Genomic DNA, 56,294 nt, shown 5'->3' on the forward strand with positions numbered 1-56,294 from the left:
GCCCGCGCTCGCGCGGAACGGTGCGCCTGAAGAGCGCCGACCCGGCCGACCATCCGCTGATCGATCCGAACTACTGGTCCGATCCCTACGATCGCGCCATGTCGATCAAGGGGCTGAGGCTGGCGCGCGAGATCATGCGGCAGAAAGCTCTCGCCCCTTACGTCCTGCGCGAAGTGCTGCCCGGCCCGTCGCTCGCCAGCGACGACGAGCTGTTCGACTATGCCTGCCGCAGTTCCAAGACCGACCATCATCCCGTCGGCACCTGTCGCATGGGCCACGACGACATGGCCGTGGTGACGCCGGATCTGCGGCTGCGCGGCATCGAGGGCCTGCGCGTCTGCGACGCCTCGGTGATGCCGCGCGTGCCCTCCTCCAACACCAATGCGCCAACCATCATGGTCGGCGAAAAGGGCGCCGACCTGGTCCTCGGCCGTGAGCCGCTGCCGCCGGCGGTGTTTTCCGGAAACCGGGCGGCGTAGGAGCAAGAAATGATCAGGCACTGTGTCTTCGTCAAATTCCGCAATGAGGTCGGCGCCGGTGAACGCAAGGCGATCCATGCCGACCTCGAGGCGCTGCGACAGGTGATCGACGGCATGGACGCGGTCAAGTTCAGCGCCAATGTCAGCCCCGAGCCGTTCGCACGCGGCTTCAGCCATGGCTTCACCATCGATTTCCGCGATGCCGCGGCCCGCGACGCCTATCTGGTGCATGAAGCGCACCAGGGCGCCGGCGCCCGCCTGGTTGCGGCACTCGAAGGCGGCGCCGACGGATTGATGGTCTTCGACCTCGATCTTACGAAAAAGTGACCGCCGGCGTTTCGAAAGCCGGCTGATCGCTGTTCTCTTTTGCCGACCGGGCGACATATCGTTGCTCGGGGGGTGGCAAAGGAGGACGCCTTGAATCTCAATGCGCAGCAGAAGAAAACCGTGCTGGCTTCATTTCTGGGCTGGACGCTCGACGCTTTTGATTTCTTCCTTCTGACATTCCTGCTCACGGATATTGCGACTGAATTCCAGACCGACGTTCCGGCAGTCTCGAAGGCGCTGTTCCTGACCTTGGCGACGCGCTTCATCGGTGCGTTCTTCTTCGGCATGCTTGCCGACAAATACGGGCGCAAGCCCATCCTCATGCTCAACATCGTCAGTTACTCGGTGATTGGCGCACTGGCTGCCTTCTCGCCCAATCTCGGCGTCTTCCTGGCACTGCGCGCTTTGTTCGGCATCGCCATGGGCGGTGAATGGGGCCTTGGCAGTTCGCTCGCCATGGAATCCATCCCGCCAAGCGCGCGCGGCATGGTTTCGGGCATCCTGCAATGCGGTTACCCGGCCGGCTACCTCCTGGCGGCGGTGGTCTATGGCCTGCTCTATCAACAGACGATCGGCGGCTACACGGTCGGCTGGCGCGCCATGTTCCTGCTCTCCTTCGTCCCGGCCCTGGTCGTGCTGTTCATCCGCTCGCATGTGCCGGAATCGCCGGCCTTCGTCGAGGCGCAGAAGACGGCCCGGCCGGGGCTGCTGGAGACGCTGCAAAAGCACTGGGGCGTCGCGCTCTATGCGGTCGTGCTGATGATGTTCTTCAATTTCTTCAGCCATGGCACGCAGGACCTCTATCCGACCTTCCTCAAGAAGCAGCATGGCTTCGACCCGCATACGGTGAGCTGGATCACCATCGTTGCCAATCTCGGCGCCATCGTTGGCGGTCTGACGTTCGGCGCGCTTTCCGAGAAGATCGGCCGCGTCAACGCGATTACCCTGGCATGCGTGATCGCCTTGCCGTCGATTCCGCTGTGGGCGTTCAGCACCACGCCTTTCATGCTCGCCATCGGCGCCTTCATCATGCAGATCGCGGTGCAAGGCGCCTGGGGTGTCATCCCGGTGCACCTCAACGAGCTTTCGCCCGGCGCGGTGCGCGCGACCTTGCCCGGCTTCATCTATCAGGCCGGCAATCTCGCCGCGTCCTATGGCGGCCCCTATCAGGCCGGCATCGCCGAAGCCCCTGGGGGCAGCTATGGCTACGCGCTGGCGCTTTTTGCCGGCGTGGTCGCCGTCTGCATCATCGTCGTCATCCGCTTCAGCCCGGAAAGACGCGGCCAGGTGATGACGGTGCTGAGCTGACGGCAGAGCCTGTTCCATCCCGATGGAAGCGGGATGGGGCTCTATCTCTGTGCTTGAGCATGATCTTTTCCGAAAACCGGATTCCGCTTTTCGGGATCATGCTCTAACCCAGTCGCAGCGCGACGACACCGGCGACGATGCTGAGCGCGGCGGCACCGCGCCAGCCGGTCATCTTCTCGCCGAGCGCGAAGACCGAGATCATCATGGCGAACAGGATCGAGGTTTCGCGCAGCGACGCCACCGAGGCGATCGGCGCCTTGGTCATCGCCCACATCACGATCCAGTAGGCCGCACCGCTGAGCACACCGGTGAACAGCCCTGTTTTCCAATCACGCGCCAGCACCGGCAGCGCTTTCGGCCCACGGAAGATGAGGCACAGCACCAGCGCTCCAAGCGCATCGCAGATGAACAGCCAGGCGGCATAGCTCTGCGCCGTGGCGGCCAGCCGCGCGCCGCTGCCGTCGGAGAGCGTATAGCTGGCGATGAAGATCGAGGTGCCCAGCGCAAAGCCGACCGCGCGCAGGTTCAGCTTTTCCAGATGCGCACCGCCGCGAAACGACATCACCAGCGTGCCGGCCGACAGCAGGAAAATGCCAAGAATGGCGAACGGGCCTGGAATCTCGGCAACGACGAACATGCCGCCAAAGGCGGCAAGCAGCGGCGCGGTGCCACGCGCCAGCGGATAGGTCTGGGCGAAATCGCCGGCCTTGTAGGCGCCGATCAGGAAGGTCCGGTAGCCCATATGGAAGATGACGGAGGCGATGATGTAGGGCCACACTTCGGCCTTCGGCACTTCGACGAAGGGCAGCACCACCAGCGCCGCTGCACCCATGCCGAGCGTCATCAGCGTGATCGACAGGAAGCGGTCGAGATGGACCTTGACCAGCGCGTTCCAGATCGCGTGCATGGCGGCGGCGGCAAGCACCGCGAAGAAGACAAACAAGGTCATCGGCGGCTCATCCGCGACGCTGCGTGGCGAGCGGCGTTTCGAGATCGATGTCGACCCGCAGCGGGAAATGGTCCGACGCAACCTCACCGATGTCCGCGCCGAGCGAGCGCACCCGACCGGCGAACATGCCGCCGACGAAACAATGGTCGAGCCGGCGCTTTGCCAGCCTGCCGTCGATGGTCTTCACATGGGTGTGGAAATCTTTGGCCGGCTCGCTGGCGACCGCGGCGGCATCGACGAAACCGTCAATGTAGGCGGCGCCGCGATGATAGGGCGTGCCGCCGACGATGCGGTTGTACTCGGCGCTGCCCGGCTCCATGTTGAAATCGCCCATCCAGATCGCCGCCAGCGGATTTTCCGGCTCTGGTTCGCCGCTGGTCCAGTTGCGCGAAGGCTCGTCATCGACACCGCTCCACGGCCCGCCGTCGGACGGCGCCCGGCGATGCTCGGCAAGCAGATGGTCGATCTGCTCCAGCCGCTCTTCAACCGCGATATGGGCGAGGTGCAATGACAGCACCCGCACTGGGCCAGCCGGTGTACGGATCATGCATTCGAGCGCCGCGTTGCGGGTGTTGAGCGGCCGGAGCGTGCGGCGCATCGGCAGCGTGTGCAGCCGTGACCAGACGATCGGCGGTTTCGACAGAACCATGGTGCCGAACTGCCGGCGGCGGTTGACGAGGCGGCCGTCGCGCCGTTCGCTGGCGTCCATGTCGAAGGCCGGACCGTATACCCAGTGATAGTCAGGCAAAAGGCGGGAAAGCAGCTCCGGCTGGTCGTCGAAATTGCTGCGCTGCCAGTGCCTCTCGACCTCTTGCAGCGCAATGATGTCGGCGCCGGCGACGATGCGCGCGGCGCGCGAAAGATCGTAGCGGCCGTCACCGCCGAACCCGTACTGGATGTTGTAGCTGACCAGCTTCATTGCTTATCCGGCTCAATTTCGTTGATGGCAGTAACGGTTCGGCGGATTGGTTGCAATGTGCAGGGCGGACGGCGTGGCTGGACCAGCGGCTAGGTCGTCAACGATTGAAACCGGCCCGCCGGCGATGCCGCCAGTTCCGACCAGTCGATCTCTTCCTCCAGGCGGTGATAGGCCTCATCGCCGATCGTGCCGCTTCGGCGCAATTCCTCAAGCGCGTCGCGCTGACTGTTGATGGCATAGAGACGCAGTCGGTCATACTCCGTCGCCGCCTGCGCGTTTTCCGGGTTTTCGGCGATGGTGCGCTGGGCCGTATATTGTTCTCGCACGGCAGCAGCCGCATTCGATGTCTTGCCGCTCAACACGTTGAGCGCGGCCTGCATGATGGCGACACGCGCTTGCGCCACTTCGCGGTCGACTGTCGTGTCTGGATCGAGGTTGAGCAGGCGCAGCAGCGGCTTCAGCGTCATCCCTTGCAGCACCAGCGTGCCAAGGACGACCGCGAAGGCGGCAAGCACGATCGGATCGCGACCGGGGAAGTTGGCCGGCAAGGCAATCGCCGCGACCAGCGTCACCAGCCCGCGCATGCCGCACCAGCCGATAAGCACGCCACCGCGAAACGATGGCGCTTTCTGCCTTTGGTCCTCACTGCCGGAGCGGGCAAACGATCTCGTGATGACGCCGTAACCCAGCACCCAGACTAGGCGCGAGACGATGACGACGACCAACACCATTGCAGCGAAAACAAATGCGTCGCCTTGCCCTTCGCCTGAAAGCCGGCCGACGATCGACCGCGCCTGCAGGCCCATCAGCACGAAGGCCAGCACGTTGAGCACGAAGACCGCCGTTTCCCAGACCGAATAGGAGCTGACGCGCCTCCTTGCCGACATGCGGCGCGGCGCCCTGCGCGCAATGGTCATGGCATAAACGACGATGGTGATGATGGCCGAAAGACCCAGCCTGTCAGCCAGGATCCAGACCCCGAAAGTTCCCGCGAATTGCACCACAGTGCTGCTTGCTGCGTCTTCGATGTGGCCCAGGGTGGCAAGAGACAAGCGGCCGAGCACATAGCCGGCCGCAAGGCTTCCGACGGTCGACAGCGCGATCATCGGCGCCGCATTGCTCAACAGGACCGGGCCGAGTGCCGCGGCGACCGCGATGCGATAGATCAGCAGCGCGGTCGCGTCATTGAGCAGGCTTTCGCCCTGCAGGATGGCGGTGATGCGGTGCGGCACCTTGAACTGGCTGAGCACGGCGGACGCCGCCACCGCGTCGGGTGGCGCGACGATGGCGCCCAGCGCTATCGCCGCGGCAATCGGCAGCCCGGCCATTTTCCAGCCGACGAAAGCAACGATCGCCGTGGTGAAGATGACGGCGCCGAGCGCCAGAGCCACGAGCGGCAGCCGATAGCGGTTGAGATCCCGCAACGATGTGTCGTAGGCGGCATCCAGAAGCACCGGCGCAATGAACAACGCCAGCGCCAGCTCAGGGTCGATCTCGATCGTCGGCGCGCCAGGCACGAAAGCGAGACCGGCGCCTGCCAGAGCGAGCAGCGAAGGATAGGGAATCTCCAGCCGCCGCGACAACGCGGTCAGCGCAACGGCAATCAGCAGCAGGGCGAGGGTCAGTTCGAAAAGGGCCATGCTTCAACGTAGCGATGGAACAGGGTAATTGGCAGTGCCAAAGTCAATGCAAATGAGCAGTGACATGACCTCCGCTGCGGATTCACTTGCGGATCGCGCGAGATCCTCCGTGTTGGAGTGCGTCCGATTGGCCGCGTCCAAGGTGTGTTGAGATTCAGGCCAAGCCGAGACGGAGTCGAAGACGGGTGCAAAGCGACCAAACTGGATGGCTTTCGAGAACCGGAGCGGAGCGGACGTTTGGGTCCATTAGCACCGGAAGCGCAGAAAGCCGTCCTTTGCAGGCCCGCATCACCTGAATATCAACGCAAGCTTAGTGCAGCACCAGCATATCGCTCGAGGAGAACGATATCTCTGCCTTTTCGCCGACAGCGGGCGGCGGCGCCGCTGGGCTGTTGAACGTGTCCAGCGAAACCGTGTTGCCGCCGATGCCGACCCGGACCCGGATGACCGAGCCGAGGAAATGCACTTCGGAGATCTCGCCGGAGAGGCTGGAGTCGCGGCCGGGCTGGCGGCCGAGCGAAATCGCTTCCGGACGCAGCGCCAGCGACAGCGTATCGCCGGACTTCGAGCCGTTGAGTTTGCCCTTGAGCAAAACTTCCTGGGTGTTGACCTGCACCTTGCCGGTCGAGGCATCGGTGACGGTACCTTCGAGCACGTTCAGCGTGCCGACGAAATTGGCGACGAACTTGGTTGCCGGCCGGTTGTAAATCTCGAACGGCGTGCCGACCTGTTCGGCCCTGCCGCCATACATGACGGCGATGCGATCCGAGATCGACAGCGCCTCTTCCTGATCGTGGGTAACGAAGATGGTGGTGATGCCGAGCTTCTTCTGGATCGAGCGGATTTCCTCGCGCAGCGACACGCGCACCTTGGCGTCGAGCGCCGACAGCGGCTCGTCGAGCAAAAGGAGCTTCGGCTTCGGCGCGATGGCGCGGGCCAAGGCGATGCGCTGCTGCTGGCCGCCCGAGAGCTGGTAGGGATAGCGGTCCGCCATTTGCGGCAGCTTGATGATGCCGAGCATCTCGGCGACACGGGCATCGATATCCGCCCTGGGCATGCCGGCGACCTTCAGGCCGAAGCCGATGTTCTGCGCCACTGTCAGGTTCGGGAACAGCGCATAGGCCTGGAACACCATGCCGACATTGCGCTGGTTGGGCTTCAGCCTCGTGATGTCCTTGCCACCGACGACGATCTTGCCGGCGGTCGGCTCCTCGAAGCCGGCCACCATGCGCAGCACGGTGGTCTTGCCGCAGCCCGATGGTCCGAGGAACGAGACGAATTCGCCACGCTCGACGTCGAGATTGAAATCCTCCACCACCGTGGTGGCACCGAAGGATTTTCGAACGTGCTGGATGGAGAGGAACGGGTCGGCCATGGTGTTGTTCTTTCGATCAATACTTTTCGATCAGTTGGGGCGGTTCGCCGATCTCGGCGCGAAGCGGGACAGAATCTGGATCAGTGACATGCAGCCCCAGGTGATGGCGAAGGCGATGATGGCAAGGGCTGCCGGCTCATAGGCGCGGTTGGCGCCGATGTTCTGCAGGTACGGGCCAAAGGCCGGCCGGTTGAGCAGGCTGGCCATGGTGAACTCACCGATGACGATGGCGAAGGTCAGGAACGCGCCCGACAACACCGCGATCAGCACATTGGGCAGTATAACGCGTGTGATGATCGTCGACCAGCCGGCGCCGAGGATCTGCGCCGCCTCGGTCAGCGTGCGCACATCGATGGTTCTGAGGCCGGTGTCGATCGCACGGTACATATAGGGCAGCGACAGCGTGGCATAGCCGATGACCAGCAGGGCGTTCGTACCGGTGTCGCTGGCCAGGAACGGCAGCGGCGAATTCGAACCGTACATCCTGATATAGCCGAAAACGATGACGATGGCCGGGATGACCAGCGGCAGCAGGGTGATGAACTCGACGATCGGCCGCAGCTGCGGCAGGCGCAGCCGGATCCAGTAGGCGGCGGGTACCACGATCAGCACGCCCAGAATGATGGTGAAAACCGCGGCAAGCACCGAATAGCCGAAGGTGGCCTGGAAGCGGGCATCGCCCAGCACGACCTTGTAGGCGTCGAAGGAGTACACGCCACGCCGCATGCGCATGGAGAACTCCACGGTCGCAATCAGCGGAATGAAGAAATAGGCCGCGCCAAACGCAAAAACGACCCAGGCCCAGAACTTTCCCGACTTCATTTCAGCCACCTCTCGGAACGGGTCCGGAACCAGATGTAGAAGACATTGGCAAGGCCGGTGATGAAGATCATGCCGAAGGCGATCGCGTAGCCAAGATGGGCATTGTGCAGCACGTCGCCGCGGATCTGCGCATAGAGCAGGATCGGCACGATGTTGAGCGACGAGCCGGTCAGTGCATAGGCAGTGGCGATGGCGCCGAAGGCGTTGGCGAACAAAAGGATGACGGTGCCGAGGAAGCTCGGCCAGATCACCGGGATAACCACCATGCGCCAATATTGCGCCATGGTTGCACCGAGCGTCGCGGCGGCCTCGCCCCATTCCTTCTTCAAGCCGTCGATTGCCGGCACGATGATCACCACCATCAGCGGGATCTGGAAGTAGACATAGGTCAGCGTCAGCCCCCAGAACGACAGGATGTTGAAACCGTGGGCGTAGATATTGAGGCCGAACAAGGTGTTCAGGACCACCGTGGCAAGGCCGAGCCGGCCGAGCGTGGCGATAAAGGCGAAGGCCAGCGGCACGCCGGCGAAATTGGAAGCGACACCGGAGAAGGTCAGCGTCGCCGAGCGTATCCACTCCGGCAGGCCGCCGCGCACGATGGCGATGGCGATGGCGAGACCGGCGAAGGCGCCGATCAGCGATGAGGCAAGGCTGACCTTGATCGAAATCCAATAGGCGGCAACGATCGAGGGCTGCGCCAGTGCTGCGATATTTTCGAAGGTGAACTCGCCGGCATCGTTCTGGAATGCGCCCAGCATCAGATAGAGCGTGGGCAGGATCAGGAACATGATGGCGAAGATGAAGAAAGGGGCAACGCCAAGCCACTGCGTCGGCAGCCTCATGCTGCGTGCCTCGGCGGGAGGCGCGGTCTTCCCGGTAACAGCGTGGTCGGACATTGAGATATCGGTCATGCGCCGGCTACCGTCTTCGAGAGAAGGACCGGGCGGCCTCTGGACCGCCCGGTATGGTGTAGGTTTACTTCACGTTGGCGCCGACGACGGCGTCCCAGTTCTTGGTGATGGCTTCCTTGGACTTGGCCTGCTCGTCGAGCGTCGGGAACACGGCCGCGGCATAGGATGCCGCCGGCGGCAGCTTGGCCAGCACGTCCGCCGGGATCTTGCCGTTCTTGGCGAGATCGTTGAAGCGGATCGGGTGGCAATAGCCCTTCAGCCAGCCGATCTGGCCTTCGTCGGAGTAGAGGTATTCGAGCCAGAGCTTGGCTGCGTTCGGATGTGGCGCGTAGGCGCTGATCGCCTGCACATACACACCAGCGACGACACCGGTCTTCGGCACGACGACGTCGACGGGCGGGTTGCCCTTCAGCGTGTCCCGACCGGCAAGCGCGTTGTAGTCCCAGGTGATCAGGATCGGGGTCTGGCCCTGAGCAAGCGTCGCGGCCTTGCCGATGACCGGGACGAAATTGCCGGCGGCGTTGAGCTTCTTGAAGAAGTCGAGGCCAGCGGTGCCGGCGGCCTCACCGGCGGCGGCGCCCGTCGACAGGCCAGCGGCATAGACGCCCTGGATAGCCTGGTTCGACGCGCGCGGATCACCGGCGAGTGCGACCGTGTTGGCGAATTCCGGCTTCAGCAGATCGGCCCAATCGGCCGGCGCGTTCTTGACGATATCCTTGTTCACCTGGAAGGACAGCACGCCATAGTAGTCGCCGGTCCAATAGCCTTCCGCATCCTTGGCGCTGTCGGGGATCGAGTCCCAGGTCGACACCTTGTAGGGCTGGATCAGACCATCCTTCTTGGCGGACGGGCCGAAGGACAGGCCGACGTCGATGACGTCGGGCGCCTGCGGGCCCTTGTTGTCCTTGTTGGCCTTGATCGCCTCGACCTCGTCGCCGGAGCCGGCATCGGGGTTGAGTTCGTTGACCGTGATTTCCGGATACTTCGCCTTGAAGCCGGCGATGACGTCGCCGTAACCGCACCAGTCATGCGGCAAAGCGATGGTGGTGAGCTGGCCTTCGGCCTTGGCGGCCTTGACGAGATCGTCCAGCGAAGCCGCGGACGAAATCACCGACGACACCATGAGGGTCGCGGCCGAAAGGGAAAGCACTTTCCCCGTGAATTTGAACATGTGTTCTCTCCGTTGAACTGACGCCGTTGGACGCCTGCGATGCGGTATCGTTTTCATGTGACAGCCAGATGAAAGCTTTGTGAAACCGGCTGCTCGCAGTGCGAAAAAGTAAACTCTTTTTAACCGGTTGTAGCAATCGCCTCGCGATTCTTTTTCCGGCTAACTAGTTTCAGTCTTGCCCGTCATCCCTCCCCCTTGGTTTTCTACCCTTTTCCAAATCAAATTCCTGTGCCGAAAACGCCTCAGATCGTGCCGGCGATTGCGTTTTCGAGCAAGGTCAGCGCCGCCTTCCTGGTCAGCTTGACCGGGTTGCCGCCGGCGGTCGGATCGACCACCGCCATGTCGGCGATCAGCTCTTTGCGCTTCTTGTCCATGTCGAGCCCCTTGATCAGGCCGGGCAGCGCATGCGGCACCTTCAACTCCTTGCGCAGCTTGATGATCGCCTTGGCGAAGCCGTCGAAACCGCCCTTGATGCCGCAATAGGCAGCGAGCCGAGCGATGCGCACCTCGATGGCGTCGCGGTTGAAGGCCAGCACATAGGGCATGAACACCGCATTGGTCATGCCGTGATGGGTATCGTAGAGCGCGCCGACCGGATGCGATAGCGAATGGATGGCGCCCAGCCCCTTCTGGAAGGCGGTGGCACCCATGGCGGCGGCGCTCATCATATGGGCGCGCGCGACGAGATCCGTGCCGTTGGCATAAGCCTTCGGCAGGTTCTCGAAGACCAGCCTGACACCTTCGACGGCGATGCCGTCGGCCATCGGATGGTAACCCGGCGCGCAATAGGCTTCGAGGCAGTGGGCCAGCGCGTCCATGCCGGTGCCGGCGGTGATGAAGCCGGGCATGCCGACCGACAGTTCCGGATCGGCAATGACGATGGCCGGCAACAATTTGGGATGGAAGATGACCTTCTTGGTGTGCGTCGCCTCGTTGGTGATGACGCCAGCGCGGCCGACTTCCGATCCGGTGCCGGCGGTGGTCGGCACGGCGATGATCGGCGCGATCGCATCCGAATTGGCGCGCGTCCACCAGTCGTCGACATCCTCGAAGTCCCACACCGGCCTGACCTGGCCGGCCTGGAAGGCGATCAGCTTGCCGAGATCGAGCGCCGAGCCGCCGCCAAAGGCGATGACGCCGTCATGCTTGCCCTTCTTGAACACGGCGATGCCGGCGGTCAGATTGGACTCGACCGGGTTCGGCCTCACCTCGGAAAAGACGCCGTAAGGGACCTTGGCATCGTCGAGAATCTTCAGGGTCGAGGCGACGACCGGCAGTTTCGCCAGGCCAGGATCGGTGACGAACAGCGGCCGCTTGATGCCGGTGGCCGCCAGGACTTCAGGCAATTCCTTGATGCGCCCGGCGCCGAAGCGGACGGTGGTGGGGTAGTTCCATTTGGAGATGAGCTTGGACATTTTTTCTCGATTTCAGGACGTTGGGGGTTCCGGCTATTGGGTGAAGGTATTTTGAACGCGCTGGGATTTATGCATGTATAGAATCCAGATCACGAAATACTCGATGGACCATTGAATACTCTTTGCCGTCTCTCCATCGAACAAGGCCACGCCTTGAGCCTCAAGGATATCGCCGAGCAGGATTTTTGCGGCGGCAAGATCGACCAGGACAGACACGGGATTGACCGCAGCCCAGACGAGGTAAAGCCGCGGAAAGGCCCGCTTCTTGCCAAACAGCAAGAAAAGCAGACCAATCGGGCAAGCGACCGCTATCGCCAGATATCCGAAAATCTCCGCCACGACGAAGACCTTCTGAGCACAAGTTAGTAGGTTAAAATACTCGGATAGGCCGATATGGTGATTGAACACAATCAGACCTGCCAGAGGCATGAAAATAAGGCCAAGCATCGGCACGATGAGGTAGCCGCCAATACCCTCTGGCCCTTGACGGGACGATGGTGCGGACGGCTGTATCTCAGACATCTCTCCTCCCTTGAGCGGCCTGGCCTTCGATGCTCAGATGACTTCACGCAGATGGAACGACTTCGGCCTGGTCAGGTTGTCATAGCCGATCGCCGACAGGCCGGCACCCTTGCCGGTGTCCTTGACGCCCGTCCAGACCAGGGCCGGATCGAGGTAATCGCAGCGGTTCATGAACACCGTACCGGTCTCGACGCGGTTGCCGATCGCCACGGCATGTTCGGTATCACGCGTCCAGATCGAGGCCGTCAGCCCATAGGCACTGTCGTTCATCAGCGCGATCGCCTCCTCGTCGTTGCGCACCTTCATGATGCCGACGATCGGACCAAAGCTCTCCTCGCGCATGACGCTCATCTGATGATCGACGTTGGTCAGCACTTCCGGCGCCAGATAGGGCGAGCCCGCCTTGTCGTTGGCCACCTTCATGTTGATGTGCGCCACCGCGCCCTTGCGCAGCGCCTCGGCCTTCTGCTCGCGGATGAGGTCGGCGAAACGCGCCTGCGCCATCGGCCCCATCGTCGTCGCCTGGTCGAGCGGGTTGCCGACGACATAATTCCTGGTCTCGGCGATGAAGCCCTCGACGAATTCGTCATAGACCTTCTCGTGCACATAGACGCGTTCGATGCCGCAGCAGCACTGGCCGGAATTGTAGAAGGCGCCATCGACCAGATTGGCGACGGCATGATCCATCTTGGCGTCGGGCAGCACATAGGCCGGATCCTTGCCGCCAAGCTCGAGGCCGAGCGTCATGAAGGTACCCGCCGCCGCCTTTTCGATGGCGCGGCCGCCGCCGACCGAACCGGTGAAATTGACGTGATCGATCTTGCCGGAGCCGAGCAGCTTCTCGGTCTGGGCGTGATTGAGCACGACGTTCTGGAACACGCCCTTGGGCAGGCCCGCTCTGTCGAAGGCCTGTTGAAAACGCTCGCCGACCAGCAGCGTCTGCGCCGCATGCTTGAGGATGACGGCGTTGCCGGCCATCAGCGCCGGCACGATGGTGTTGACCGCCGTGAGGTAGGGATAGTTCCACGGAGCGATCACCATGACCACGCCGAGCGGATCCTTCTTCACATAGCGCCTGAACCCGTCCTTCGGATTGGAAGCCGGCACGGACTTGAGCGCCGCCTCGGCGATCTCGACCATGTAATTGGTGCGTTCCTTGACGCCGCCGAACTCGCCGCCATAGCGAACCGGCCGTCCCATCTGCCAGGCGATCTCCGGCACGATCTCGTCGGTCATCGCGACCAGTGCTTCCAGCATGGCAAGCATATACTTGCCGCGCTCGACGATTGGCGTCTCAGCCCATTTCTCTTGCGCCGCCTTGGCGCGTTCGACCGCGGCATTGATTGCCTGGTCCGTTGCCACGGGCCGCTCGGCATAGATCGAGCCATCGATAGGGGATTTGAGTTTGACCGTTTCGGTCATTTTGTAAGTCCTCGCATTCTACAAAAAATTTTGGCTTGGCGCTGCCCCTCATCCGCCTGCCGGCACCTTCTCCCCGTTTAGTGACGGGGAGAAGGGAAGCACTCCGGCGCTGGCATCCCCCTCTCCCCGTTTTTCACGGGGAGAGGGTAAGGGTGAGGGGCGGCGCCAACGTTCGCAGGCTAGTTTAGTACCGCTCGAACCCCCTGTGCAGTTCCCAATCCGTAATGCGGCGGTCGTATTCGAACTGCTCCCACTTTGCGGTGTGGACATAATGTTCGAGCACATCCTCGCCGAGCGCCTGCTTCAGCATCTTCGACTTGGCCAGCGTCTCGGTGGCATCGCGCAGCGTCTTCGGAATCTCCGGCAAACGAGATGCCTGGTAGGCATCGCCGACGAACGGCTTCTGCAGTTCGAGCTTCTCATCGATGCCGGCAAGGCCGGCGGCGATCAGCGCGGCAAAGGCGAGATAGGGGTTGAGGTCGGCGCCACCGATGCGGCATTCCATGCGGATGCCCTTGGTGCCCTCGCCGCACAGGCGGAAGCCGGCGGTGCGGTTGTCCTCGCTCCACATGATCTTGGTCGGCGCGAAGGTGCCGGCCTGGAAGCGCTTGTAGGAATTGATGTAGGGCGCCAGAAACCAGGTGAATTCCTTGGCGTACTTCAGCTGTCCCGCCGCCCATTGCTGGCCAAGCGTCGACAACGTCCAGTCGGCCTTTTTGTCGAAGAACAGCGGCGTCTTGCCGTCGGCGCTCCACAGCGAATTGTGGATGTGGCTGGAATTGCCGGCGAGCCCGTAATTGTACTTGGACATGAAGGAGATCGCCTTGCCTTCGGACTCGGCAACCTCCTTGGCGCCGTTCTTCAGGATGACGTGGCGATCGGCCATGTCGAGCGCCTCGGCATAGCGTACATTGATCTCTTCCTGGCCGGGACCCCACTCGCCCTTGGAGTTCTCGATCGGAATGCCGGCCGCTTCCATCTCGTTGCGAAGCCGGCGCATGACGCCTTCTTCCTTGGTGGTGATGCCGATCTGGTAGTCGCCAATATAGGGTGAGGCGGTGTCGAGGCCCTGCCAGTGCTTCTTGCGGGCGGAATCGTAGGTCTCGTTGAACAGATAGAATTCGAGCTCGGAAGCGAAATAGCCGACATAGCCGCGCTCCGTCAGCCGCTTGACCTGCTTCTTCAGGATGGCGCGCGGCGAATGCGGCAGGTCGCCATGTGTGTGGTGGTCGAGCACGTCACAGACCACCAGCGCCGTCTTCTCCAGCCACGGAATGCGCCGCAGCGTCGCCAGATCCGGCTTCATGACGAAGTCGCCATAGCCCTTCGACCAGCTCGCCGCCTTGTAGCCGGGCACCGGTTCCATATCGATGTCGGCGGCCAGCAGGTAGTTGCAGCCATGTGTCTCGTCATGCGCGGAATCGACGAAATACTGGGCCAGGAAACGCTTTCCCGCCAGCCGGCCCTGCATGTCGACGATGCAGGCCAGAACGGTGTCGATCTCACCGTTGGAAACCGCTTTCTTCAACTGATCGAACGAGAAATTTCCGGCCATTCCTTTGGCACTCCAGCGCTTGGCGTTTCGGGCTTGTCAATTTGAAAGGATGAAAGCCATGGCCGGCACGTCGCCGGCCATGGCTCGTGGATGACGGCTCAGTGGCCGCTTTCGCCGACGGCCAGTTCCGCCGCCTTGATGGCTGCCTGGCGCGCCGCGATGATGTCGCCCAGCGGCGGCCCCTGGAAGCGGCGCTTTTCGAAGCCGAACCAGACGATCGCCGTCAGGATGAAGAAGCCGACGGTGATGTAGAGCGCCCAATCGTTCGGCGGCTGAACACCGATGACGAAGATCAGGATCATCGACACGATCGACAGGAAGGCAAACAGCATGAACACGCCGCGCCCCATATTCCACGGGCCCATCTTGTCCCACTTCGGTGTTCCCCAGGCCAGCATGCCGAGAACGATCGGCACGGTGAAGGAGAGGAACAGGAAGATGACGGTGCAGGACACGACGATGGTGTAGGCCGAGGTACCGGCGACCGAAACCAGCGTCGACCCCCAGACGAACAGCACCGACAGGATCGATGCCGTCCAGATCGCCGCCACCGGCGTGCGGTAGGTCGGGCTGACCTTGGCGAGTGCCGCCGAACCAGGCAGTCCGCCGTCACGCGAGAAGGCGAAGATCATGCGCGAAGCCGACGTGACCGTGGCAAGACCGCAAAGCAGCTGCGACACGAACACGACGAGATAGACGAACTCCTTGATGCCGGGGCTGACGCGCTGGTCGAAGGCCCAGAAGAACACGTTCCAGCCCTGCTTGGCCGCGTCATCCATGTTGGGGATCATCAGCACGAAAGCGGCCAGGAACAGATAACCGAACAGTGCAGACCAGACGACCGACATCACCATCGCCCTCGGCACCGACGATGCCGCCTTGATGGTTTCCTCGGAAGTGTGCGCGGACGCGTCGTAGCCGGTGATCGTATAGATCGGCAGCAACAGGCCGAGCGCGAAAACCCACCAGTTGGAAACTGCCGGCCACACCGGATCGCCCGTCAGCGTGCCATCTCCGGCCACCGTGGGCTGCCCGGAATAGTTGTGGAACGTGAACAGCCGGCTGAAGTCCCAGTGCTCGGCCGAGATCAGGCAGACCACAGCGATCAGGATGGCGCCAAAGAAGATCAGATAGCCGGAGAAGTCGGTCAGCTTCGCCGTCAGCTTGATGCCGAGATGGTTGATCAAGGCCTGGGCGCCGGTCACCACGACCAGGAAGATCATCTGATTTGTCAGCGTCCCTTCGATCCCGAGCTTCGGTCCGAATGCGCCGACGAAGAACGTCCATGTGCCGACATTGATGGCGCCGAGCACGGTGATCAGGCCGAGCAGATTGAGCCAGGCCGTGACCCAGCCGGTGCCGCGATTGCCGAGGATCGAACCCCAGTGATAGAGGCCGCCAGCCGTCGGGTAGGCCGAGCTGATCTGCGACATGGCGACCGCGAAGGTCAGCGACACGAAGCAGCCGACCAGCCAGCCGATGCCGATGCCGATGCCACCGGCGCCGGACGTGCCTTGCGCCAGCGAATTGATGCCGCCCGACAGGATGCAGATGATTGAGAACGAAACCGCGAAGTTTGAAAAGCGGCTGAGCCGCCGCTCCAGTTCCTGGGCATAGCCCATACTATGGAGGGCCTTTACGTCCTCCGCCTTGTCAACGTCTGTATAGGTCGGTCCTGCCATTGTAATTCCCCTATTGTTCTAACTGGCCGATTGAGCTGACTTTCCGACTGCGCTTGATCGGGAGCCCTTGGCCTCCTCTGGCTCCAGATTCGAAAAAATGCCCGTGAGCAGATCCGCCCATTTCCGCTGCCCGGTCTCGCCGGCGATTTCGTCATTGCGGATCTCGATCATCGCGCAGGGAAGCCCGCGCGAGCGCGCATGGCGTTCCAGCGTGAAATAGACGCGGTCGGCCGGCGAATAGGGCTCGTTGACGCCGACTGTAACGCCGGCGAGCCTTTTCAGCGCGCCAATCAGAGGTGACGCCAGCCGGCGGTCTTCGTCGTGGATGATGCCGATATGCCAGGGCCGGTTGCGGCCCTTGTAGACCGGCGTGAAGGAATGCACGGAAACCAGGCGGGTCTCCTGCCCGCGTGCCAGTCTGTCGTCGACAATATGCTCGATGGAGGCATGAAACGGCTGCCACGACATCGCGACGCGCGCCGCGCGCTGCTTGTCCGAAAGGCCGGTATTGCCCGGTATGGCCGTGGTCTCGCTGACTGGCGGCACCAGATCTGGCGCATCGAGCGGGCGGTTGCAGTCGATGACGAGACGCGAAATGCGGGTTTCGACCAGCGTCGCGTCGAGCGCCTCGGCCATGCGGCGGGCGACCGGCAGCGCGCCTGGATCCCAGGCGATGTGGCGGGACAGGTCCTCGGCGGCAAGGCCGAGCGTGCCGAATTCGGCCGGCAGGAAGTTCGAGGCGTGATCGCAGGTCAGCACGAAGGGGCTCGATCCGCCGGGGTTCGTCACCCTCACGGTATCGGACGATGCAAGGCTGGCGGGCCGTGCTTTCTCCATAGTCTGCCGTCCCCGGGGAGCGCTGTATCGTATGTTACGTATTTTGCCTCATTGCGTCCCTATGGATGATTTCATACAGTTTGCCCGGCTTTGTCAAATGCGATTTCGGAAAAGACCGTGGACCAGGCCGAAGCATTTTGCAGCCAAGTGGAATCACTTGGTGTCGCAGAAATGCGGCCAAGACAAACAGACGGGAGCGGGATGGGTTTGCCATCCCGCTCTAGGGTGGGGAAAAGATGATTTCCAGCATTGCCGAACTGATTGCCGACCGCATCGGCACGATGCCGGCCAGTGAAAGGCGCGCGGCCCAGACGCTGATCGCCAGCTATCCGATGATCGGCCTGAAGACGGTTGCCGAATTCTCGGCCACGGCCGGCGTCTCCTCGCCGACGATCCTGCGTTTCGTTGCCCGGCTCGGCTTCCAGAACTATCCCGAATTCCAGTCGAGTCTGCAGGACGAACTGGCAGCGCAGCTGCAATCTCCGGCAACAAGGACGCTCAACCCGCCCTCGCCCGGCGGCGGCACGGTGTCGCCGATGCTGGAAGCAACACTCGACAACATGCGCGAGACGTTCAGGCACCTGTCCGACAAGCAGCTTGCCGACATCGCCGCCCGCCTCGCCGACCGGCGTGGCAAGACCTTCCTGATCGGCGGCCGCTTCACCGACCCGCTGGCGCGTTACATGGCCGCCCACCTCGCCGTCATCCAGCCCAATGTCTTTCACCTCGCCGGCCAGGAAAGCATGTGGCGCGACCGGCTGATCGACATGGGCAAGCGCGACGTGCTGGTGATCTTCGACATCAGGCGCTACCAGGACAGCCTCGTCCGCTTCGCCGAGAAGGCACATCAGCGCGGCGTGCAGATCGTGCTGTTCACCGACCAGTGGCTGTCGCCGATCGCCCGCTTTGCCCGCCATGTCATCGCCGGACGAACCGCGGTGCCGTCGGCATGGGACTCTTCGGCTGCCCTTTTCGTCGTCGCCGAAACGCTGATCGGCGCCGTGACCCGCCAACTGGAAGCAGAAGGCGCCAAGCGTATCCGCGAGATGGAAAGCCTGCGTTGATGCATGTCGCCCAAAAGTGGTTCCGGTTTTGGGGCTACGACATGCACGAGGCTATCAACGTTACGCATATTTAATGTGCGCGGGCACCGGAGAGTTGTCATAAGGACGCGATACCGGGGTGTCTTGTTGTCTTAGAATAGCCTCGCTGCGTCTGCTTCATTTCGGGAGACCGGTGGACGGAAGGATTGTTTTGCCAACCGGAGTGCTGATGGCTGCCTGGAAACAGATACTTTTTGCACTTGTGGTGCTGGTGGCGGCGGCGGCCGCCTGGCTGGGCTTTTTTCCTGGCGCGCCGGATGTGCTGGCACGCTGGGGGATAGACTGGGCTCAGGCTTCGACGCCTCCGGCTGAAACCGGTGCCACCAAGCAGGCAAACGGCCGCAACCAGCAGGTGAACGTGGTCACCCTGGCGGCCACTTCGGCTGTTATCAACGATCGTCTCCAGGCGATCGGCACCGGCCGTGCCAACGCTTCGGTGACCGTCAACCCCTACAGTTCCGGTCGTCTTGCCGAACTGCTGGTCGAATCCGGCAGCCATGTCGACAAGGGACAGATCCTCGCGACCCTCGATTCCGAGACCGAAGTGATCGCCCAGGACCGGGCCAAGCTCGCCTTGCAGGATGCGCAATCCAAGCTCGACCGCGTCAAGTCGCTGCGTGCCTCCAACGCCGCGACACAGGTTGCCGTGGCCGACGCCGAGGTGAATTTGTCGAACGCCAAGTTGGCGCTTCAGGATGCGGAACTTGCGTTGCAGCGCCGGTCGATCCTGGCGCCGATCGCCGGCACCGTCGGCATCCTGCCGATCTCAGCCGGCAACTATGTCACCAACCAGTCGGCGATTGCCACGCTCGACGACCGTTCCAGCATCCTGGTCGATTTCCTGGTGCCCGAGCGCTTCGCCGCCGCCGTCAAGGTCGGCGCGCAATTGACGGCGACCCCGATCGCCAATCCCAGCAATGCCTATACCGGCACGGTCTCGGCCATCGACAATCACATCGATGAGAAGAGCCGCACCCTGCTGGTCAAGGCCAAGATCGCCAACCCGGCCGATTCGCTGCGTGCCGGCATGTCGTTCGGCATCACCATGAAATTTCCGGGGCAAACCTATCCCGCCGTCAGCCCGCTGGCGATCCTCTGGGGCTCGGACGGCGCCTATGTCTGGCAGATCGAGGACGGCAAGGCCAGGCGGATCCCGGTGCGCATCATCCAGCGCAACACCGAGACCGTGCTGATCGACGCGAAGATCGACAGCGGCGACATGGTGGTGACCGAAGGCACTCAGAGCGTCAGCGAGGGCGGTGCGGTGCGCATCGCCGGCGAAGAGCAGCGCGCCACGGACGCCGCCGAAGGCTCATGACCAGCCCCGTCAACGCCGCCAGCGACACCGGCTTTATCGCCCTGTTCATCCGCCGGCCGGTGATGGCCTTCGTGCTGAACACGCTGATCGCCGTCGCCGGCCTCGCCGCCTTCTACGGCGTCGAGATCCGCGAACTGCCTGACGTCGATCGTGCCGTCGTCACCGTTTCCACCACCTTCGCCGGGGCGGCTGCCGAAACCGTTGACCGCGAACTGACCGACACCATCGAGGGCGCCGTCGCGCGTGTCTCCGGCGTCAAGTCGATCTCGTCGTCCTCCTCCTTCGGCTCGAGCCGCGTCACCATCGAGTTCAACGACGGCGTCGATCTCAATGTCGCCGCCTCGGACGTGCGCGATGCCGTCGGCCGTATCGCCAACCAGATGCCGGACACCGCCGATCCGCCGCGCATCGTAAAGGCCGACGCCAATTCCGAAGCGGTGATGCGGCTGGCCGTGACCTCGGACGACATGTCGATCCAGGACATGACCGTGGTGGTCCAGGACCAGATCGAGGACGAGTTGGCCGCCGTGCCCGGCGTTGCCGACGTCCAGGTCTATGGCGACCGCGCCAAGATCTTTCGCATCGATGTCGATCAAAACAAGCTCGCCAGCCTCGGTTTCACGGTTGCCGACCTCAGGACGGCCCTAGCCTCCGTCGCCTTCGATTCACCGGCCGGTTCGATCACCACGACCAATCAGGATCTGATCGTCCGCACGACGGCGGACGTGACCACGCCCGAGCAGTTCGAAAACATCATCGTCGGCGGCACGACGCGCATCCGCGACGTCGCCACCGTCACGCTCGGCCCCGATGTCGGCCAGAGCGCGCTGCGATCGGACGGCAAGACCGGCATCGGCATCGGCATCATCCGCCAGGCGGAATCGAACACGCTGGACATCTCGACCGGTGTTCAGGCCGCCGTCGTCAAGCTGCAGGAGAACCTGCCCAAAGGCATGTCGATCAAGATCACCAGCGACGACGCCGTCTTCGTCAAGGGTGCGGTGCACGAGGTCGAGATCGCGCTCGGCCTGTCCGTGACCATGGTGCTGATCGTCATCTATGTCTTTCTGCTCGACTGGCGCGCAACGCTGATCCCTGGACTGTCGATGCCGGTTGCCATGATCGGCACCATCGCCGCCATCTATCTGGCCGGCTTCTCGGTCAACATCCTGACCCTGCTCGCTTTGGTGCTGGCGACGGGACTGGTCGTCGACGACGCGATCGTCGTGCTCGAAAGCATCGTGCGACGACGCAACGAAGGCATGGGGCCGCGCGCCGCCGCCGTGCTCGGCGCCCAGGAAGTGTTCTTCGCCGTCATTGCCACGACGCTGACGCTAGTCGCCGTCTTCGTGCCGATCTCGTTCCTGCCCGGCCAGACCGGCGGCCTATTCCGCGAATTCGGCTTCGTGCTCGCCATGTCGGTGCTTTTGTCCTGCGTGGTGGCGCTGACGCTGTGCCCGATGCTTGCCTCGCGCATGTTGACGAGCGCATCGCTCCACCACGAAGGCGGCCACGGCATCGGCGCCCGCATCGGCGGCGCGCTGAACACAGCCTACAAGCGCGCGCAGCGCGCCTGCCTCGACGCGCCGTGGATCGTGCTTCTGGTCGCGGTGCTGTTTGCCGGCACCGCCTTCACGCTGTTCGGCGCCATCCGCCAGGAACTGACGCCGACCGAGGACCGCGCCGCCGTGCTGTTGCGCATCAGCGCCCCGCAAGGCGTCAGCCTCGACTACACGACCCAGCAGATGCAGAAGATCGAGAAACTGATCCAGCCGATGCGCGATTCCGGCGAGATCCGCAGCACGTTCGAGAATGCCGGCCAGAACGGCTCCTACAATTCGGGCTTCATGGTGATGACGCTGGCGCCGTGGAACGAGCGCAGCCGCAGCCAGCAAGAGATCATGGCCGAGATCAGCCAACTGACCAGGCAGGTGCCGAGCGTGCGCATCTTCCCGGTGCAGCCCAACAGCCTCGGCATTCGCGGCGCCGGCAACGGCCTGCAGTTCGCGCTGGTCGGCAATAACCGCAAGGCGCTCGGCGACGCGGCCGTGAAGATCATCGCCGAGATGCGGAAGGACCCGCGCTTCCAGACACCGCGCCTGTCGATCGACCCGACGCAGCCGCAGCTGGCCGTGGCGATCGATCGCGAACGCGCCTCCGACCTCGGTATCGACATCACCGGGCTGGCCAACACCTTGCAGGCCATGCTCGACGGCAACGACGTCGTCGACGTGTACATCGCCGACCGCAGCTACGGCGTGAAGCTGGTCTCGACCACCAACCCTGTCAACGATCCGACCGACCTGGAAAACATCTTCCTGAAGACATCGGACGGCCGCTTCGTGCCGATGTCGACCATCGCCACGCTGACCGAGCGCGCCGTGCCGCCGTCGCTGTCGCGCGAGCAGCAGCAGCCGTCGGTGGCCATCACCTCCAACCTCAACGGCGGCTTCGCGCTCGGCGATGCGCTCACCCGTGCCGAGGAAATCGCCACACCGCTGTTGCCCGCGGGCAGCCGCATCCTGCCGCTGGCCGAGGCGGCGACATTGGGCGAGACCAACAGCGCCATGGTGACCATCTTCGGTTTCGCCCTGGTCATCATCCTCCTGGTGCTGGCGGCCCAGTTCGAGAGTTTCGTCAGCGCCGTCATCATCATGGCCACGGTGCCGCTTGGCCTTGCCTGCGCCATCTTCGCGCTGCTGCTCAGCGGCACCAGCCTCAACGCCTACAGCCAGATCGGCCTGGTGCTGCTGGTCGGCGTGATGGCCAAGAATGGCATCCTGATCGTCGAATTCGCGAACCAACTGCGCGATCGCGGGCTTGGCGTGCGCGAGGCGATCGAGCAGGCCTCGATCATCCGCGTGCGGCCGGTGATGATGACGATGATCTGCACCGTGCTCGGTGGCTTGCCGCTGGTGCTGGCGAGCGGCGCCGGCGCCGAGGCGCGCGTGGCGCTCGGCTGGGTCATCGTCGGCGGACTGGGCCTTGCCACCGTCTCGACGCTGTTCCTGACGCCGGTCGCCTATCTCCTGCTTGGCCGCTTCGTCACGCCGAAGACCCATGAGGAAGCGCGGCTGAAGCGCGAACTCGAGGAAGCCGCCTACATCAGACCATGATCCCGAAAAGTGGGAACCGGTTTTCGGAAAGATCATGGTTGGATCAGGTCCTGATGTCGAGCCGGCGGAGTAAATTCCGGCCTATCTCAAGAATCGGCCCTCGATCGACCAGCGCGCGGCCAAAAAATTCAGCACAGCCGCCACCACGACACCGCCGATCTTTGCCGGCCACACTCCAACGATACCGGCAAACAGCGCGATCGAAAGGCTGGAGACGCCGAGCGAAATCAGGCCCCCGAGCGAAGCGAAACGAAGGAAGGCGTCACGCAGCCGGATGGCTCGATTGCGCTCGAACGACCAGAAGCCGTTCGCCGCGAACGAAAAGGTGACGGCAACGAACCAGGCAACGATATTGGCGGGCAGCGGCGGCATCTGCAGCTTCAGCAGCAGGAAGAAGCTGGCGAGGTCGATGGCGGTGTTGGCAAGCCCGACAATGGCAAAGCGGACGATCTTGCTGCCGGTCGAACGCTGGGGCCGCTCGGCGTCGCTCATCCCGTGCCATCCATGATCTCGACACCGGCACGGGCCACGCTGGCGCCGAAGTCGTCCGATGCGAGGACCGCGAATTCGACCTCGCGCACGCTCTGCATCGGGTCGCGTGCGCGCAGCGTCTCGTCGACATGGCCGGGGTGACACATGAACAGCCCTCGTTCGGGCAACGCCTCGACAGCTATCTGCAGCAGCGGTGAGAATTTTTCAGGCTGCCGCCAGTCATAGATGCCGGTGAGCGGCTCGAAAACGGTGAAGCCGGCGCGCTGCATCGACCGGTTGAAGCCGGCAGCGAGTGCGGCGATCGCGGCGACTTTCGGCGCCGAGGCGGCATTGCCCAGCGCCGGAGCGCCACGCAGCGCCGGCCGATCCGCGCCGTCGAGAAAACGCGCGCGCAGCCATTTGCGCACGACGGGAAGGAAATGCACATGCTGGTGCCCGTCGACGAAATCGGGCCGGCGGCCCAACGCCTCGACGAAGCGGCTATACTGGGCGTCGAGTTCGGCATGGACGTCGCGGGCGTCGATGCGGCCGCGCAGGACCGGCAGCGCCAGCGAGCGGAGCGGCGGCAATCGGCCTTGCGGCGCCAGGCTCGACTTGCCAGTGACGGCCGGCTGGTCGGTCAGGGTTAGATGCAGCCCGATTGCGACGCGGCCGCACAGAGGTTTTATCCGCGCCGCCGCCTGTGCCCATTCCGGAAAACCAGTCATGCAACTGGTTCCCGTCAGGCGCCGGCGATCGAGCAGGTCGAGGATGGCGGCGGAGACGCCTGGCGCCAGGCCGTAATCGTCGGCGATCAGGCGGATGCGCCGCGTCATGTCTCGCGAGCGCCGGGCACCGGCCTTCCAGGGACGACGTCGCTGCGCACGACATCGCGCACGATATAGACCGGCCGATCCTTGCTTTCGCTGAGCGTGACCCAGACATATTCACCGATCAGGCCGAGCAGGGTCAGGTTGAGGCCGCCGAGCAGCACGACGGCGACGAGAAGGCTGGGATAGCCGGGAACGGCGATGCCGTAGAAGATCACCTCGAAGAACACCTTGGCGCCGTAGACCGCGCCCGCGAGCGCCGCCAGCATCCCGCTGAGGCTGATCATACGCAGCGGAATGACGGAAAACGAGGTGAAGCCTTCCAGCGAGAAGGCGATCAGGTTGAGTCGGCTCCATTTCGATGTGCCGCTGGCGCGGCCCTCGGGCGAATAGGGCAACGCCTTCTGGCGGAAGCCGGCCCAGGCAAACAGGCCCTTGTTGAAGCGTCGTTTGTCGCGCAGGCTGGTCAGCGCGCGCGCCACGGCAGCGCGCATGACGCGAAAGTCGCCGGCATTTTCGGGAATGTCGAAACGCTGGCTGCTGTTGATCAGGCTGTAGAAAAGCCGCGCCAGCTGGCTGCGCCGCCAGCTGGCCTCGCGCCGGTCGTTCTGGGCATAGACGACGTCGATGTCGCGATGCTCCACCAGTTCGGCGATCAGCTTCAGGCTGATGTCCATCGAATGCTGGAGGTCGGCGTCCATGATCAGCACCATGTCGCCGCGCGATTGGTCGAGACCGGCGAGCACGGCGACCTCCTTGCCGAAATTACGGCTGAGGCGGACGATTTCCCACGACCCCGTCAGCACCTTTGAGAACCGTTCGGCGCCGTCGTCGCGGCTGCCGTCATCGACCAGGATCTTGTGAACGGCCATGCCGAAGCGTTGCGAAACCGCCGCTTCGAGCTTGTCGAGCAGCCCGGCGAACGCCACGGCCGATTGCGCCTCGTTGAAGAACGGCGCGACGATATCGAGGGTCGGCTTCAGCTCAGCCATGTGCGACAGACCTCGCATTCGCCACCTTTTCACTCGGCCTGGCCCAGAACCACAACAGCAGCGAACACGTAATGAAGGTGACGGCTACCGGCCGGGACCAGGGATAGAAGAAATTCTGCAAGTGAGGTTCGACCGCGGTAAATCCGCTAAGAAACAGCAGCGTCGACAGCACCCAAGCCAGCGCCCCGCCTCGTTTTTCGCGCCACAACAGGGCGATGGCGACACCGGCGGGCACGGCGACCATGGCATAGGTGTTGGGCTCGACGCGCGGATTGAAGACGCACATGTAGAAGGCGGCGGTCAGGAAGATCGCCAGCCCCCCCGTTCCCTGTTCAAGCCTGCGGTCGAACCAGATGACCGCCGAAAGCGTAAACAGGGCGATGACCACGCGTATGACCGTGGCGCCGAATTCCGGAATGGTCAGCCCCATACTGGTAAAGGGCGCCGTGAAATCGCTGGGAACAAAATGGTTGACGTTGTCGACGGACATCGAGGTCAGCATATGGGCAAAATCACGATACTGGTCGTTCAGATAGGCAGCGGGAGCGAAGATGTAGGGTAAAGCGAGCACGAACAGTGCGGCCAGCACAAGGACAGGGATCAGCCGGGGTCGCAGCGCTCCCGTCAAGAGCAGCATGATGATCGCCGTCGGCTTGGCGATGATGGCAAGCGAAGCCCAGAAAAAGGTCTCGGCGCGCCGCCCTTCAAGCGCCGACAAGGTAAGAAGCCAGCAGGCGCCGGTCAGCAGAATTGTCGATTGGCCGTTGCGGATCGCCGCCAGCGCTATCGGCAGAGCCAGGAAAAGGCCGAACGAAAGCAGCCATGTCAGGTCCTGACCGCCGAGTTTGCGCACCTGCCGCATCGCGGCCAGGGTGAGCACCGTGAAACCGAGGACATGCCACACCAGGCCGCCCAGATGCGGGCCCAGCTTCAGAAACGGGACATAGAGTGCGGCAAAGGCGGGCGCGTAGAGATAGCCCATCTCGGACTGAAGATCGTAGAGCGGCCGTCCAGCCAGAAGTCTCTCGCTGCCGTCTCTGTAGGCCAGCAACACCGTACGCGTGTCGGGCGACCACAGGACCATGGCAAGAACGACCAGGAACGCTCCGATCCACAGGCTAAAACCCAAACGGTCGAAAACCGGCTTGGAAATCGTCATCAAGTCACCCTACACCCATCCCTGAACAGGCCCTGGCCTGGGCCGTCCGGCATTCGATGGCGGCGGCATATCACGGACAAAGCGGCGTGGCATAGAGGGACTGAAAGACGCGGGATATCAGCCCGACGGGCCGGCGGCGGCTGGACACCAGCCTTTCCCGGCATCGAGAACCCGGGAATGTTTCGTATTGGTGCCTTTATGCTAAGGCCGAATGAACACCTTGCCGTTGGGTTTGGCGAGTTCCGCCGGCACCCGCGCCATTGCGTCAGTGAGCGGCACCACCGCCGTCACATCGGTCGACCAGCGCCCGTCGGAAAAACGCTTCTGCGCTTCCAGGATCGCCGGGCCGCGGCGGTCGCGAAACTGGCGCATCCACTCGCTCAGCCAAAACCCTTCGATGTGTTTGTGCTGGAAGATCAGTTGACCGGGTTCGCGGATGATCGTGGCTTCGGGATCGAGCCGCCCGTAGATGATCCAGCGCGTGCGCTTCGGCATGGCGTCGAAGATGGCCGACGCCAGCGGCCCGGTGACCGCGTCGAGGAAGATGCGCGGCTGCTCGGCCTTCATCACCTCGCGCAGCGCCGTCTTGAAGGCCGGGGCTTTCTCGTTGAGGGCGTGTATGGCGCCAAGCTCTTTCAGAGGCGCGATCTGATCGTCGCGCCGCACGGTGACGATCGGCCGGAAACCCGCTTCCTTGGCCAGGCCGATGATCAGCTTGCAGAGCTGGCTGGCGCCGGCGGTCATGACGAATGCCTTCTCGCCTTCCTGTTTGACGATATCGAACATCGCGAGCGCGGTGAGCGGATTGACGATCATCGCAGCACCATCCTCGTCGCGGACGGTGTCGAGCAGCGGGATACAGGCCACCGCCTCCGCCACGGCATAGTCGGCCCATGAGCCCCAGTTGCTGACGCCGGTGGCGAAGGCGACGCGCTTGCCGACAAGGCTCTTGGGATAAGGCTCCTCACCGCTGGCGACGACGGTGCCGACACCCTCGAAGCCGGCCGGCTGGCCCTTGGCGCGCGGCTGGCCGTATTGGCCCTTGATGAAGGCGACATCGGATGGGTTGATCGAGGCCAGGCTGACCTTGATCAGCACCTGCGTCGGCCCGGGTGTGGGCACTGCGATGCTGCCCGGCTCGAGATAGGGCTCCATCGCTTCCAGCACGCTGCCGCTCGGCGTTCTGGTGTAGCCGTCGCCAACAAGCAGCAGCGCCTTCATTTCGGAGGGGACGGTCATCGGGGAAACTCCTTGCTTTGAACCTGCCGGGTCCGATGGATGACGGATACCGGCGCTCAGACCTTTTCCTGCGTGTATTTCTTCAGCTCAGTGCGCGCCACCTGACGGCGATGCACCGCGTCCGGTCCGTCGGCAAGGCGCAATGTCCTCAGATGCGTCCATGAACGCGCCAGCGGCGTGTCCTGGCTGATGCCCTGCGCGCCGAACATCTGCACCGCCTCGTCGGTGACCTTGAGCGCGACGCGCGGTGCGATCACCTTGATCTGGCTGATCCAGGGGGCCGCGGCGCGCGCATCGCCCTGATCGATCATCCACGCCGCCTTGAGGCAGAGCAGCCGGGCCATCTCGATCTCCATGCGGCATTCGGCGATGATGTCGAAATTGGCGCCGAGTTTTGCCAAGGGCTGGCCGAAGGCCTCGCGGCGCACGGAACGCTGGCACAGCATCTCCAAAGCCATCTCGGCCTGGCCGATGGCGCGCATGCAGTGGTGGATGCGGCCGGGGCCAAGCCGTCCTTGCGCGATTTCGAACCCCCTGCCCTCGCCAAGGATCAGGTTCGACGCCGGTATCCGCACATTGTCGAAGCGGAGGTGCATGTGGCCGTGCGGCGCGTCGTCGTCGCCATAGACCTTCATGGCCCGAACCTTGGTCACGCCTTTGGTGTCGGCAGGCACCAGGATCATCGAATGGCGGCGATGGGTGGGCTCTTCCGCGCCGCCGGTCCGGACCATGACGATGTAGATGGCGCAGCGCGGATCGCCGGCACCGGAGGCCCACCATTTCTCGCCGTTGAGCACATAGTCGTCGCCCTGCCGTTCGCAGCGCATCGCAATGTTGGTGGCGTCGGACGAGGCGACGTCCGGCTCGGTCATCAGATAGGCCGAGCGGATCTTGCCGTCGAGCAGCGGCTCGAGCCACGCCTTCTTGTGGTCGGCCGAGCCGTAACGCTCCAGCACCTCCATGTTGCCGGTGTCGGGCGCCGAGCAGTTGAAGGTTTCCGCGCCCAGATGCGCCTTGCCCATTTCCTCGGCCAGATAGGCGTATTCGACCGTGGAAAGGCCGCAGCCGCGTTCCGAGCCGGTCAGCCAGAAGTTCCACAGGCCGCGCTCCCGTGCGGTCTTCTTCAGTCCTTCGAGGATCTCGCTTTGCCGCGCGGTATAGACCCAGCGGTCGCCTTCCTTGCCCACTTCGCCAAGGAATTCCTTGTCGAGGGGCATGATCTCGTCGCGCGCCATGGCCGCGACGCGCGCGTGGATCGGCTTCAGGCGCTCGGTCATGCCGAGATTCATCTCCGTCATCGGTCGCTAACCCTTCATCCTCGCCAGGCATTTTGTCAGTGGTAAGGATGACCGTACTTCGGATAGCCTTGTCAACGCGAACTGTTTTGCCCGCACGCCGAGGCAAGGCGCGGAGGTTTGTGATGAGCTATCTGGACGAGCTGTTCTCGGTGGCCGGCAAGACGGCGCTGGTGACGGGAGCGGCAACCGGCATCGGCCGCATGGCGGCAACGGCGCTGGTGAAGGCCGGCGCCAGCGTGATGATCGCCTCGCGCAAGGGCGAGGATTGCATCAAGCTCGCCGGCGAGTTGAACGGGCTGGGTGCCTCCGGCCGGGCGGAAGGCTTTGCCGGCGACGTCTCAAGCGAGGCCGGCATTGCCGCCCTCGTCACCGAGGTCAAGGCGCGGACCGACAGGCTGGACATACTGATCAACAATGCCGGCGTTTCCTGGGGCGCGCCGCTGGAAAGTTTTCCCTACTCCGCCTGGGCGAAAGTGTTTGGCGTCAATGTCACCGCGATGTTCCATCTGACGCGCGAATTGCTGCCGCTGCTCGATGCCGCCGCCAGTGACGTCGATCCGGCCCGGGTGATCAATCTGGGTTCGGTGATGGGCACGCAGCCACTGGCCGACGACGCCTATTCCTACGCGGCGTCGAAGGCCGCGGTTCATCATCTGACGCGCACCCTGGCGCTCGAGTTCGCCGCCCGCCGGATCACCGTCAACGCCTTCGCCCCCGGCCCCTTCCAGAGCCGCATGACGGCATTTGCCACCGGCACGCAGGAACAGGCCGCGCATGTCGGCAATCATGTTCCGATCGGCCGTATCGGCGCGCCGGATGACATTGCCGGCGCAACGCTCTATTTGTGCAGCCGTGCAGGCAGCTATGTCACCGGCGCCATCCTGCCGATCGACGGCGGGCAGTCGGTGCAGCATGGGCTGACCTTGTTCAAGGAATGACATTTTCCGGCCGTAGAAGCCGGAGATGAACTGGAGGACATCCGCGTGGAACCGATCAGTCTCGATGTGCTTCTGGCCAGTGTCGGCAAGGAAGTTGGCGTGTCGCCGTGGCGGGTGGTCACGCAGCGCATGATCGACCAATTCGCCGACGCCACCGACGACCACCAGTTCATCCATTGCGATCCGGAGCGGGCGATGCGCGAGACGCCGTTCGGCGGCACCATCGCGCATGGCTTCCTGTCGCTATCGCTGTTGTCGGCGATGACCTTCGAGACCATGCCGCCGCTGGAAAACAGCAAGATGGGCGTCAACCACGGCTTCGATTCGCTACGGTTTCTGGCGCCGGTGAAGACCGGCGCGCGCATCCGCACCCGTTTCGTGCTGGCCGACGTCAAGGTCAGGCCGTCGGGGTGGGTACAGACGGCGCATGACGTGACGATCGAGATCGAGGGTTCGAAGAAGCCGGCGCTGACCGCGCGCTGGCTGACACTGACCCTGATCGAGCGTCAACCAGAGACAGCATGAGCGATCCCAACATTCTCGACCAGGCAGTCCTTGCGCCTTATCTCGAGGCGGAAATACTGGGCTTTTCCGGGCTTGCTGCAATCGAGAAATTCAAGTCGGGCCAATCGAACCCGACTTACCTGTTGACCGCGCAAAGCGGCCGCTACGTGCTGCGCGCCAAGCCGCCCGGTCAATTGCTGAAATCGGCGCATCAGGTCGACCGCGAATTCACCGTGATGAGCGCGCTTGCCGGCACCGCAGTGCCGGTACCGGGAATGCTGCATCTGTCGACGGAAGACTCGCCGATCGGCCGCATGTTCTACGTGATGGATTTCCTCGATGGCCGCATCTTCTGGGATCCGGCGCTGCCGGAGGCGCGCGACAACGAAGAACGCGCCGCCCTCTACGATGCCATGAACGGCACGCTCGCGGCTTTGCACGAGATCGATGTCGAGGCCGTGGGTCTCGGCGATTTCGGCCGGCCGGGCAATTACTTCGAGCGCCAGCTGGCGCGCTGGACCAGCCAGTACCGCGCCTCCGAGACCGGCACCGTCGCCGACATGGACCGGCTGATTGCCTGGCTGGAGACGCATGGGCCGGCCGATGACGGCCGCGTCTCGCTGGTGCATGGCGATTACCGGCTGGACAATCTGATCTTTGCTCCCGACCGGCCAAAGGTGCTGGCGGTGCTCGACTGGGAATTGTCGACGCTCGGCCACCCCTTTGCCGACATCGCCTATCAGTGCATGCAATGGCGTCTGCCGCACGCCTCGGGCTTTCGCGGCCTGGGCGGCATCGATCGTCGTGCGCTCGGCTTGCCCTCCGAAGCGGACTATATCGCCGCCTATTGCCAGCGGCGCGGGCTCACCGGCATCGGCAACTGGACCTTCTTCCTGGCCTTCTCCTTCTTCCGGCTGGCTGCGATCTGCCAGGGCGTCTTCAAGCGGGCGCTGGACGGCAACGCCTCCAATCCCGAAAAGGCGAAAACCTATGGCGAGGCGGTGAAGCTGCTTTCGCATCTCGCCGCCGCACTGATCGACAAGGAGGCGTGATGGGTCGCTTTGAGGGAGCAACCGTGCTGATCACCGGTGCTGCCGGCGGGCTTGGCCGTGGTGCGGCGAAAGGCTTTACGGCCGAAGGCGCGCGGCTCGTGCTTTCGGACATCGACGAAAAGGCCTTGGCGGATCTTGCAGGCACGCTGCAGGCCGAAACGGCAATCCTGGCCGGCAATATCGCCGACGAAAAACTGTCCGAGGATCTGGTCGGGCTGGCGGTCGAAAGATTCGGCCGGCTGGATATTGCCATCAACAATGCCGGCATCGTCCAGAGCTTCGTGCGCTTGCCGCAAGTCCCCTCGGGCGAGGCGCGCCGCGTCCTGGAGGTGGATCTGCTCGGCGTCTTCTATGCGATGAAGCATCAGATCCCGCGAATGGAGCAACAGTTCAAGGCGACTGGCAAGGGCGGCGCCATCGTCAACATCGCCTCGGTTGCCGGGCTTGTCGGTGCGCCGAAACTCGCGGTCTACGCCGCTGCCAAGCATGGCGTCGTCGGGCTGACGAAATCGGCGGCGGCCGAATACGCCACCAAGGGCGTACGGGTGAACGCCATCTGCCCGGCCCACACGAGAACGGCGATGGTGGATGGGTTCGTTCGGATGTCCGGTGCACCGGAAACCGAGGCGCTTGCCGAGCTGACGCGTGGCGTGCCGATGAAGCGCGTTGGCGAAGTCGACGAGATCGTCACCGCGATCCTGTTTGCCGCCGACCCAGCCAATTCCTTCATGACAGGCCATGCGCTGGCCGTCGACGGCGGTGTTGGCGCGATCTGATGCGTGCCGCTTGGGAACCTGTCATGCCCTTGTTCGTTTTCGTACAGCGTATATAATTTAGCCAGCACCAACCCAACGAAGGCACCAGATCTTGCCGCCGAGCCTCCAGACACGCCGCGAGAAACAAAAGGCCGAACTGCGCTCCGAGCTGGTCGAGGCCGCGCACAAACTCGTCCAGGAAGAAGGCTATGAAGGCCTGACCATCCGCAAATTGGCCAAGCGGGTCGGCTACGCACCGATGTCGGTCTACTCCTACTTCGCCGACAAGCAGGACATCTTGTTCGCGCTGGCCGAGGATGCGTTCGAGACGCTTGCCCGCCGCATCGAAGAGCATCCGTCCGACGATCCGATCGAGGCATTGCAGGCGGTCATGACGGAATATGCCGCCTTCGGGCTTGGCAATCCCAACGAATACCGCACCGTGTTCATGACCGAGAAGACCAAACTGCCGGAAGGCAGGAGCTACGACGACATGGAGGAAGGCAACCCGGCGATGAAGGTGCTGATCAGCAGGGTCGAGGCCTGCGTCGCCGCCGGCAAGCTGCAGGGCGATCCGCGCGCCATCGCCGCCATGCTGTGGGCGGTGGGCCACGGCACGATCTCGCTGCTGATCACCTTTCCGTTCTATCCCTTCGGCGACCCGCAGGCTTTCGTAAAGCGGATGTGCGATTTCACGCTTGCCACGCTCAGCACCCAGAACGTGCCGCCGCTGACCGAGACACCGGTCAACTGCTGAGCGGTGTCATGAGATCCTCACCGTGATGACGCAACGACCTGGGTGCGGCACCCTTTAGCGCTGCCAGCGGACCCTCATTCGGGATTGGCTGAAGCCTTTCGACTTCGTCATCCCAGGGCGAAGCAGGAGCGAAGCTCCGTCGCGGAGACCCTGGGATCCATGCCGCGACCGTGGTCGAAGAGCGCAGCGGAGCAGAATTCTGCACCGTTGGTGACGCGTGATGCGATTCGTCAACTCACCGAACCGGCAAGACTTTTGGGCCGAAGGAACTCGCTGTGTCAGGATGCCGCGAATTTCGATGTTCAATAAAAATTGTCGTACATGTACGTTTTCTGACTTGAACACCCAGATCTCCGGCCGTATATGTACGTCGTATCGTACATGTACAAAATCAATTCAACCGTCGAAAACGGAGACTGACAATGAAAAAGACACTCCTCACCCTCGCCGCCGTGCTGGCGCTTTCGGGCTCGGCCTTCGCCGCCAGCGCCACCCAGCCGGCCAAGCAGGCACCCGCCGCGACCTGCGTCGACACCAGGACGCATGTGAAGCTCGATTGCGCGTCGACCGGCTCGGTCGAGAAGAAGGGCTCCACGGAAAACACGGCTGACGGCAAAGGCCCACGCCTCGGCATCAGCATCAATCCGTGGATCGTGCCGAGCGCATTCTGATATCCGCCGATAAAATCACAAGCCGGGGCCGGCGCAATTCGAAAGCCGGCCTGGCGGAACATAACGACGCTCAGGTCATCAGCCGATTGAGATTGGCCGTCGAACCGCTGAACTCTCGAAGGCCGCGTCGATCAGCTTCTGCATGTCGGCGGCGCGCCGGAAGGACGGGTCGCCGTTCTGGCCGGCATCCAGCGCATCGGCGAAACGCCGGGCGTTGCGCTTGACATCCGGCATGACGAGCGTCCGCATGCGTTGCAGATCGACATCCTTGCCCAGGCAGGCGGAGAGGTTCGACGTCTTGCCGTCGGTCTCCACCTTGATGGCACCCTTGGTGCCGTGCATGGCCAGCGACAGATCGTTGGCGTGGCCGGTCATGTAGCGGCTTGCCACGATCGTGGCGAGCGCGCCGGAGCCGAGCCGCGCCGTCATCGCCACGCTGTCGTTGGCATCAAGAACATAGTCGCCCATACGCTCGCCCTCGGCCTTCGGAAACGTCACCAGATCGGCGTGCAGGCTGACGATATCCTGAGCCGCGCCATAGGTGGCGAAATCCAGGATGTGAATGCCGACATCGCCGAGCACGCCGGTCGAGCCGTGCCGGCTCGACAAGCGCCACAGCCATTTGTCCTCGACCCGCCAGTCGCCCCATGATTTGCTGACCAGCCAGCTTTGCCGGTAGCTCGCCTCGACATGGCGCAATTCGCCGATCTCGCCGGCCTGCACCATGCGCCGCGCTTCCTGGATCGCCGGTGAGTTGCGATAGGTCAGGTTGACCATGTTAACGACCCCGGCCGCCTCGGCGGCTTCGGTCATATCAAGCGCATCGGCGTGGTTCGGCGCCAGCGGTTTTTCACAGAAGACGTGCTTGCCGGCGGCAAGCAGCGCCAGCGTCGTTGCCTTGTGCGCACCGTCCGGCGTCGCGTTGATGGCGGCGTCGAACTCCCCCCAGGCGATCGCCGCTTCCAGGCTCTCGAAGAAATCGCCGATTGAATTGGCGGCGGCGAACGCCGCCGCGCGGCCGGGCACCTGATCGACGCAAGCGACGATGCGGCAGCCGGGGAGCTTGGCGAACTCCTCGACATGATGCCCGGCAATGCCGCCGGTGCCGAGCAGCAGCAGCCGATGCGTCGGCTTGGGATCCATCAGCTCAGCCCCCATCAACTCAGGCCCCATCAACGCAGGCCCTCATCGCCGTCGGCGTGCAGGCGCAGCCCTTTCTGGACGATCTTTTCCTTGGCCGCATCCGTCGGCACGTTCGGCGCATTGGTGATGCCGGACCAGGCCGGCGCCGGATTGTGCGCCCAGTGCACGGCATTGCGCAGCACCTGCTGCACGCCTTCATTGTGATAGATCGGATAGGTCTCGTGGCCGGGCGAGAAGTAGAAGATCCTGCCGGCGCCGCGCTGATAGGTCAGTCCGGAACGGAACACCTCGCCGCCCTCGTACCAGGAGACGAACACCGTCTCGAGCGGCTCCGGCACCGCGAACGGCTCGCCATACATTTCCGTCTCGCCGATCTCCAGGCACTCGCCGATGCCTTGCGCGATCGGGTGGCTGCGGTTGATCGCCCAGACGCGCTCGCGCTCGCCCGCCTCGCGCCATTTCAACGAACAGGGCGTGCCCATCAGCCGCTTGAAAATCTTCGAGTAGTGGCCGGAGTGGAGCACGATCAGCCCCATGCCTTCCCACACCCGCTTCTGCACCCGCTCGACGATCTCGTCCTTGACCTCGCCATGCGACCTGTGGCCCCACCACAGCAGGACATCGGTTGCGGCCAGACGCTCTTCGCTCAAGCCGTGCTCCGGCTCCTGCAAGGTGGCGGTGGTCGCCTCGATGCCCTTGTCCTGGTTGAGGGCCGCGGCAATGGTGCCATGCATGCCCTTGGGATAAAGGTCGCGCACGGCGGCATTGGTCTGCTCGTGGACGTTCTCGCCCCAAACGACGGCTTTTGTCGGCATTTTTTCTCTCCCAAAGCGCTTTAAATAGCATGTCCAATGGGATTGAGAAGTCCGATCCAGCCTGGCCCGATGGAAATTAAGTCTTGCGCTTCTTGCGCCCCGGCACGGTCTTGGCCCTGCCCGGCTTGGCCGGTGCACCAGGGATGGCCGTTCCGGTTATCGACACCGGATCGCTGGCCGGAAACGTATCCTCGAGGCCTTCCTCGAGTTCATCTTCGGCACTCGGTGCTTCGTGTTGCTCATGTTCGAGCGAGCGAACGGCAGGGGTCTTTTTGGCCGGCGACTTCGGCGCGGAATTCGACGGCATCGGCATTCTCCCTCGGCGTGCGGATGCAGAACGAACGTGCCCTGCAAAACGTTCCGGGTTCAGACCGCTGCGTCTCGCGATCCCTCGGACAGGAAAGTAAAGACATAGTCCGAGAAGGAACGCCAGCATTCGACCCGGAAGGTGTCTGACGCGTTGCGCAACAGCACGATCTCGGTCTTGCCCAGGATCGTGCGCGAAGCAGCCCCCACCGGGAAGGCCTCCAGCGACAGGTCCTGCGGGCAGCCCGCATTGATCGTCGCGGCCGCCCCAACACCAGTAACGGATATCGCGATGTTGCGATGCGAAATGCCGACTGCCGAATGCAGAGCCGAAACCTTGGCACAATCGGCGAGCGGATCGTTGCCGGCCTCGTCGATGACAAGCCATTCGTCGGGTCCAAGCCACAAAGCGGTGCGCCCAGCCTTCGAGGCCGACGTCTTCGGCTTCCGTGGCAAGGTCACACCGAGCGCCTTCGACAGTGCGGCGACCGAAGCCTCCGGCGCACGCAGCGAGATGCGCTCGGCCGGCGGCATCACCTCGACCTTGACGCTGGTTGCCGAAATGGTGCGTCCGGCCAACGCCGGGCGGCGCTCGGCCGATGGCGCGGCAACAGCAGTTTTCTTCGCAGCAGCGTTAGCCATTGAGGCGCCCTCCCGTCTCGTCGAAGAACACCATGCCGGTGACCTCGACCTCGATCACCCCGTTCGGCATCGGCACATAGAGCGTGTCGCCCATCCGGTCACGGCCGCCGGCGACCAATGCGAGCGCAATCGAGCGGCCGCAATTTTCAGACCAGTAGCTGGACGTGACGTGGCCGATCATCTTCATCGGGATCGCCTGCTTCGGATCCTCGACGATCTGCGCACCTTCTTCCAGCACCACCTTCGGGTCCTTGGTCTTGAGGCCGACCAGCTGCTTGCGGCCCTTGGCGACCAGATCCGGCCGCATCATGCCTCTGATACCAACGAAGTCGGTCTTCTTCTTGCCGACCGCCCAGTCGAGACCGGCATCGTTCGGCGTCACCGTGCCGTCCGTGTCCTGGCCGACGATGATGTAGCCCTTTTCGGCGCGCAGCACGTGCATGGCCTCGGTGCCGTAGGCGGCAGCACCATGCTTCTGGCCTTCGGCCCAAAGCGCCTCCCAGACGGCCTGGCCATGGTCGGCCGGGACATTGACCTCGAAGCCGCGCTCGCCGGTGAACGACATGCGGAACAGCCGGGTCGGCACACCGCAGATCTTGCCTTCGCGCACCGACATATGCGGCAGCGCCTCGTCGGACATATCGATGCCTTCGACCAGCGGCGCGATGATGTCGCGGGACTTCGGCCCCTGCACGGCGATGACAGCCCATTGCTCGGTGATCGAGGTCAGCCAGACGTTGAGGTGCGGGAACTCGGTCTGGAGATAATCCTCCATGTGGTTCATGACGCGCGGCGCGCCGCCGGTCGTCGTCGTCACGTGGAAGCGGTCGGGCGCCAGCCTGCCGACGACGCCGTCATCATAGATGAAACCGTCCTCGCGCAGCATGATGCCGTAGCGGCAGCGGCCGGGCTCCAGCTTCTCCCACGGATTGGTGTAGAGCAGTTCCATGAATTTCGCCGCGTCCGGCCCGACGACCTCGATCTTGCCGAGCGTCGAGGCATCGAACAGGCCGGCCGTCTTGCGCACCGCGACGCATTCGCGGTCGACCGCGGCATGCATGTCCTCGCCCGCCTTGGGAAAATACCAGGCGCGCTTCCACTGTCCGACATCCTCGAACACGGCACCTTGCGCCTCGGCCCACGGATGGATCGCCGTTTTGCGGGTCGGGTCGAACAGCGGCCCGCGCGCATGGCTGACGATCGCGCCGAAGGTCACCGGCGTATAGGGCGCCCGGAACGTGGTCAGGCCGACTTCCGGGATCGGCTTGCCCAGCGTCTCGGCGGCAATCGCCAGGCCGTGCATGTTGGAGGTCTTGCCCTGGTCGGTCGCCATGCCGTTGGTGGTGAAGCGCTTGACGTGCTCGATCGAGCGCATGCCCTCATGCACCGCCTGACGGATATCCTTAGCGGTGACGTCGTTCTGGAAATCGACAAAGGCTTTCACCGTCGTATCCGGCCCCGCGCCGGGGGCAGCACCCAGCATGCCACGCGACCAGCTCTCCGAGGCGTCGACCTTGGGCTTGTTGCCCTTGGCGGTTTTGGCGCCGGCATCCTTGGCTGCCTTGGCGCCCGCCGCATAGGCTTCGTCTAACGTCGCCGACAGCCCGTCGGTGCCGTTGCAGGCGCCGACCGAGACGCAATCCTGGGCATAGGTGCCCGGCACGAAGCGCTTGGTCTCGTCGTTGAAGGCGACCTTGCCGCGCGACTGCGAGAACAGATGCACAGACGGCGTCCAGCCGGCCGACATCAGGATCGCATCGACCGGGATGGTGCGTTCGCCGCCGCCGTTCTTCGGCTGCACGGTCATCGACGACACCCTGAGCTTGCCGCCGGCGCGGATCACCGCGCGGCCGAAATTGACCTCGATGCCGAGTGCCCTCGCCTCGTCGATCACCGGCCCGGTCGGGTTGTCGCGCAGGTCGACGATCGCCGCCACGTTGACGCCGGCCTTCTTCAGGTCGATCGCCGCCGCGTAAGCCGAATCATTGGCGGTGTAGACGCCGACATTTTTGCCGACCGCCACACCATAATGGTTGAGATAGGTGCGCGCCGCACCCGCCAACATGATGCCCGGCCGGTCATTGTCGGCGAACACCATGTGGCGCTCGATGGCGCCGGAGGCCAGCACCACGCGCTTGGCTCTCACCTGCCACAGCCGCTCGCGCGGCAGATCATGACCGGGAGCCTTCAGATGATCGCTGACCCGCTCGACCAGCCCGATGAAATTCTGCGCGTAGTAACCAAAGGCAGTGGTGCGCGAGAGCACACGGACATTGTCCATGGCCTGGAGCCTGGCAATCGCCGCCTGCGACCAGGCAAAACCGTCCTGGCCGTCGATCCTGGCGCCAGTCTCGAAGCGCAGGCTGCCGCCGAACTCGGCCTGCTCGTCGGCCAGGATGACGCGCACGCCAGCCTCGGCCGCGGCAAGTGCCGCCGCGATGCCGGCCGCGCCGCCGCCCAGCACCAGCACGTCGCAATGCGCATAGCGCGACGAATAATGGTCGGGATCCGGCTGGTCGGGGGAAACGCCAAGCCCGGCCGCGGCACGGATCTTCGGTTCGTACAGGCTCTTCCAGGCCGCCTTCGGCCACATGAACGTCTTGTAGTAGAAGCCGGCGGAAAACATCGGCGACGCGATGTCGTTGACCGCGCCGACGTCGAAGGACAGCGACGGCCAGCGGTTCTGCGACTGCGCGGCAAGCCCGTCATAAAGTTCCTGCACGGTTGCCCGCACATTCGGCGTCCTGCGCGCCGCGTCGCGCTTGACCTCGACCAGTGCGTTGGGCTCTTCCGCGCCCGCCGACAGGATGCCGCGCGGACGGTGGTACTTGAACGAACGACCGACCAGATGGACGCCATTGGCAAGCAGCGCCGATGCCAGCGTATCGCCCTCGATGCCGGAATAGGACTGGCCATCGAAGCTGAACCGCGCGGTCTTTGCCTGCTTGAGGCGGCCGGCGCCGGGAATGCGGAACCCGCCGCTCATTTGGCAACCACTCCGTTGGAGATATTGGGCAGCTTCGATGGTTTCGGCTCGCCGGCCTTGTAGGTCATGACGAACTTGTCGGTGACGGTGTCGCGCACCGCATTGAAGAAACGCGCGCAGCCATGCATGTGCCGCCAGCGCTCATAAATGATGCCCTTGGGATTGGAGCGGATGAAGAAGAACTTTTCGAAATCGTCGTCGCTCTCGCCTGATATGTTGGCCGAACGCGCGATATGCGCCTCGCCGGCGTTGCGGAACTCGAGCTCGGGACGCTCTTCCTCGCAATAGGGGCAGCGGATGAGAAGCATCGTCTTCGTTCCTACAATTCGCCGTGGCCGACGTGAGCGCCGGCGGGTTGGTCGCAAAGCCTTTGGCCCATCGCCGCAAAGGGCGCGACGAGCCGGATGCGCTCCGCCACGCTTTCGGTCGGGCGAAACAGGTCGCGATACGCCATGTTGCCGATGGTGAGCTGCATCGGATCGGTCGTGACGATGACGCGGCGTGGCTCGAATGTGTCATCCTCGCCAAGATCGGAAGGCCTGTTCTCCAGGAACATGACCACCTTCTGACCGCCGCTCCACACGCAGGCCAGGATGCCGTCGTCGACGGAAAACGGCCATCCGGCCTCGTTCCCGGCACGGCTGATCGGTTGCGTGCGGAATTCGTCCGCCGACGGAAAATGGAACATGCCCTGTTCCCCCGCCAGCATCAGCGGCATGGCGACAGCCATCTGCGCCATCATCAGTGCGCCACCGCCGCCGCCGCCGCCTCGTCGATGAGGCGGCCGGTGCGGAAGCGCTCGATGGTGAAGGGCGCGTTGATCGGATGCGGATCGTCCCTGGCGATGGTGTGGGCAAAGACATGACCCGAGCCCGGCGTCGCCTTGAAGCCGCCCGTGCCCCAGCCGCAATTGACGTAGAGGCCGGGCACCGGCGTCTTGGCCAGGATCGGCGAGCGATCCGGCGTGACATCGACGATGCCGCCCCAGGAGCGCAGCATCTTCATGCGCGTGAAGATCGGGAACATCTCGCAGATGGCGTCGAGCGTATGTTGCAGGATGTGCAGGCCGCCGGTCTGCGAATAGGAGACATACTGGTCGGTGCCGGCGCCGATCACCAGCTCGCCCTTGTCGGATTGCGAGATATAGGCATGCACGGTGTTCGACATCACCACGCAAGGCACCACCGGCTTGACCGGCTCCGACACCAGCGCCTGCAGCGGATAGCTTTCCAGCGGCATGCGCACGCCGGCCATGTTCATGATGACCGAGGAATGGCCGGCGGCGACGACACCGACCTTTTTCGCGCCGATGAAGCCGCGCGTCGTGTCGACGCCCATGACCGCGCCATTGGCCGCGCGCTTGACGCCGGTGACCTCGCAGTTCTGGATGATGTGGACGCCGCGCGCCGAGGCGCCGCGCGCATAGCCCCAGGCGACCGCATCGTGGCGCGCCGTGCCGCCGCGCCGCTGCAGCGCCGCACCCACCACCGGATAGCGCGCATCCCTGGAAGTGTTGAGCGGCGGGCAGAATTCCTTCGCCTGCTCCGGCGTCAGCCATTCATTGTCGATGCCGTTCAGCCGGTTGGCGTGGACGTGGCGCTTCAGCACCTGCACGTCGTGCACATTGTGGGCCAGCATCATGACGCCGCGCGCCGAATACATGACGTTGTAGTTGAGCTCCTGGCTCAGCCCGTCCCACAGCTTCAGCGCATGGTCGTAGATGCCGGCGCTCTCGTCATAGAGATAGTTGGAGCGGATGATGGTGGTGTTGCGGCCGGTGTTGCCGCCGCCGAGCCAGCCCTTTTCCAGCACCGCGACATTGGTGATGCCATGCACCGTGGCGAGGTAGTAGGCGGTGGCCAGGCCATGGCCGCCGGCGCCGACGATGATAACGTCGTATTCCTTCCTGGGCTCAGGCGAGGACCATTGTTCCTCCCAGCCCTTGTGGCCGCGCATGGCCTCGCGGGCGATGGCGAATACCGAATATTTCTTCAACGTCCCAGCCTCGCAAATGGCAGCCAAGTGTTCATCAAGCCTCGGCGCGCGAGGTGTATCACTAGCGAAACGCAGCTTCCACCCTTGCGCTGTTTGCGACGGCGCTTGCCGTTTTGCGCCGCGCCGAAAAAGACGCAGGCGATCTGGCCGCCATGGCTGCGTTCGGTCACACTGCTTGTCGCGAGACTCTTGAGGACGAATATGGGCCTGGTGGAATCTGACGTTGCGCTTCCTGCTGGAGCTTGCCGCCCTGCTTGGCCTCGGACTGGCCGGCTGGAGCCTCTCCGACGGATGGTGGCACTGGATCCTGGCTCTGGCCTTGCCACTCATTGCGGCTGCCTTGTGGGGAACCTTCGCAGTGCTCAACGATCCGAGCCGATCGGGCCGTGCCCCGGTGCCGGTGCCAGGCGCGGTGCGGCTGGTGCTGGAACTGACGATCCTGTTCGGTGGTGCGGCTGGGTTCTATCTGATCGGCCACACAACCACAGGCATCGTCATCACTCTGCTCATCGTCATCAGCTACGCATTTTCGCTCGACCGCCTGGTATGGTTGTTGCGGCAATAGTTCGTCCAACCGGCCTGGCCTCTTCGCAAGTGATGAGCGGCTCGCTTCCAGCCATCGCCAGCAAGAACCAACTGCGCAGGTATCGGGTGTCGCCAGAAGGCGTGGCCTGCGATCAACGGGCCTCGTTGCCGGCACCAGTCGGCCAGACAGGACCGACAGAAGGACAACCCCCCATGCTCGCACGCGCCAACAAGATCGCCATCGTCACCGGCGCCAGTTCTGGCATCGGCCGCGCCACCGCAAAGCTCTTCGCCGGGGAAAGCGCCAAGCTTGTTGTCGCCGCGCGACGCCAGACCGAACTTGATGCGCTTGTCGCCGAGATCGAGGATGCCGACGGAACGGCGGTCGCGCTCGCCGGAGATGTCCGCGACGAAGCCTACGCAAAGGCCCTTGTCGATCTGGCGGTCAAAAAATTCGGCGGCCTCGACATCGCCTTCAACAATGCCGGCGCCGTCGGCCGGATGGGTCCGCTTCCTGACATGATGCCGGCGACCTGGCTCGAGACGATGGACATCAATCTGACGAGCGCTTTTCTCGGTGCAAAATATCAGATACCGGCCATGTTGGAGCGCGGCGGCGGCTCCCTGATCTTCACCTCAAGCTTTGTCGGCCGAACCGCTGGCATGCCCGGCATGGCTGCCTATGCGGCAGGCAAGGCCGGCCTGATAGGGTTGACGCAGGTTCTGGCCGCCGAATACGGACCACACGGCCTGCGCGTCAACGCGCTGTTGCCCGGCGGCACCGACACGCCAGGTGCGACCACGACGACACCGGAGGCTCGCGCCTTCGTCGAAGGCATCCATGCGTTGAAGCGCATGGCGCAGCCGGAGGAGATCGCCCGCTCAGCGCTCTACCTCGCCTCCGATGCCTCGAGCTTTACGACTGGAACCGCGCTGTTTGCCGATGGCGGCGTCTCGATCAACCGGACGTGAAGGATTTTTGCAGCGAACAGGCCTGTCCGTCGCTGTGACGCAGGCCGCCGGTCTTGCTTTTTCTGCGCGATTTGGCGATGCCGTTTCCTGTCGAGAAACAGGTCCTGGAACCATGATGCTGATCAGAACCTACGTGGCCGCGAGTGCAATCGAGGGCGTCGGCATGTTCGCCGCCGAGCCGATCAGGAAAGGTGCCTCGATCTGGCGGCTCGACCCTGATTTCGACCGGCTGATTCCCATGGACAAATACGAAGCGGCACCCCTGCCTTTGAAGGAGTTGCTCGACCGTTATGCCTATCCGAGCCCGGATCGGCCGGGTTTCATGGTCTATGAAGTCGACAATGGCCGCTTCATGAACCATTCCGGAAATCCAAACACGGATTTTTCACAGTATGGCGGGGCAACCGCGACCCGCGACATAGCCGCCGGTGAGGAGATCACCTGCGACTATGGCGAGTTCTTCGAGGATTTCGAGCGGCTGCACCTGGCCACGGCGTAGTTGGCCCCCAATCTTGCGGGCAACCGGGTGGCGATTTGGCGGCCGCCCTTCATTTCGGCTGTGGACAGCGCGGCCTGATTCTGCTATCAGCCGCCACAATTCGTGGTGTAAACCGCCGCGGAGGCTAGTGGCTATGGCCGCTTGCCTGTTGATATCAAACCCGAAAGACAGGATTGCCCGTGCAGGTACTCGTCCGCGACAATAACGTTGATCAGGCGCTTCGCGCGCTCAAGAAGAAGATGCAGCGCGAAGGCATTTTCCGCGAAATGAAGATGCGCGGACATTACGAGAAGCCTTCCGAGAAGCGCGCCCGTGAAAAGGCTGAAGCCGTGCGCCGCGCCCGCAAGCTGGCCCGCAAGCGCGCCCAGCGCGAAGGTCTGCTGCCGATGACGCCGCGTCCGGTTGCTGCTGGCGCCGCTGGCGGTCCCGGTGGTGCTCCGCGCCCGCCGCGGTTCTAACGCCAATTTTTCGTCCTTTTCGAAGGATATCCAAGGTGGCGCGATGCGGAATCGCCGCCACCTTTTTGTTTAGGGCGGCGTGCGTCCACATGGACGCACAAGGTACGCTCTAACGCTTTACGACAATTGTGACCCGGCCCGGAGGGGGGACCCGGACCTGATGACGCGGCTTAAGTGAGGACAGGGCAGACATGAACGCAATCAGCGTGGAGCGCAGAACCCCATTGCGCGGTTTCGCCCTGACGGCCGCCCTGCTTTCCGGGCTGGCGCTTGCCGGCTGCCAGACGGCTGGCCCTACCGGCGAATTCAACAACATCGACAAGGCGCAAGGTTCGAGCGAGAACATCTCCTCGCTGTCGGCGGTCATCCAGCGCAATCCCCAGGATCCCGAAGGCTACAATGTGCGCGGCTCTGCCTATGGCCGGGGCGGCCAGTACCAGGCGGCGCTCAAGGATTTCAACACCGCCATCCAACTCAACCCGAATTTCTTCCAGGCCTATTCGAACCGTGCGCTCATCCAGCGCTTCCTGGGCAATCAGTCGGCCGCGCTCGACGACTACAACCGGTCTATCCAGATCAACGGCAATTATGACGCCGCTTATATCGGCCGCGGCAATCTCTACCGCAAGGCGGGTCGCACCCAGGAAGCCTTCAACGACTTCCAGAAGGCCATCCAGCTCGACACCACCGACGCCCGCGCCTACCACAATCGCGGCCTGATCTATCAGAGCCAGGGCCAGCACAAGTTCGCCATCGAGGATTTCTCGACCGCCATCTCGCTGGCGCCGGACGCCGCCGAGCCCTACAACGGGCGCGGCCTTTCCTATCTGGCCACCAACGACGAAGACAACGCCTTTGCCGACTTCAACATGGCGATCAAGCTCGACGGCAAGAACGCCGAGGCCTGGGCCAACCAGGCGCTGATCTACGAGCGGCGCGGCGACAAGGCCAAGGCGGCGAAATCCTACCGCGAAGCCGTGCACCTCGATCCGACCTACCAGCCGGCCAAGGATGGCCTCGCTCGCGTCAGCTGATATCGATCTCGGCAGGGCAAAGCAGCGCCGCGTTTTGTGTGCCCGAAAGAGCACGCGGCGCCGCAAAACCGTCAATCCAGCAACCGCGCGTTAACCCCGGCAGCAAGGGGTCGGCCGGTGCCTTGTTCGCGCCAAGTTTTCAGTGGAACGGTCCTGCTACTCAAGCCGTTATTCCAGGCAATTTGCGAAAGGACCCTGCCATGATCAAGAAACTCGTCTGCGCCGCTGCTCTCGCCACGACGGCATTCGCCGTCGCCCCAGCCAGCGCCGGCAAGCTGCAACTCGGCACGCTCGACTGCACCATCGATGGCGGCACCGCCTACATCATCGCCTCCAACAAGGGCGTCGACTGCACCTTCCGCCCCTATCATCACGGGCCTTCTGAGCACTATACCGGCGTCATCTCCAAGATCGGCGTTGATGTCGGCCAAACGCATCAGGGCCAGCTTGTCTGGGCCGTGCTGGCGGCAACACGCGACCGTGAGGCCGGCGATCTCGCCGGCAGCTACTACGGCGTCAACGCGGAGGCGAGCGTCGTGACCGGCGGCGGCGCCAATCTGCTGGCCGGTGGCTTCAACAGCGCCTTCATGCTGGAGCCGCTCAGCGTACAGGCACAAACCGGGGTCAACCTCGCGGTCGCCGTGACCTCGCTCGAGCTGATCCACTCGTTCAAGTGATTGCAGGGAGCCATGCGCTCCACGACCTCTCACCCTGCGGCGCGGAACCTAATAGGATGGTTCCGCGCCGTTTGATTTTTGGAGCAATTCCAGGAAAAGTGTGAAACGGTTTTCCCGGGAAAAGCGCGTAGCGCTTTCCCTCAGGGTATTGCGTCAAGACAAAAAGACAGAGCGGTTCTGCGTTTGCGTGAAATGATGAACCGCCGAGGGGGGACCGTATGCCAAAGACAGCCATCGCCGCTGCCGTGATCGTGACCGTACTTGCCGGGGCCGCGCAAGCGCAGGACCGGGGCATAGAGCTTGGCACGCTTGACTGCGCCATCGGCGGCGGCACCGGTTTCATCTTCGGCTCGAGCAAGGATTTGAGCTGCACCTTCAACCCCGCCGACAAGAGCTTTGCGCCGGAAGCCTATTTCGGCGCCGTCAACAAATACGGCCTCGACATCGGCACCACGAAGCAGACGGTCATGCAGTGGATCGTGCTGTCGCCGCTGAAGAACATTTATGCGCCGGGCGCGCTGGCCGGCGACTATGTCGGCGCCAGCGCCGAGGTGACGGCCGCCGTCGGCGCCGGCGCCAATCTGCTGGTCGGCGGCTCCTCGCAGGCCTTCACCTTGCAGCCGCTCAGCCTGCAGACGCAGACCGGCATCAACCTCGCCATCGGCGTCAGCCAGTTCCAGTTGCGCAGCACCGAGAACTGATCACGCGGTCGCCTGCCGTGAATATCTCGAAAAATTTCGCTTGAGCTCAATCCCGGTTGAGGTTTTACAAGCCTGCCCCGACTGGAGCAGCGCCCTTGATGCGGCGCGCGATGCACGCTCCTGCCCACGCATGGTCCTGCCGGAAACCCACACTGGCTTCTGGCGCCACGCGCAGGCATCGAGATATGGGAAGGCAGGGGTGGAAATGACCGAAATCAGCACAAACAGGGTCGACTGGCGCGCATTGTGGGCGAGCGGCGACCTCGCGCGTTTCTGCTTCATCAGCCTCGGCATCCTGCTGCACGCCACCAATGAAACGATGGTGGCGACGGTGATGCCGGCCATGGTCGGCGAACTGGCCGGCGTCCAGCTCGTCGGCTGGTCGCTGGCTATCTATGAACTCGGCGCCATCGTCGCCGGCGCGGCCGCCGGCCGGCTGGTGAGCTATGTCCCCCTGCGCACCAACATGGTGGTTGCCGCCCTCCTCTACGCAGCCGGAGCGCTGATCTGCGCCACCTCGCCTTCCATGCAATTGTTCCTTGCCGGCCGCCTCATCGAGGGGCTTGGCGGCGGTGCGTTGGTGTCGCTGGCCTTCGTCTCGGTCGAGCGGCTGTTCTCGCGCGCCATCTGGCCGCAGCTCTTCGGCATCATGTCGGCGATCTGGGGCGTCGCCGCCTTCAGCGGCCCGTTGCTTGGCGCGATCATGACCGAGCTCTTGTCGTGGCGCTGGGCCTTCGGCATCTTCACCCTGGGCGGCACCGCCATGGCGCTGGCAAGTTTCATCGTGCTCAACACGCCGGAGGCGACGAGGCCCAAAACGAGCAACGGCAAGGCGCCACCCTTCCCGTTCGCAGCACTTGGCTGCCTCGCCGTCGCCGTGGTGCTGATCGCCTCGGCCGGCGTCGACATCGCCTTGCTGCGCTCCTCGCTGCTGATGGGCCTCGGCCTGGTCGGGCTGGTGCTGTTCTTCTACATCGACGCGCTGAAGCCGCGTTCACGGCTTTTTCCGGCGCGGCTGTTCTCGTGGCGCACCCCTGTCGGCGCCGGCATGACCATGGTCGCCGCCTTTTCGGTGGCGACCTGTTCCTTCGGCGTCTACGGGCCGCTGCTGCTGACCAGCCTGCACGACATCCCGCTGCTCACCACCGGCTACATCATCGCCGCCGAATCGATCGCCTGGTCGATCCTGTCGATCCTGGTTGCCAACGCGCCACCGCGACGCGAGCGGCTGATCATCGTCGGCGGCGCGGTGATGATCGCGGCAGGCATCGCCGGCTTTGCCTACACGATACCGCTGGGTTCCATTCCGCTGATCCTGATCTGCGCCTTGTTGCAAGGCGGTGGCTTCGGCGTCGCCTGGCCCTTCCTGACGCGGGTCATCGTCGCCTCCGCCCCTGAGAACGAGCAGACCATCGCCTCGGCCGCGGTGCCGACCATGCAGCGCATCGGCTATGCCGTGGGTGCGGCACTTGCCGGCATCGTCGCCAATGCCAGCGGTTTTTCGGGGGGATTGAACCACGACGCGGCTGCGAATGTCGCCTCGTGGCTGTTTCTTGCCTTCGTGCCGCTCGGCATTGTCGGCTGCCTGGCGGCCTTGCGGGTATCCACGCCGCTTGGTCAGCCGCAGGAGGCTATCGGCTAGCGTCGACGCGCTTTGGCCAAAACCGCTGCGCACTTTTGGGCGACATGCATCAGCAGTTCACTCGACCTCTCGCAGACGATAGCCGACACCAGTCTCCGTGGTGATGTAGCGCGGCTGGTCGGGGGTCTTCTCGATCTTCTGCCTGAGCTGGCGGACATAGACCCTGAGATACTGCACGTCGGTCGAATCGCCCCAGACCTGCTTCAACAGGAAATGGTGGGTCAGCACCTTGCCGGCGTGCTGCACCAGGATGCGCAGTATGTCGTATTCCTTCGGCGAAAGTTTTACGTCCTTGCCTTCGACCTTGACGATGCGTTTGACCAGATCGACGGACAGGTCGCCGGTGTGGAACACCGGCTTTTCACCCTGCTGCTGGAACTTGTGGCGCAGCGCCACACGGATGCGCGCGACCAGTTCGTTCATGCCGAAGGGTTTGGTGACATAGTCGTCGGCGCCGAGTTCCAGAGCCTGGACGATGCCGGCCTCGTCGGTGCGGCTGGAAAGGATGACCACCGGAATGTCGAGCCCGTCGTCGCGCCATTTGCGCAACAGCTCATGGCCGCTCATGCCGGGCAGGCCAAGGTCGAGCAGCACGAGGTCCGGCTTGTCCGCCTCCATCAGTTCGATCGCGACCCTGGCGTTCGGCGCCTCGCTGATCGCATAGCCCTGGCTGCCGAGGCCGACGCGCAGCAGCTTGCGGATCGGCGGCTCGTCATCGACAACCAATATCCTGACGTTCGAGTTTGTCATGCCAAGTCACCCACATCGTCCGTAGTCGAGTCGTCGAGATTGGGCGGGTTCGCCGGCTTCGGCATCTTGATGGTGAAAACCGCGCCCGAGCGGTCGGTTCGGTTTGCCGCCGTGATCGTGCCCCCCATCGCCTCGATGAAGCCACGACAGATCGACAGGCCGAGCCCGGTGCCGGCACGAACCTGGTCGCGCTTGCGCACCCGGTAGAAAGTATCGAAAATCCGTTCCAGATCGCCGGGAGGAATGCCCGGTCCTTCATCCATGACCTGCAGGATGACAGACCCATTGTCGGTCCAGCCCTGCACGCGGATCGTCGAGCCGGGCGGGGCGTATTTCGCCGCATTGTCGAGAAGATTGAACAGCGCCTGCTCGAACAGGACGGGATCGACTTTCAACATCGGCAGATCCGAGGGGATGTCGATGTCGGTCTTGTGTTCGGCGATGATTTTCCTGGCTCTCTGCAGGGCGGAGCCGACGATGTCGCCGACATAGTGGAAAGCGTAATTCGGTTCCATCGCGCCGGACTCGATCTTGGTCATGTCGAGCAGATTGGCGATGAAGCGGTTCAACCGCTCGGATTCGTCGAGCACGGTCGTCAAAAGCTCCGCCCGATCCTGTTCGGGAAGTGCCGGCGCGAACTCCCTCAGCGTGCCGGCCGCGCCCATGATGGCGGCGAGCGGCGTCTTCAGGTCATGCGAGATGGAGGTGAGCAGCGCCGAGCGCAGCCTGTCCGCCTCGGCAGCGAGCTTGGCCCGGTCAACGTCGGCGACGAGCTGGATACGCTCGATGGCGACCGCCGCCTGGTCGGCCAGCGCGTCGAGCAGGCGCTGTTGCTCGGGCGTCAGCAACGGGCCCTGCTTGTCGTTGTCGAGGCCGACGACGCCGATGGCCGTGCGCCCGGTCCGCAAGGGAAGATAGAGGCGCTTGGCGCCGGGAAGCGTGTCTGCGCCGCGTCCCGCGGCGCGGTTGTGCTCCCAGGCCCAGCGGGCGGCGGCGATGTCGGCCTCGGCCAGCGTGTCGTCGGGCGGATAGCCGGCCTTGACGGTGATCGTTCCGTCTTCCGGCAGCAGCAGCACCACCCGCAGCTTCAGCATGGAGGCGATCTGGAAGGCGGTGGCCCAGAGAACGTCGTCGAGCGTGCCGGCACCGGCGAGCTTCTTGGAAAAGAGGTAGATGTCCTCGGTGGCCCGCGCCCGCGAGCGGGCGGCGACCGCCTGGCGTTGCACGCGCGCCGTCAGATTGCTGGCAATGACGGCGACCACCAGGAAAACGCCGAGCGCGACAATGCTCTCCGGATCCCGGATCGTCAGCGTGTAGCGCGGCTCCAGGAAAAAAAAGTTGAAGGCAAGGGCACTGACGAGACAGGCGTACAGGGCCGGCCACAGCCCGCCGGTCACCGCCGATGCCAGCACCGCGATGAGAAAGATGATCGCGAGATTGCGAACGTCGAGAAACTGGTCGAGAAGCGCGGCGAAGGCGAGCGAGCCCATCACATAGGCGGTGGCCTTGAGATAGGGCCAGATCTGGAACTGCCACTGCTCGTCAGCCGCCCTGACGCTCCTCGACGTCGCCTCGGTGTTGCGTTCGTTTCCCGAAATGACATGGACGCTGATGTCGCCGGCATTGCGGATGAGATCATAGGTGAGCGAGCCTTCGATCAGTTCGCGCCAGCGCGACCGCGTCGGCCTGCCGACCACGATATGGGTGAAATTGTTCGCCGTCGCATAACGCACGATGTCCTGTGCCACGTTCTGACCGGGAATGGTCGTCACCTCGGCACCAAGCTGTTGGGCGAGGCGCAGGTTCGTTGCAAGCCGGTCCTTGTCCTCCTCGGGCATGCTGGCCGAACGAGTGCTGTCGACATGCAGCGCCGTCCACGGCGCACGGAGCCGGTCGGCCAGCCTGCGTGCATAGCGCACGCGGGCCGATCCTCCCGGGCGCGCGTCGAGGCAGACGAGGACCCTTTCGCCGGCAGCCCATGGTCCGGGAATGGCATGGGCCTGCATATGGATCAGCAACTGGTCGTCGACGCGCTGCGCGGTGCGGCGCAACGCCAGTTCCCTGAGCGCCGTCAGATTGCCGGGCGAAAAATAGTTCTCGATGGCGCGTTGGGCGGTGTTGGGGAAATAGACCTTGCCTTCCTCGAGCCGCTTGATCAGGTCGTCGGGGGTCAGATCGATGATCTCGACATCGTCGGCCTGGTCGATGATGGAATCGGGAACCGTCTCGCGGACCCTGACCTTGGTGATCTGGGCGACGACATCGTTCAGGCTTTCGACATGCTGGATGTTGAGCGTCGTGTAGACGTCGATGCCTTGCGTCAGGATTTCCTGGACGTCGAGATAGCGCTTGGGATGGCGGCTGCCGGGCGCGTTGGTGTGGGCGAGTTCGTCGACGAGGACCAGCGCCGGGCGCCGGGCAATGATGGCGTCGATATCCATCTCGTCGAGGATGCGCCCCTTGTAGTCGACCTTGCGGCGGGCAATGACCTCGTAACCCTCGACCAGGGCCAATGTTTCCTTGCGGCCATGCGTCTCGACGACGCCGATCACCACGTCCACGCCGTCGGCCAGCCTGGCGCGCCCCGACATCAGCATCTCGTAGGTCTTGCCGACGCCCGGTGCCGCACCCAGGAATATTCTCAGGCGGCCGCGCCCCTCCCGCTCGGCATGATCAAGCAGCGCGTCGGGAGAGGGTCTGGTTTCGTTGCGGTTGTCGTCCGGCATCAGGATCGATCATGGATGGCGCCGGGGACACTGTCGATCCCCGGGCCTCACCATTCACTATTTCGCGGCGTCCAGCGCAAGGTTGAGCGCCAGCACGTTGACCACCGGCTCGCCCATGAAGCCCAATTCGCGGCCTTCGACCTGGCTGTCGACAAGCGCCTTGACCTTGGCTTCGTCGACGCCCCTGGCCTTGGCCACGCGGGCGACCTGGAAGTAGGCCGCTTCGGGGCTGATATGCGGATCGAGACCGCTGCCGGACGTCGTCACCAGGTCCATCGGCACGGGCTGGTTCGGATTCTCCGCCTTCAGCTTTTCCGCGTCGCCCTTGATGCGGTCGATCAGCTTGGGGTTGGTCGGGCCGAGATTGGTACCCCCGGAGGCGGTTGCATCGTAGCCGTTGTTGCCGGCCGCCGAAGGCCGACCATGGAAATATTTGTCGCTGGCAAAGCCCTGGCCGATCAGTTCGGAGCCGATGACCTTGCCGTCCTTCTCGATCAGGCTGCCATTGGCCTGACGCGGGAACAGCGCCTGGGCGATGCCGGTCATGCCGATCGGATAGATCAGGCCGGTCAGCACCGTGAAGAAGACGATCATGATGATCGCGGGTCTTATCTGGGTGAGCATGGACGTATTCCTCAGAGCAATTCCAGGAAAAGTGTGAAACGGTTTTCCGTCCGGAATTGCGTTAAAACAAAGAGTTAAGCGAGCCCGAGGGCGGTGACGATCATGTCGATCGCCTTGATGCCGACGAAGGGGACGATGATGCCGCCGAGGCCGTAGACGAGCAGATTGCGGCTGAGCAGCGCGCCGGCGCCGATGGCACGATATTTGACGCCTTTCAGCGACAGCGGGATCAGCGCGATGATGATCAGCGCGTTGAAGATGATGGCCGACAGGATGGCGCTTTGCGGCGTCGCCAGATGCATGATGTTGAGCGCCTGCAACGGGCCGGTCGTCTGTCCCGGCGCGACGTAGAAGACGGCGAACATCGCCGGGATGATGGCGAAGTACTTGGCGACGTCGTTGGCGATCGAGAAGGTCGTCAGCGAACCGCGCGTCATCAGCAGCGCCTTGCCGATCTCGACGATCTCGATCAGCTTGGTCGGATCGCTGTCGAGATCGATCATGTTGCCGGCCTCGCGCGCGGCGACCGTGCCGGTGTTCATGGCGACGCCGACATCGGCCTGGGCAAGGGCCGGCGCGTCGTTGGTGCCGTCGCCGCACATGGCGACCAGTTTGCCCTTGGCCTGTTCGTCGCGGATCAGCTTCAGCTTGTCCTCGGGCGTGGCCTGGGCGAGGAAGTCGTCGACGCCGGCTTCCGCCGCGATCGCAGCCGCCGTCATCGGATTGTCGCCGGTGATCATCACCGTGCGGATGCCCATGCGGCGCAGTTCGGTGAAGCGTTCGCTGATACCGCCCTTGACGATGTCCTTGAGGTGGATGACGCCGAGCAGACGCCCGTCGCGTTCGACCGCCAGCGGCGTGCCGCCGGACTTGGCGATCTCGTCGGCGATGGCCTGGAGGTCACGGATGGATTCGCTGCTTGGGCGCGCGCCATGAGAGGCTGATGTCGACTGGTTGACATGGGCGAGAACCGAATCGACGGCGCCCTTGCGGACCGACGAACCATCGATGTCGACGCCGCTCATGCGGGTTTGCGCGGTGAAGGGCACGAAAGTGGCGTGCAATGTCGCCATGTCGCGAGCGCGGATGGCGTATTTTTCCTTGGCCAACACCACGATCGAGCGGCCTTCCGGGGTTTCGTCGGCGAGCGAGGCGAGCTGGGCGGCGTCGGCCAGTTCCTGCTCGGTGACGCCCTTGACCGGGCGAAACTGCGTCGCCTGGCGATTGCCGAGCGTGATGGTGCCGGTCTTGTCGAGCAGCAGCGTGTCGACGTCGCCGGCGGCTTCGACGGCGCGGCCGGACATGGCCAGCACGTTGAAGCGCACCAGGCGGTCCATGCCGGCGATGCCGATGGCCGAAAGCAGCGCGCCGATCGTCGTCGGGATCAGCGTCACGAACAGGGCAACCAGAACCGTCACCGGGATATAGCCGCCCGAATAGGAGGCAAAGCTCGGGATCGTCGCGGTGGCCAGCACGAAGATCAGCGTCATGCCGACGAGCAGGATGTTGAGCGCGATCTCGTTGGGCGTCTTTTGGCGCTCGGCGCCTTCGACCAGCGAGATCATGCGGTCGAGGAAGGTATGGCCCGATGCCGCGGTGATGCGCACGCGGATCCAGTCGGACAGCACCTGCGTGCCGCCGGTGACCGCCGAACGATCGCCACCGGATTCGCGGATGACCGGCGCGGATTCGCCCGTTATTGCCGCCTCGTTGACCGAGGCAACGCCTTCGACCACCTCGCCGTCCGACGGGATGATGTCACCGGCCTCGACCAGCACGGCATCGCCGACCTTGAGGCTGGTGCCGGGCACCAGTTTGTATTTCGTGCGATCTTCGCCGGTCAAAAGCTTGGCCTGGGTCTCGGTGCGCGCCTTGCGCAACGAGTCGGCCTGCGCCTTGCCGCGGCCTTCGGCGACGGCTTCGGCGAAGTTGGCGAACAGCACGGTGAACCACAGCCAGATGATGATCTGCAGCGTGAAGCTGAAATCGCCGCCGCCGGTGATCAGATCCCTGACGAACAGGACGGTCGTCAGCGCCGAGACGACGGCGACGACGAACATCACCGGATTCCTGATCAGTGTGCGCGGGTTCAATTTCTTGAAGGCCCCGCCGATGGCGGGCCACAAGATGCTGGCATCCATGATGACAGCGGATTTGGACTGGCTCATTTGATGGCTCCAGTATCGGTGTTGTTGGATGGCACCGATCGATCGGATGCCGAAAAGGGTGGCCCGTAGACCAGCAGCCAGATCACAATCATGATTGCCGCAATGCCCAGGAATGTGGATATGGTCGGGAAAGGGGGAGGAGTTGCCTCCCCCTTACTGTCGGTTCGGGGCCGAGATTTGCGACGCATGATGTTGAACCAGGACATGGCGGTATCAGAATGTCTGCCCATGGGTCATCGCCAGTTGTTCGACGATCGGTCCGATCGCCAGCGCCGGGAAGAAGGTCAGGCCGACGACGATCAGGATGGTGCCGACCAGCAGGCCGACGAACAGCGGACCGTCGGTCGGGAAGGTGCCCGCCGAGGCCGGGACGGTCTTCTTGGCCACCAGCGAGCCGGCGATGGCCAGCGCCGGGATGATGACCAGGAAGCGGCCCATCAGCATGGTGATGCCGAGCGTGATGTTGTACCAGGGCGTGTTGGCGCTGAGGCCGGCAAAGGCCGAGCCGTTGTTCGCCGCAGCCGAAGTGTAAGCGTAGAGAACCTCGGAGAAGCCGTGCGGCCCGCCATTGCCCATGGCGGCGACACCGCTGGGCAGCACGACCGCTATTGCCGTGAATGTCAGCATCGCCAGCGGCAGGCAGAGGATAGCGAGCATCGCCATCTTGACCTCCTTGGCCTCGATCTTCTTGCCGAGATATTCCGGCGTACGCCCGACCATCAGGCCGGCAACGAAGACGGCGACGACGATGAACATCAGGATGCCGTAGAAACCGGCGCCGACGCCGCCGACGATGACCTCGCCGAGCTCCATGTTGATCATCGGGATCATGCCACCGAGCGCCGTGAAGGAGCCATGCATGGCATTGACGGCGCCGCAGGATGCGGCCGTGGTGATCACCGCGAACAGTGCCGACATGGCGATGCCGAAGCGGCTCTCCTTGCCTTCCATGTTGCCACCATCGATGCCGAGCGCATGGACGAGCGGGTTGCCTGCGGCTTCCGCCCAGTAGCAGATGGCGACGCCGGCGATGAACAGCACGCCCATGGCGGCCAGGATCGCCCAGCCCTGGCGCTGGTTGCCGACCATGCGGCCGAAAACGTTGGTCAGCGACGCGCCGAGGGCGAAGATCGTCAACATCTGGATGAAGTTGGAGATCGCGTCGGGATTTTCGAAAGGATGCGCCGCATTGGCGTTGAAGAAACCGCCGCCATTGGTGCCGAGCATCTTGATGGCAATCTGCGACGCGACGGGACCAAGGGCGATGGTTTGCTTGCCACCTTCGAGCGTGGTGGCGTCGACATACGGGCCGAGCGTCTGCGGCATGCCGAGCCAGACATAGACCAGCGTCAGCACGATGCAGAGCGGCAGAAGGATGTAGAGCGTGCAGCGGGTCATATCGACCCAGAAATTGCCGATCGACTTGACCGAGGCGCGGGCAAAGCCGCGGATCAGCGCGACCGCTATGGCGATGCCGACCGCCGCCGACATGAAGTTCTGCACCGTGAGGCCGGCCATCTGCACGAGATAGGACATCGTGCTTTCGCCGCTATAGTTCTGCCAGTTGGTGTTGGTCGGGAAGCTGACGGCTGTGTTGAACGCGAGATTGGGCTCGACGGCGGCCATGCCGGCCGGATTGTAAGGCAGGACACCTTGCAGCCGCTGCAGGACATAAAGCGCCAGGAAGCTGGCAACGCTGAAGAATATGATGCCTGCCGCGTAAGTGGTCCAGTGCTGCTCTTCTCGCTCGCTGGTACCCGAAATGCGATAAAGACCCCGTTCGACAGGTCCAAGAATCGGCGAGAGAAATGTGCGGTCCCCGTTGAAGACGCAGTACATGTAGCCGCCGAGCGGCTTCACCAGCAAAACGACGATCCCGCAGTAGAGGAGGATCTGTAGCCATCCGTTGAGAGTCATTGAAGTAACTTTCCGTGCCTTGCGCCAATTGCTGTCAGAAGCGTTCTGGGCGAACGAGGGCGTATGTCAGGTAGACGAGCAGGAACAGCGTCACGCCGCCACCGAGGATATAGTCGACAAGCATTTTTCGATCCTCGCGTTAAAGAATGTCACAGGCTTTGATGTAGGCGAAGGACA

The 56,294-nt window shown here is 63.6% G+C and carries 53 protein-coding genes (1 of these 53 only partly in view); 20 read left to right on the top strand and 33 right to left on the bottom strand.

Annotated features, from left to right (window positions below; translation table 11 throughout):
* The 3 genes from BPNPMPFG_RS15480 to BPNPMPFG_RS15490 all read left to right on the top strand — a co-directional run.
* Positions 1–479 carry the 3' portion of a GMC family oxidoreductase gene (locus BPNPMPFG_RS15480; RefSeq protein WP_258596324.1) on the top strand. 1,150 nt of this gene lie to the left of the window's left edge, so only the last 479 of its 1,629 coding nucleotides appear in the window; the start codon falls outside the window, past its left edge; it ends in the stop codon at positions 477–479.
* A gap of 9 nt (positions 480–488) precedes the next feature.
* Positions 489–806, top strand: coding sequence for a Dabb family protein (locus BPNPMPFG_RS15485; protein WP_258596325.1), 318 nt, complete (start codon positions 489–491; stop codon positions 804–806).
* 90 nt (positions 807–896) lie between these two features.
* Complete coding sequence (locus BPNPMPFG_RS15490) at positions 897–2,114, top strand: MFS transporter (RefSeq protein ID WP_258596326.1); 1,218 nt, start codon at positions 897–899, stop codon at positions 2,112–2,114.
* A gap of 103 nt (positions 2,115–2,217) precedes the next feature.
* On the opposite strand, the gene BPNPMPFG_RS15495 is transcribed toward BPNPMPFG_RS15490, so the two are convergent.
* The 13 genes from BPNPMPFG_RS15495 to BPNPMPFG_RS15555 all read right to left on the bottom strand — a co-directional run bounded on the left by BPNPMPFG_RS15495 (position 2,218) and on the right by BPNPMPFG_RS15555 (position 17,334).
* Positions 2,218–3,063 carry an EamA family transporter gene (locus BPNPMPFG_RS15495; RefSeq protein ID WP_258596327.1) on the bottom strand — a complete coding sequence of 282 codons (846 nt, stop codon included), beginning with the start codon at positions 3,061–3,063 and terminating at the stop codon, positions 2,218–2,220.
* A gap of 7 nt (positions 3,064–3,070) precedes the next feature.
* Positions 3,071–3,982 (bottom strand): endonuclease/exonuclease/phosphatase family protein, encoded by a 912-nt coding sequence (locus BPNPMPFG_RS15500; protein ID WP_258596328.1) that lies wholly within the window; start codon positions 3,980–3,982, stop codon positions 3,071–3,073.
* Between the two features lie 89 nt (positions 3,983–4,071).
* Positions 4,072–5,622 (bottom strand): cation:proton antiporter, encoded by a 1,551-nt coding sequence (locus BPNPMPFG_RS15505; RefSeq protein WP_258596329.1) that lies wholly within the window; start codon positions 5,620–5,622, stop codon positions 4,072–4,074.
* 310 nt (positions 5,623–5,932) lie between these two features.
* Entirely contained in the window at positions 5,933–6,997 is a 1,065-nt protein-coding gene (locus tag BPNPMPFG_RS15510) for an ABC transporter ATP-binding protein (protein ID WP_258596330.1), read from the bottom strand.
* A gap of 30 nt (positions 6,998–7,027) precedes the next feature.
* Complete coding sequence (locus tag BPNPMPFG_RS15515; RefSeq protein WP_258596331.1) at positions 7,028–7,819, bottom strand: ABC transporter permease; 792 nt, start codon at positions 7,817–7,819, stop codon at positions 7,028–7,030.
* Positions 7,816–8,730, bottom strand: a complete 915-nt coding sequence (locus BPNPMPFG_RS15520; RefSeq protein WP_413776861.1) for an ABC transporter permease — start codon at positions 8,728–8,730, stop codon at positions 7,816–7,818. Before BPNPMPFG_RS15520 ends, BPNPMPFG_RS15515 begins: the two co-directional genes overlap by 4 nt.
* Positions 8,731–8,794: 64 nt before the next feature.
* Positions 8,795–9,901: an ABC transporter substrate-binding protein gene (locus BPNPMPFG_RS15525; RefSeq protein WP_258596332.1), complete on the bottom strand. Its 1,107-nt coding sequence runs from the start codon at positions 9,899–9,901 to the stop codon at positions 8,795–8,797.
* 242 nt (positions 9,902–10,143) lie between these two features.
* Complete coding sequence (locus BPNPMPFG_RS15530; RefSeq protein WP_258596333.1) at positions 10,144–11,316, bottom strand: iron-containing alcohol dehydrogenase; 1,173 nt, start codon at positions 11,314–11,316, stop codon at positions 10,144–10,146.
* Between the two features lie 33 nt (positions 11,317–11,349).
* Positions 11,350–11,838: a DUF2569 domain-containing protein gene (locus BPNPMPFG_RS15535; protein ID WP_258596335.1), complete on the bottom strand. Its 489-nt coding sequence runs from the start codon at positions 11,836–11,838 to the stop codon at positions 11,350–11,352.
* Positions 11,839–11,871: 33 nt separating this feature from the next.
* Positions 11,872–13,260, bottom strand: coding sequence for an aldehyde dehydrogenase family protein (locus BPNPMPFG_RS15540; RefSeq protein WP_258596337.1), 1,389 nt, complete (start codon positions 13,258–13,260; stop codon positions 11,872–11,874).
* A gap of 184 nt (positions 13,261–13,444) precedes the next feature.
* The gene (locus tag BPNPMPFG_RS15545) at positions 13,445–14,815 is read right to left on the bottom strand and encodes a glutamine synthetase family protein (protein ID WP_258596338.1); all 1,371 of its coding nucleotides are present in this window, start codon (positions 14,813–14,815) and stop codon (positions 13,445–13,447) included.
* Positions 14,816–14,913: 98 nt separating this feature from the next.
* A complete protein-coding gene (locus BPNPMPFG_RS15550) occupies positions 14,914–16,497 on the bottom strand; it encodes an amino acid permease (RefSeq protein WP_258596340.1) in 1,584 nt (527 codons plus the stop codon).
* Between the two features lie 18 nt (positions 16,498–16,515).
* Positions 16,516–17,334: an N-formylglutamate amidohydrolase gene (locus BPNPMPFG_RS15555; protein ID WP_258596341.1), complete on the bottom strand. Its 819-nt coding sequence runs from the start codon at positions 17,332–17,334 to the stop codon at positions 16,516–16,518.
* Positions 17,335–17,570: 236 nt separating this feature from the next.
* Here BPNPMPFG_RS15555 and BPNPMPFG_RS15560 point away from each other — a divergent pair, with 236 nt between their 5' ends.
* From BPNPMPFG_RS15560 to BPNPMPFG_RS15570, 3 genes are all read left to right on the top strand, one after another.
* The gene (locus BPNPMPFG_RS15560) at positions 17,571–18,398 is read left to right on the top strand and encodes a MurR/RpiR family transcriptional regulator (protein ID WP_258596343.1); all 828 of its coding nucleotides are present in this window, start codon (positions 17,571–17,573) and stop codon (positions 18,396–18,398) included.
* A 208-nt stretch (positions 18,399–18,606) separates the two neighbouring features.
* Complete coding sequence (locus tag BPNPMPFG_RS15565; protein WP_258596344.1) at positions 18,607–19,755, top strand: efflux RND transporter periplasmic adaptor subunit; 1,149 nt, start codon at positions 18,607–18,609, stop codon at positions 19,753–19,755.
* Positions 19,752–22,871 carry an efflux RND transporter permease subunit gene (locus tag BPNPMPFG_RS15570; protein ID WP_258596345.1) on the top strand — a complete coding sequence of 1,040 codons (3,120 nt, stop codon included), beginning with the start codon at positions 19,752–19,754 and terminating at the stop codon, positions 22,869–22,871. The genes BPNPMPFG_RS15565 and BPNPMPFG_RS15570 overlap by 4 nt, the downstream gene beginning before the upstream one ends.
* Before the next feature lie 81 nt (positions 22,872–22,952).
* On the opposite strand, the gene BPNPMPFG_RS15575 is transcribed toward BPNPMPFG_RS15570, so the two are convergent.
* The 6 genes from BPNPMPFG_RS15575 to BPNPMPFG_RS15600 all read right to left on the bottom strand — a co-directional run bounded on the left by BPNPMPFG_RS15575 (position 22,953) and on the right by BPNPMPFG_RS15600 (position 28,860).
* Positions 22,953–23,363 (bottom strand): GtrA family protein, encoded by a 411-nt coding sequence (locus BPNPMPFG_RS15575; RefSeq protein WP_258596346.1) that lies wholly within the window; start codon positions 23,361–23,363, stop codon positions 22,953–22,955.
* The gene (locus BPNPMPFG_RS15580) at positions 23,360–24,178 is read right to left on the bottom strand and encodes a ChbG/HpnK family deacetylase (protein ID WP_258596347.1); all 819 of its coding nucleotides are present in this window, start codon (positions 24,176–24,178) and stop codon (positions 23,360–23,362) included. Before BPNPMPFG_RS15580 ends, BPNPMPFG_RS15575 begins: the two co-directional genes overlap by 4 nt.
* Positions 24,175–25,164, bottom strand: coding sequence for a glycosyltransferase family 2 protein (locus BPNPMPFG_RS15585; protein ID WP_258596349.1), 990 nt, complete (start codon positions 25,162–25,164; stop codon positions 24,175–24,177). The genes BPNPMPFG_RS15580 and BPNPMPFG_RS15585 overlap by 4 nt, the downstream gene beginning before the upstream one ends.
* A complete protein-coding gene (locus BPNPMPFG_RS15590) occupies positions 25,157–26,323 on the bottom strand; it encodes a glycosyltransferase family 87 protein (protein WP_258596350.1) in 1,167 nt (388 codons plus the stop codon). The genes BPNPMPFG_RS15585 and BPNPMPFG_RS15590 overlap by 8 nt, the downstream gene beginning before the upstream one ends.
* Before the next feature lie 201 nt (positions 26,324–26,524).
* Positions 26,525–27,562: a zinc-binding dehydrogenase gene (locus BPNPMPFG_RS15595; protein WP_258596352.1), complete on the bottom strand. Its 1,038-nt coding sequence runs from the start codon at positions 27,560–27,562 to the stop codon at positions 26,525–26,527.
* 56 nt (positions 27,563–27,618) lie between these two features.
* The gene (locus BPNPMPFG_RS15600; RefSeq protein ID WP_258596353.1) at positions 27,619–28,860 is read right to left on the bottom strand and encodes an acyl-CoA dehydrogenase family protein; all 1,242 of its coding nucleotides are present in this window, start codon (positions 28,858–28,860) and stop codon (positions 27,619–27,621) included.
* Positions 28,861–28,982: 122 nt separating this feature from the next.
* On the opposite strand from BPNPMPFG_RS15600, the gene BPNPMPFG_RS15605 reads away from it, so the two are divergent.
* The 6 genes from BPNPMPFG_RS15605 to BPNPMPFG_RS15630 all read left to right on the top strand — a co-directional run bounded on the left by BPNPMPFG_RS15605 (position 28,983) and on the right by BPNPMPFG_RS15630 (position 33,537).
* Positions 28,983–29,798 carry an SDR family oxidoreductase gene (locus BPNPMPFG_RS15605; RefSeq protein WP_258596354.1) on the top strand — a complete coding sequence of 272 codons (816 nt, stop codon included), beginning with the start codon at positions 28,983–28,985 and terminating at the stop codon, positions 29,796–29,798.
* 39 nt (positions 29,799–29,837) lie between these two features.
* Positions 29,838–30,323 carry a MaoC family dehydratase gene (locus BPNPMPFG_RS15610; RefSeq protein WP_319945999.1) on the top strand — a complete coding sequence of 162 codons (486 nt, stop codon included), beginning with the start codon at positions 29,838–29,840 and terminating at the stop codon, positions 30,321–30,323.
* Complete coding sequence (locus tag BPNPMPFG_RS15615; RefSeq protein WP_258596356.1) at positions 30,320–31,354, top strand: phosphotransferase family protein; 1,035 nt, start codon at positions 30,320–30,322, stop codon at positions 31,352–31,354. The genes BPNPMPFG_RS15610 and BPNPMPFG_RS15615 overlap by 4 nt, the downstream gene beginning before the upstream one ends.
* Positions 31,354–32,130 carry an SDR family NAD(P)-dependent oxidoreductase gene (locus tag BPNPMPFG_RS15620; RefSeq protein ID WP_258596357.1) on the top strand — a complete coding sequence of 259 codons (777 nt, stop codon included), beginning with the start codon at positions 31,354–31,356 and terminating at the stop codon, positions 32,128–32,130. The genes BPNPMPFG_RS15615 and BPNPMPFG_RS15620 overlap by 1 nt, the downstream gene beginning before the upstream one ends.
* Before the next feature lie 91 nt (positions 32,131–32,221).
* On the top strand, positions 32,222–32,866 hold the full coding sequence (locus tag BPNPMPFG_RS15625; protein ID WP_258596359.1) for a TetR/AcrR family transcriptional regulator: 645 nt from the start codon (positions 32,222–32,224) through the stop codon (positions 32,864–32,866).
* Positions 32,867–33,288: 422 nt separating this feature from the next.
* A complete protein-coding gene (locus tag BPNPMPFG_RS15630; protein ID WP_258596361.1) occupies positions 33,289–33,537 on the top strand; it encodes a DUF680 domain-containing protein in 249 nt (82 codons plus the stop codon).
* A gap of 78 nt (positions 33,538–33,615) precedes the next feature.
* Here BPNPMPFG_RS15630 and BPNPMPFG_RS15635 read toward each other — a convergent pair whose 3' ends face one another.
* From BPNPMPFG_RS15635 to BPNPMPFG_RS15670, 8 genes are all read right to left on the bottom strand, one after another.
* Positions 33,616–34,680 (bottom strand): Gfo/Idh/MocA family protein, encoded by a 1,065-nt coding sequence (locus tag BPNPMPFG_RS15635; protein ID WP_258596362.1) that lies wholly within the window; start codon positions 34,678–34,680, stop codon positions 33,616–33,618.
* A gap of 29 nt (positions 34,681–34,709) precedes the next feature.
* Positions 34,710–35,495 carry a ThuA domain-containing protein gene (locus BPNPMPFG_RS15640; RefSeq protein ID WP_258596364.1) on the bottom strand — a complete coding sequence of 262 codons (786 nt, stop codon included), beginning with the start codon at positions 35,493–35,495 and terminating at the stop codon, positions 34,710–34,712.
* Positions 35,496–35,571: 76 nt separating this feature from the next.
* Positions 35,572–35,802, bottom strand: a complete 231-nt coding sequence (locus BPNPMPFG_RS15645) for a hypothetical protein (RefSeq protein WP_258596366.1) — start codon at positions 35,800–35,802, stop codon at positions 35,572–35,574.
* Positions 35,803–35,861: 59 nt separating this feature from the next.
* Positions 35,862–36,443, bottom strand: a complete 582-nt coding sequence (locus BPNPMPFG_RS15650) for a sarcosine oxidase subunit gamma (RefSeq protein ID WP_258596367.1) — start codon at positions 36,441–36,443, stop codon at positions 35,862–35,864.
* Positions 36,436–39,429: a sarcosine oxidase subunit alpha gene (locus tag BPNPMPFG_RS15655; protein WP_258596368.1), complete on the bottom strand. Its 2,994-nt coding sequence runs from the start codon at positions 39,427–39,429 to the stop codon at positions 36,436–36,438. The genes BPNPMPFG_RS15650 and BPNPMPFG_RS15655 overlap by 8 nt, the downstream gene beginning before the upstream one ends.
* Positions 39,426–39,737, bottom strand: a complete 312-nt coding sequence (locus BPNPMPFG_RS15660) for a sarcosine oxidase subunit delta (RefSeq protein ID WP_258596369.1) — start codon at positions 39,735–39,737, stop codon at positions 39,426–39,428. The genes BPNPMPFG_RS15655 and BPNPMPFG_RS15660 overlap by 4 nt, the downstream gene beginning before the upstream one ends.
* An 11-nt stretch (positions 39,738–39,748) precedes the next feature.
* Entirely contained in the window at positions 39,749–40,171 is a 423-nt protein-coding gene (locus BPNPMPFG_RS15665) for a hypothetical protein (protein WP_258596370.1), read from the bottom strand.
* A complete protein-coding gene (locus tag BPNPMPFG_RS15670) occupies positions 40,171–41,424 on the bottom strand; it encodes a sarcosine oxidase subunit beta (protein ID WP_258596776.1) in 1,254 nt (417 codons plus the stop codon). Before BPNPMPFG_RS15670 ends, BPNPMPFG_RS15665 begins: the two co-directional genes overlap by 1 nt.
* A 223-nt stretch (positions 41,425–41,647) precedes the next feature.
* Between BPNPMPFG_RS15670 and BPNPMPFG_RS15675 the strand changes: the two genes are divergently transcribed.
* The 8 genes from BPNPMPFG_RS15675 to BPNPMPFG_RS15710 all read left to right on the top strand — a co-directional run bounded on the left by BPNPMPFG_RS15675 (position 41,648) and on the right by BPNPMPFG_RS15710 (position 47,932).
* Complete coding sequence (locus tag BPNPMPFG_RS15675) at positions 41,648–41,989, top strand: DUF2568 domain-containing protein (protein WP_258596371.1); 342 nt, start codon at positions 41,648–41,650, stop codon at positions 41,987–41,989.
* A gap of 173 nt (positions 41,990–42,162) precedes the next feature.
* Positions 42,163–42,921: an SDR family oxidoreductase gene (locus tag BPNPMPFG_RS15680; RefSeq protein ID WP_258596372.1), complete on the top strand. Its 759-nt coding sequence runs from the start codon at positions 42,163–42,165 to the stop codon at positions 42,919–42,921.
* A gap of 112 nt (positions 42,922–43,033) precedes the next feature.
* A complete protein-coding gene (locus BPNPMPFG_RS15685) occupies positions 43,034–43,420 on the top strand; it encodes an SET domain-containing protein (protein WP_258596373.1) in 387 nt (128 codons plus the stop codon).
* A gap of 179 nt (positions 43,421–43,599) precedes the next feature.
* Positions 43,600–43,878 carry a 30S ribosomal protein S21 gene (gene rpsU, locus BPNPMPFG_RS15690; protein WP_023671138.1) on the top strand — a complete coding sequence of 93 codons (279 nt, stop codon included), beginning with the start codon at positions 43,600–43,602 and terminating at the stop codon, positions 43,876–43,878.
* Positions 43,879–44,069: 191 nt separating this feature from the next.
* Complete coding sequence (locus BPNPMPFG_RS15695) at positions 44,070–44,912, top strand: tetratricopeptide repeat protein (RefSeq protein WP_258596375.1); 843 nt, start codon at positions 44,070–44,072, stop codon at positions 44,910–44,912.
* 200 nt (positions 44,913–45,112) lie between these two features.
* A complete protein-coding gene (locus BPNPMPFG_RS15700) occupies positions 45,113–45,589 on the top strand; it encodes a DUF992 domain-containing protein (RefSeq protein ID WP_258596376.1) in 477 nt (158 codons plus the stop codon).
* Between the two features lie 218 nt (positions 45,590–45,807).
* Positions 45,808–46,290, top strand: coding sequence for a DUF992 domain-containing protein (locus BPNPMPFG_RS15705; protein WP_258596377.1), 483 nt, complete (start codon positions 45,808–45,810; stop codon positions 46,288–46,290).
* Between the two features lie 205 nt (positions 46,291–46,495).
* Complete coding sequence (locus BPNPMPFG_RS15710) at positions 46,496–47,932, top strand: MFS transporter (RefSeq protein WP_258596378.1); 1,437 nt, start codon at positions 46,496–46,498, stop codon at positions 47,930–47,932.
* A 57-nt stretch (positions 47,933–47,989) separates the two neighbouring features.
* Here the strand turns inward: BPNPMPFG_RS15710 and BPNPMPFG_RS15715 are convergent, their stop codons facing one another.
* The 6 genes from BPNPMPFG_RS15715 to BPNPMPFG_RS15740 all read right to left on the bottom strand — a co-directional run bounded on the left by BPNPMPFG_RS15715 (position 47,990) and on the right by BPNPMPFG_RS15740 (position 56,241).
* Positions 47,990–48,682, bottom strand: a complete 693-nt coding sequence (locus tag BPNPMPFG_RS15715; RefSeq protein WP_258596379.1) for a response regulator transcription factor — start codon at positions 48,680–48,682, stop codon at positions 47,990–47,992.
* Complete coding sequence (locus tag BPNPMPFG_RS15720) at positions 48,679–51,408, bottom strand: DUF4118 domain-containing protein (RefSeq protein ID WP_258596380.1); 2,730 nt, start codon at positions 51,406–51,408, stop codon at positions 48,679–48,681. The genes BPNPMPFG_RS15715 and BPNPMPFG_RS15720 overlap by 4 nt, the downstream gene beginning before the upstream one ends.
* A 57-nt stretch (positions 51,409–51,465) precedes the next feature.
* Complete coding sequence (kdpC, locus tag BPNPMPFG_RS15725; RefSeq protein WP_258596381.1) at positions 51,466–52,032, bottom strand: potassium-transporting ATPase subunit KdpC; 567 nt, start codon at positions 52,030–52,032, stop codon at positions 51,466–51,468.
* 74 nt (positions 52,033–52,106) lie between these two features.
* A complete protein-coding gene (gene kdpB, locus BPNPMPFG_RS15730) occupies positions 52,107–54,200 on the bottom strand; it encodes a potassium-transporting ATPase subunit KdpB (RefSeq protein ID WP_258596382.1) in 2,094 nt (697 codons plus the stop codon).
* Positions 54,201–54,413: 213 nt separating this feature from the next.
* Positions 54,414–56,117: a potassium-transporting ATPase subunit KdpA gene (gene kdpA, locus BPNPMPFG_RS15735; RefSeq protein ID WP_258596384.1), complete on the bottom strand. Its 1,704-nt coding sequence runs from the start codon at positions 56,115–56,117 to the stop codon at positions 54,414–54,416.
* A 34-nt stretch (positions 56,118–56,151) separates the two neighbouring features.
* A complete protein-coding gene (locus BPNPMPFG_RS15740; protein ID WP_023669708.1) occupies positions 56,152–56,241 on the bottom strand; it encodes a K(+)-transporting ATPase subunit F in 90 nt (29 codons plus the stop codon).
* Between the last annotated feature and the right edge of the window lie 53 nt (positions 56,242–56,294).

This window comes from Mesorhizobium sp. AR07 (assembly GCF_024746815.1).
Lineage (GTDB): Bacteria > Pseudomonadota > Alphaproteobacteria > Rhizobiales > Rhizobiaceae > Mesorhizobium.

Coding starts and splice junctions, on each gene's coding strand:
- BPNPMPFG_RS15535 (WP_258596335.1), bottom strand. CDS start 11,838: ATGTCTGAGATACAGCCGTCCGCACCATCGTCCCGTCAAGGGCCAGAG.
- BPNPMPFG_RS15530 (WP_258596333.1), bottom strand. CDS start 11,316: ATGTCCAAGCTCATCTCCAAATGGAACTACCCCACCACCGTCCGCTTC.
- BPNPMPFG_RS15695 (WP_258596375.1), top strand. CDS start 44,070: ATGAACGCAATCAGCGTGGAGCGCAGAACCCCATTGCGCGGTTTCGCC.
- BPNPMPFG_RS15640 (WP_258596364.1), bottom strand. CDS start 35,495: ATGCCGACAAAAGCCGTCGTTTGGGGCGAGAACGTCCACGAGCAGACC.
- BPNPMPFG_RS15520 (WP_413776861.1), bottom strand. CDS start 8,730: ATGACCGATATCTCAATGTCCGACCACGCTGTTACCGGGAAGACCGCG.
- BPNPMPFG_RS15485 (WP_258596325.1), top strand. CDS start 489: ATGATCAGGCACTGTGTCTTCGTCAAATTCCGCAATGAGGTCGGCGCC.
- BPNPMPFG_RS15550 (WP_258596340.1), bottom strand. CDS start 16,497: ATGGCAGGACCGACCTATACAGACGTTGACAAGGCGGAGGACGTAAAG.
- BPNPMPFG_RS15720 (WP_258596380.1), bottom strand. CDS start 51,408: ATGCCGGACGACAACCGCAACGAAACCAGACCCTCTCCCGACGCGCTG.
- kdpA (WP_258596384.1), bottom strand. CDS start 56,117: ATGACTCTCAACGGATGGCTACAGATCCTCCTCTACTGCGGGATCGTC.
- BPNPMPFG_RS15505 (WP_258596329.1), bottom strand. CDS start 5,622: ATGGCCCTTTTCGAACTGACCCTCGCCCTGCTGCTGATTGCCGTTGCG.
- BPNPMPFG_RS15705 (WP_258596377.1), top strand. CDS start 45,808: ATGCCAAAGACAGCCATCGCCGCTGCCGTGATCGTGACCGTACTTGCC.
- BPNPMPFG_RS15685 (WP_258596373.1), top strand. CDS start 43,034: ATGATGCTGATCAGAACCTACGTGGCCGCGAGTGCAATCGAGGGCGTC.
- BPNPMPFG_RS15585 (WP_258596349.1), bottom strand. CDS start 25,164: ATGGCTGAGCTGAAGCCGACCCTCGATATCGTCGCGCCGTTCTTCAAC.
- BPNPMPFG_RS15575 (WP_258596346.1), bottom strand. CDS start 23,363: ATGAGCGACGCCGAGCGGCCCCAGCGTTCGACCGGCAGCAAGATCGTC.
- BPNPMPFG_RS15630 (WP_258596361.1), top strand. CDS start 33,289: ATGAAAAAGACACTCCTCACCCTCGCCGCCGTGCTGGCGCTTTCGGGC.
- BPNPMPFG_RS15600 (WP_258596353.1), bottom strand. CDS start 28,860: ATGACGGAGATGAATCTCGGCATGACCGAGCGCCTGAAGCCGATCCAC.
- kdpC (WP_258596381.1), bottom strand. CDS start 52,032: ATGCTCACCCAGATAAGACCCGCGATCATCATGATCGTCTTCTTCACG.
- BPNPMPFG_RS15510 (WP_258596330.1), bottom strand. CDS start 6,997: ATGGCCGACCCGTTCCTCTCCATCCAGCACGTTCGAAAATCCTTCGGT.
- BPNPMPFG_RS15555 (WP_258596341.1), bottom strand. CDS start 17,334: ATGGAGAAAGCACGGCCCGCCAGCCTTGCATCGTCCGATACCGTGAGG.
- BPNPMPFG_RS15615 (WP_258596356.1), top strand. CDS start 30,320: ATGAGCGATCCCAACATTCTCGACCAGGCAGTCCTTGCGCCTTATCTC.
- BPNPMPFG_RS15540 (WP_258596337.1), bottom strand. CDS start 13,260: ATGACCGAAACGGTCAAACTCAAATCCCCTATCGATGGCTCGATCTAT.
- BPNPMPFG_RS15560 (WP_258596343.1), top strand. CDS start 17,571: ATGATTTCCAGCATTGCCGAACTGATTGCCGACCGCATCGGCACGATG.
- kdpB (WP_258596382.1), bottom strand. CDS start 54,200: ATGAGCCAGTCCAAATCCGCTGTCATCATGGATGCCAGCATCTTGTGG.
- BPNPMPFG_RS15740 (WP_023669708.1), bottom strand. CDS start 56,241: ATGCTTGTCGACTATATCCTCGGTGGCGGCGTGACGCTGTTCCTGCTC.
- BPNPMPFG_RS15645 (WP_258596366.1), bottom strand. CDS start 35,802: ATGCCGTCGAATTCCGCGCCGAAGTCGCCGGCCAAAAAGACCCCTGCC.
- BPNPMPFG_RS15580 (WP_258596347.1), bottom strand. CDS start 24,178: ATGACGCGGCGCATCCGCCTGATCGCCGACGATTACGGCCTGGCGCCA.
- BPNPMPFG_RS15715 (WP_258596379.1), bottom strand. CDS start 48,682: ATGACAAACTCGAACGTCAGGATATTGGTTGTCGATGACGAGCCGCCG.
- BPNPMPFG_RS15590 (WP_258596350.1), bottom strand. CDS start 26,323: ATGACGATTTCCAAGCCGGTTTTCGACCGTTTGGGTTTTAGCCTGTGG.
- BPNPMPFG_RS15660 (WP_258596369.1), bottom strand. CDS start 39,737: ATGCTTCTCATCCGCTGCCCCTATTGCGAGGAAGAGCGTCCCGAGCTC.
- BPNPMPFG_RS15650 (WP_258596367.1), bottom strand. CDS start 36,443: ATGGCTAACGCTGCTGCGAAGAAAACTGCTGTTGCCGCGCCATCGGCC.
- BPNPMPFG_RS15700 (WP_258596376.1), top strand. CDS start 45,113: ATGATCAAGAAACTCGTCTGCGCCGCTGCTCTCGCCACGACGGCATTC.
- BPNPMPFG_RS15545 (WP_258596338.1), bottom strand. CDS start 14,815: ATGGCCGGAAATTTCTCGTTCGATCAGTTGAAGAAAGCGGTTTCCAAC.
- BPNPMPFG_RS15495 (WP_258596327.1), bottom strand. CDS start 3,063: ATGACCTTGTTTGTCTTCTTCGCGGTGCTTGCCGCCGCCGCCATGCAC.
- BPNPMPFG_RS15515 (WP_258596331.1), bottom strand. CDS start 7,819: ATGAAGTCGGGAAAGTTCTGGGCCTGGGTCGTTTTTGCGTTTGGCGCG.
- BPNPMPFG_RS15605 (WP_258596354.1), top strand. CDS start 28,983: ATGAGCTATCTGGACGAGCTGTTCTCGGTGGCCGGCAAGACGGCGCTG.
- BPNPMPFG_RS15665 (WP_258596370.1), bottom strand. CDS start 40,171: ATGATGGCGCAGATGGCTGTCGCCATGCCGCTGATGCTGGCGGGGGAA.
- BPNPMPFG_RS15680 (WP_258596372.1), top strand. CDS start 42,163: ATGCTCGCACGCGCCAACAAGATCGCCATCGTCACCGGCGCCAGTTCT.
- BPNPMPFG_RS15525 (WP_258596332.1), bottom strand. CDS start 9,901: ATGTTCAAATTCACGGGGAAAGTGCTTTCCCTTTCGGCCGCGACCCTC.
- BPNPMPFG_RS15710 (WP_258596378.1), top strand. CDS start 46,496: ATGACCGAAATCAGCACAAACAGGGTCGACTGGCGCGCATTGTGGGCG.
- BPNPMPFG_RS15500 (WP_258596328.1), bottom strand. CDS start 3,982: ATGAAGCTGGTCAGCTACAACATCCAGTACGGGTTCGGCGGTGACGGC.
- BPNPMPFG_RS15635 (WP_258596362.1), bottom strand. CDS start 34,680: ATGGATCCCAAGCCGACGCATCGGCTGCTGCTGCTCGGCACCGGCGGC.
- BPNPMPFG_RS15595 (WP_258596352.1), bottom strand. CDS start 27,562: ATGACCGTCCCCTCCGAAATGAAGGCGCTGCTGCTTGTTGGCGACGGC.
- BPNPMPFG_RS15620 (WP_258596357.1), top strand. CDS start 31,354: ATGGGTCGCTTTGAGGGAGCAACCGTGCTGATCACCGGTGCTGCCGGC.
- BPNPMPFG_RS15570 (WP_258596345.1), top strand. CDS start 19,752: ATGACCAGCCCCGTCAACGCCGCCAGCGACACCGGCTTTATCGCCCTG.
- BPNPMPFG_RS15565 (WP_258596344.1), top strand. CDS start 18,607: ATGGCTGCCTGGAAACAGATACTTTTTGCACTTGTGGTGCTGGTGGCG.
- BPNPMPFG_RS15655 (WP_258596368.1), bottom strand. CDS start 39,429: ATGAGCGGCGGGTTCCGCATTCCCGGCGCCGGCCGCCTCAAGCAGGCA.